Source organism: Paenibacillus sp. VMFN-D1 (assembly GCF_003386155.1).
Classification (GTDB): Bacteria; Bacillota; Bacilli; order Paenibacillales; family Paenibacillaceae; genus Paenibacillus_AQ; species Paenibacillus_AQ favisporus.
In genome coordinates this window covers 346029-401593 of sequence record NZ_QRDU01000001.1, presented here as the reverse complement: position 1 = coordinate 401593, position 55565 = coordinate 346029, and the positions used below count along the sequence as shown (strand labels likewise).

Sequence of the window (55565 nt, the reverse complement as noted above, 5' to 3'; positions counted from 1 at the left end):
GTGTCACCCTCACGTCATTTGTTGCTGACAGGACAGCGGCTGAACTTTCCCGTCAGTTGTGCGGTTCGTACTAGGACGCACAGGTAAACAAATACGGCGCAAATAGAGCCCTACTGTAAATTATTCGAAAAATAAAGGAGTCTACTATAACATGGCACGTTACACAGGTCCAAAGTTCAAATTGAGCCGTCGTCTGGGAATTTCCCTGAGCGGTACTGGTAAAGAATTGAAACGCCCTTTTCCTCCGGGACAACACGGTCCTAACCAACGGAGAAAAATGAGCAACTACGGTATGCAGCTTCAAGAAAAACAAAAATTGCGCCACATGTACGGTTTGGGTGAAAAGCAATTCCGCACGCTGTTCGACAGAGCGCAAAAAATGCAAGGTATTGCCGGCGAAAACTTCATGTTCTTGCTGGAAAGCCGTTTGGACAACCTTGTTTACCGTCTTGGTTTCGCTAACTCCCGTGCAGGAGCGCGCCAATTGGTCGCTCACGGTCACGTGACTGTTAACGGCAAGAAAGTAAACGTTGCTTCCTACCAAGTAAGCACAGGCGACGTGATCGGTCTTCGCGAAAGAAGCCGCAGCCTCTCTTCTATTAAAGAAGCATTGGAAAACCGTACGCATCTGCCAGGCTACCTGGAGTACAACGATGGAGCTTTGGAAGGTAAATACATCCGTTTCCCAGAGCGCGCCGAGCTTTCCCAAGACATCGACGAAAGACAAATCGTCGAATTCTACAACCGTTAATATTTGCTGCAACCCAGCCTGGAACTTTATGTTCCGGGCTTTTTTGTTTGTTTTGAATGAAAAACAGGGCTGACTGGCAGCCCTGTGTATCGTGGTGGTATCCCCCGGCCTCTCCCAGCCTTCCCACGGCTTCTTAAATCTTCTATAGCAGCCGGAGCTTGGCAAATTTGCGTCTTCCCGCTTGAACGATATCGCCGTCCCGGACTGCGATCTCCGCATGGGGATCCTCGATTTTCACTTCATTCAGCTTGACCGCCCCTTGCTCAATGCTCCTTCTGGCCTCGCTGTTGGAAGAAGCAAATCCGATAAGGATCAGCAGCCGAACCAGCCGGATGGCCCCTCCCTGCAGCTCGTTTGCGGGAATATCGCGCAGCTCGATATCTTCAGGAAGCGCACGCTGCTGAAAGACAGTGACGAAATGCTGCCGGGCCGCTTCGGCCGCCTCCTGCCCGTGGTACATCCGGACAAAAGCTGCCGCCAGGCTCATTTTGGCATCCCTTGGGTGAATACGGCCGCCTTCCAATCCTTCACGCAGAATTTGAAGGTCTTCATTCGTGATATCCGTGGCCAGCTCGAAGTATTTCACCATCAGCCCATCCGGCACCGACATCGTTTTGCCGAACATTTCGTTCGGTGCGTCATCGATTCCGATGTAATTGCCGAGGCTTTTGCTCATCTTCTGCACGCCATCCAGCCCTTCCAGCAGCGGAAGCGTGATCGCCACCTGCTGTTCTCCCCCGTATTCCTTCTGCAATGTGCGGCCCATCATGAGATTAAACGTCTGATCCGTATCGCCGATCTCGATATCCGTCTCCAGCGCCACCGAATCCATGCCCTGCATCAGCGGGTAGAAAAACTCGTGAATGCTGATCGGGAGCCCGCCGGCATACCGTTTGGAAAAATCGTCTCGCTCCAGCATGCGGGCCACCGTCACTTTGGAACCGAGCCCGATCACGTCGGCAAAGGTCATCGGGCCGAGCCATTCGGAGTTGTAGTATACCTTCGCTTTGTCGGGACTTAATATTTTGAACGCCTGAGCCTGATACGTTTCCGCATTCCGCTTCACGTCCTCTTCCGTCAGCTGCCTGCGGGTTTCCGATTTCCCGGTCGGGTCGCCGATCCGGCCCGTGAAATCCCCGATGATCAGCTGCACCTCATGTCCCAGCTCCTGAAACTGCCGCAGCTTGTGCAGCACTACCGTGTGCCCCATATGAATGTCCGGAGCGGATGGATCAAGACCCAGCTTTACCTTGAGCGGCCGTCCTTGCACAACCGACCGGATCACCTTGCGTTCCAGCTCTTCGTTCGGCAGGATTTCGACCGTCCCCCTCCTGATGACAGCCAGTTGGCGTTCAACCTCTTCCTTCTGGGCCGGCATAAGTTGTTCCCACTTCATCGTCATCAACCTCTCTCTGATCCGTTTAGAATGTACAGCAAAAAGGCTCCTTCTCGTCCCAAGGGACGAGAAGGAGCCTGCTCGCGTTACCACCCTAATTAAAGCAGCCGTTTCGGGGACGATCCCCTTCCACCCACTGCTTTCACTTCATTACGATAACGGACTGCCAGGTCCGGTGCCAGACTACTTACGCTCCTGGTGACGCGCGTTCCTCCGGACGGCTCAAGACGGTAATTCAAAGGGAGAGGCTGCCGGTTTGCACCACCCACCGGCTCTCTGATCAGCCCAGGCTCCCTTCTACTGGAGTCTTTCTTTGCCTTTTGACGATATGTTCTTTTTGGATTAACCCTATTTATACCACACACCCGAAAAAAGTCAATGATTGCCATCCATTTGGCCACGATTCGATCTCTGCATTCAAAATACGCAATTTATGCTATAATAGTTCCGTCAAAAGGAGGATAGCCACGAATGGTTGAAGATAACAAACAAAAGCCGGAAGAGCAGACCGCTCCGAAAAAACGGTCCTACGGCCGCATCATCGGCCTTACCGCGATGTGGACGCTGGTCGTCATCGTTATGGGAGCACTGTTCGCCGGCGGTACGGCAGCCGGGTACCTCACTTCCATCGTGAAGGATGATCCGGTCCGTTCCAGGGCATTGATTGACCAGAAGATGAGCGAGAACTCCATTACGGGATTCGCCTACTTCCGTGACGGCACCCCCATCGGACAGCTTCGGACCGATGAGGACAGACGCCCCGTGGAGTATAAGCAGATACCGCCCATCGTCATCGACGCCGTCGTATCGATTGAAGACAATAACTTTTTTACACATAAGGGTGTTGACATCAAGGGCACGCTCCGTGCCGTCAAGCAGAAGCTTCTGCATGAATCCGTGCAGACCGGAGGAAGCACGCTCACCCAGCAGCTGGCCAGACGCGTATTCCTGAACCTGGACAAAACGGAAGACCGGAAATTCAAGGAAATTTTGCTCGCGCTCCGGCTGGAGCGGTTTATGACGAAAGAAGAAATTATAACGGCATACTTAAACAAGGTTCCGTTCGGCAACGGATCCAGCGGCTACAATCTGTACGGTATTCAGGCCGCAGCCAAAGGCATTTTTAATATTAGTGATCTCAGTAAATTGAACGTCGCCGAGGCGGCTTATTTGGCCGGTCTTCCTCAGCTGCCTTCCAGATATTCGGCCTTCAACGGCAAAGGCGAGTTTAACGAAGCCAACTTTAAGCGCGCCATCGACCGGCAGCATCTGGTGCTCCGGCGTATGCTTGAGGAGAACAAAATCACGGAAGCCCAGTATAAGGAAGCGCTCGCTTTCGACATTCGCAAGCAGCTGGCTCCCCATGTGGAGAAGGCATACGCGACCTTCCCTTATCTGATGATGGAAACGGAGCGCCAAGGCGCCCAAATCATCATGCAGCTGAATGAGCAGGCGGAAGGCAAAGTTCCCGGGGATGATGCGAAGCAGGACGGCGATCTGCTTGAAGAAGCCCGGCAGCAGCTCAGCACGGGCGGGTATCGGATCTATACCACGATTGATAAAAAGGTGTACAATACGATGCATAAAATCGCCGAGGATGACAGCAACTTCTCCCCTGACAGCAAAACCAAGGGGGCCGAGCAAACGGCGGCCATGATGATCAACAACAAGACCGGCGCCATTCTCGGCATGATCGAGGGCCGTGATTTTAACAAAGAACAGATGAACTATGCGACCCAGATGATCCGCCAGCCGGGATCGACGATGAAGCCGATTGCGGCTTACCTGCCGGCGATTGAGTCCGGTGCAATTCAACCGGCAAGCGTGGTTGACGATTCGCCGATTATTTTGCCGGACTGGCAAAAAGGGTATCATATTCCCAAAAACTCAACTTCGGGATATAAAGGATTGATGACGGCGCGCTCTGCACTCAACAATTCCGTGAATACGGTCGCGCTTAAACTGTACAATAACGTTGTCGGAATCCAGAACGCCTGGAGCTTTGCCAAGAAGCTCGGGATCACGACCCTGCAACCGGATGATTATGGTGCAAAGACCGGCGTGCTGGGCGGCCTCGTTTACGGTGTGACGGTTGAAGAGCTGACCAATGCTTACAGCGCCATTGCGAACAACGGCCAGTTTAACGACGCCTACATGATCGAGAAAATCACCGACTCCAAAGGCAACATCGTGTATCAGCACGAAGCCAAGCCGGTGCAGGCTTTTTCCAAGCAGACGGCCTATCTGATGACCGACATGCTGCGGACCGTCATCACCGAAGGAACCGGCGATGTCGTCCGCAAAAATTACAAGCATTTTAAAACCGTGCCGATCGTCGGCAAAACGGGTACGACCCAGAATTACGGCGACGTCTGGTTTTTGGGCTATTCCCCTGACGTGACGCTTGGGGTCTGGGCAGGTTATAAGGAACAAAAGAACACCTTGACCACCAAGGCGGCGAAGAAACGCGCCCAGTCGATCTGGACCCTCGTGATGAACGAGGTGATCGACAGAGAACCGGAGCTGTTCAAGACTTCGAAGTTCGATAAACCGGACGGCATCGTAACCAAGACGGTGTCCGCCTACAGCGGCAAATTGCCGACATCGCTCACGGACCGGTTCGTGACCGACATTTTCAACAGCAAATACGTTCCGACGGAAAGCGACGACGGCATCGCCAAAGAGAAGTACATTACCTACAACGGCGTAAACTATATCCCGCAGGATGGTACGCCGGATGACATGCTTAAGGAGAAGGTCGTCGTCAAACGGGAAAAACCGATTTCCGAGCTGATCAAAGAGCTGGAGAACGCGTTTGCCAAAATGAAGGGCGGCCACAATGCGCTGTCTTACTATATCCCAAGGGATGCCAACAGCGACATGCCGACCAAGATCGATCCGCGCGTAGACGACGGCGCCGCACCGGCTGCCCCATCGAACGCTTCGATCTCGTGGAACGGCAGCAAGGCCGTCATCTCCTTCAGCCCTACCGGACAATCCGATGTCGTCGGCTACCGGCTGTACCGCTCGGATAACGGTGGCTCCTACCGGAGACAGGCCAGCCTTCTCGTCGGAGAAGGGTCATCCTTTACGAGCGCTGCGAGTGGCGGATCCAGCTTCTATGTCACGGCCGTGGACGTGGCCGGCAAGGAGTCCGCACCGAGCATGACCGTCGGCCTTGGCGGCGGATTAACCAACATAATCGGAGGCACGGACGATCCGTCCGGGGAACAAGGACAAAACGACGGGCAGGACAATCCGGACGGCGGTACGGCATCTGGAGAGACACCGGGAACGGAACAGGCGCCTCAGACGGCTCCAGCCGCTCCTAGCGGGCTTCAAATGGCTGCTACGGAGACCGGAATCCAATTCCAGTGGACCGCCGCAGGAGCCCAGGAAATGGTCACAGAGTACGACGTTTATTACAGTACGAATCCGAACGGTCCGTATGTCAAATTAGGCACCAGCACGGAGCCTGGCTTATCGTACACCACATCGACTCCAATCAAAGGTTACTTCTTCGTATCTGCGGTAAATAGCGCAGGCGAATCGCCAAAATCGCCGGGCGCCTACTTTGAGAAAAAGTAATGGACCTGGCAAGCAGTTACAGCATCACAAGAGGCAATCCCGGTATGGGATTGCCTCTTTTTTATTGTATATAGAGCGGTTTATCAGAAATATCGGGATAACGAAAACAGCCGGCTGTCAGGGTATAACCCTGGGCAACCGGCTGTTCTTTTATTCTTTTTACGGCGTTATCCCTTACCGTTAGCCAAGATAACGCTAGATTCTGTGCTTAGTCTTCAATTGTGGACAAATCGCCTGTCGGAAGGTTTAACTCCCACGCCTTCAGCACGCGCCGCATAATTTTACCGGAACGCGTCTTCGGCAGTTTATCCTTGAACTCAATTTCGCGTGGTGCAGCATGGGCCGATAATCCCTCTTTGACGAAGCGGTAGATCTCGTCCTTAAGCTCCTGCGACTCGGTGTAACCTTCGCGAAGCGAAATAAACGCCTTGATGATTTCGCCTCTCGTCGCATCCGGCTTGCCGATGACGCCGGCTTCTGCAACCGCCGGGTGCTCGACAAGCTTGCTCTCGACTTCGAACGGTCCGATCCGCTCGCCGGACGAGTTGATGACATCGTCGATCCGGCCCTGGAACCAGAAGTAACCTTCTTCGTCCATGTATGCCGAGTCCCCGGAAATGTACCAGCCGGGAATTCTGAAATACTCCTGATACTTGGCCGGGTTTTTCCAAATCTGGTTCATCATCGACGGCCAAGGGGCTTTGATGGCCAGATTGCCCATTGTATATGGCGCCACTTCCTTGCCGTTATCGTCCAGGATAGCAGCTTCGATCCCTGGAAGCGGCCGTCCCATGGAGCCAGGCTTGATGGCCATGGAAGGATAGTTACAGATCAGCTGCCCGCCCGTTTCGGTCATCCACCATGTATCGTGAATGCGCTGCCCGTATACTTTCTCGCCCCAGCGGACGACTTCAGGGTTCAGCGGCTCGCCAACGGACAGAACGTGGCGGAGGCTGCTGAGGTCAAACTGGGAAATCACATCGGCCCCAGCCCCCATCAGCATCCGGAAAGCGGTCGGTGCGCTGTACCACACCGTGACTTTGTATTTATCAATCGTGCCGTACCAATCCTGCGGACTGAAGCGTCCGCCGCGGATGACATTGGTTACCCCGTTCAGCCAAGGGGCAAAAATGCCGTACGATGTCCCTGTTACCCAGCCCGGGTCAGCCGTACACCAATAGGTATCGTCTTCCCGAAGATCAAGGACGATCCGGCCCGTATAGTAATGCTGAATCATCGCATTCTGAACGTGGTATACGCCCTTCGGCTTGCCGGTGGAACCGGAAGTATAATGAATAATCAATCCGTCGCTGCGGTCCAGCCATTCGATCTGCAGGTCCGCAGGCGCTTCGTTCATTTCCTGCTTATAATCAATAATGCTGTCGTCCGTCTGTACATTGTCGCCAACGACGAAAATATGCTTCAAGTCGGGAAGCTCATCCTTCTTGACGCGCCCAAGCAGCTGTGGCGTCGTAATCAGGGCGACGGCCCCGCTGTCTTCGAGCCGATCCTTGACGGCCGTCTCCATAAACGCTTCAAAGAGCGGTCCAACGACGGCTCCCACTTTCAAAATACCCATGAGGGAGAAATAAAGCTCCGGACTCCGCGGCATAAAAATAAACACCCGGTCTCCCTTACCGATACCGTATTTGCGCAGCACGTTACCGAATTTGTCGGACTGCTCCTTCATCTCCGCAAAGGTATACGACTCATCACGGGAAGCATCGCTGTACAGGAGCGCCGTCTTCGATCCGCGTCCTTCCGCCACATGGCGGTCAATTGCCTCGTAAGCCATATTTACCTTGCCTGTGTCATACCAGGTGAAATGTTTCTCCACATCTTCCCATTGAAACTCGGAACGAGCCTGTTCATAATCGCCCATATTGGATGATGAAACCACGCTCGGCAAGATTTCATTGTGAATTTGATCCATACTTTCATCCTCCCTCTGTTCTCCCATGCTAGGGCAGCGCTTACAATCTTGTATGAGTTCATGCCAATAGATTGACACCATACACATCATGACTTGATTTACGAGAGTTTTGAATGATTGCTGAAAGGGTATAGCATACAGGTTAAGCACTTACGGAAACAGCAAAAAATGTGACTAATTTATGTCAGAGATATTATAGCACAGGATGTATGCCCCTGCCATTCCCTTTTCATTTATTTGTTTTTTTGCTATAAGTAGGTTAGAAGCAGAAAGGAGCGTCCAGATGGAACACCTCAAACTGTATCATGTCCATCCGCTGTCCCGCGAGGACCGCTGCCTGATTGTCGAAGGTCCAGTACTACCGGGGAGGCTCGCGGAGCTTACGATGCATCCGGATCTCGACGCTTTCCGCAGGCCGACCGAGCAGCACAAGGCGTTGATCGAAATCGCCGGTCTTCCGGAAGGGAGAATCATCATTACCCGGGATGAAAACGTGATCGTCGGCTATGTCACCTTCCACTACCCGGACGAGCAGGAACGCTGGTCGCAGGGTCATATGGCCGACCTGATCGAGCTGGGAGCGATTGAGGTGGCCAACAGCTACCGTTCACTGGGACTCGGGCAGAAAATGATCACAACCGCTTTTGAAGGCGGCCAAATGGAGCCCTACATTGTCTTTACGACCGAGTACTATTGGCATTGGGACCTCAAATCCAGCGGCCTCAGCGTATGGGACTATCGCAAAATGATGGAGCGGCTGATGAAAGTCGTGGACATGGTATGGTACGCCACCGACGATCCGGAAATCTGTTCCCATCCGGCCAACTGCCTTATGGTCCGCATCGGCCGGGACGTTCCGCTGTCCTCCAAGGAACAGTTTGACCGGATCCGTTTCCAGCAGCGATTTATGTATTAACCATATACACGATGTTTCGGAGATGGCCTTTGCCATATGCCGGACAAGCCGAAAAAATCCCCGGTCTCCCGGAAGAGGGGCAAAGCGAGCCGATCATCGTGCGGCTCCATCCTCTCTTCAAGGGACTGGGGATTTTTAGTTAGATTCCAATCGTTTCGATGCTTGTCGAGCCGCCGACTACAACCGCTGCACCATGTAATCCAGAATCGCATGGGAGCGGCGTGACGACGCTACCGTAAATTCGGCAAAATTGGCATGTGCCGAACCGTCGGCCTTGTCGGACATCGACCGGATCACAACAAACGGCACGCCGTTCATATAGCAGACTTGGGCTACGGCAGAGCCTTCCATTTCGACACAGGCTCCTTCCATATGCTCGTAAAACCAGGCTACCTGATCGACGTTCGCGATAAACTGGTCCCCCGAGAGAACCCGTCCCACCTTGCAGTTGACCTCTCCGAGAGCCTGGCAAGCTTCCTGCGCCAAAGCGATGAGACTTGCGTCCGCCTTGAACTCCGATACTTCCTGGTAAGGGATTACGCCACGTGCGTATCCGAGCGGGCTCACATCCATATCATGCTGCACGCAGTCCGACGAAATGACGATATCGCCGATGTTCAGTTCCGGATGAACAGCTCCGGCCACACCGGTAAACAGCACTTTGCCGACGCCAAACTGGTCGATCAAAATTTGCGTCGTTACCGCCGCATTGACTTTGCCCACGCCGGATTTGCAAACGATAACCGGCTTGCCTCTGTATGTACCCCGGGCATATTTGACGCCCGCTTTCGTGACTGTCTCCGCCCCTTCCATCCCGGCAAGAAGCAGTTCCACTTCCTCATCCATGGCTCCGATGATTCCTATCATTTCTGGCATGTCATCTTCAATCCTTTCAAGCGGTCAGTTCTCGATGATGCTGGCTTGTACAAAATATGATTTCGGACGATAAGGCCTCAATTGGCTATGAAAACAGGCACATGGCTGCATCGTATCTGTTAAGAGCCGCACATCCCAAAAAAAGCTCCTTGGAAGGAGCTTTTTTCACGAGTATTCAACCTTTTTCATATTTGGATATGTCTATTTATTCCTCGTTCACATGACTTACGGAGAGCCGCAAAATCGTTTCGTGAGGAAGAATGACCCGAGGGTTGTCCACATTTTCTTTCTTCATCAGCTTGGTCAAGAGACGCATCGCTACCGCACCCAAATCGTACATCGGCTGCGCTACAGTCGTCAGCTGCGGACGAACCATCGAAGCCATGCGGATGTTATCCACACTGATGATCGAGAAGTCATCGGGAACCTTCAGACCTTCGTCTTGAATGCTGTGAATGGCGCCGATCGCCATCTCGTCGGTGGCCGCAAAGATCGCCGTAGGCTTCTTCTTCAGCCCGAGGAAATACTTCATCGCTTCCACACCGGATTCGTACCGGTAGTTGCCGATGCGAACCAGGTCTTCCTGATACTCGATGCCGGCAGCTTCCAGCGCTCTCTTGTAGCCTTGGAAACGGGCATAGCCGTTCGCCGGGTCCTGGAGCGTTCCACTGATCATGGCGATGTCACGGTGACCGTGACGAATCAGCGTATTTACCGCATCAAAGGCAGCCGCCTCATGATCGATATCCACGGAAGGATAAATGCCGTTCTCGTCGCGCGTCGCACAGAGCACGATCGGTACAGCCGAAGTCTGGAAAGCCTGAATATGCTCGTCCGTTACGGTTCCGCCCATGAAGAGCAGCCCGTCCACCTGCTTCTCCAGCAGCGTGTTGATGACGCGAATTTCCTTGTCTTTTCTCTTGTCAGCGTTACACAAAATGATATTGTAGTGGTACATATTGGCGATATCTTCGATACCCCGGGCGATCTCCGCAAAAATGGAGTTGGATATGTCCGGAATCACGACACCCACGGTTGTCGTTTTCTTGCTGGCAAGTCCTCTTGCCACCGCGTTCGGACGATATCCTAATCGTTCAATTGCTTCATATACTTTCTTCCGGGTCTGAGGCTTCACGTTCGGATTGTTGTTGACAACCCGCGATACCGTGGCCATCGATACGCCTGCTTCACGCGCCACATCGTAAATGGTTACCGTCAAATTCCTTCTCTCCATTGCAAATAAATTTTCATTCGTCAACCCATTAAACTCAATGATACGACAAAATTTTGCATTGTGCAATGATTACACTTACAGCTGTTGCAAATGCTCTTTAATCACTTCAGAAGTAATATGAGAATGAGACGTATGCCAGATGGGCGCCTGATTTTGAACCAGAATAACCTGAGGCGATTCATGCTGCACCCCAAGACGATCCGCCGCTTCCATCGATACCGGACGGTCTTCGACAACATGGATCAGACCATACTGTACGGCTTCATTCGGCTGATCTTCCAAGTAAGACATCATTTCCCGATACGCACCGGCGCTGATCGGGCAGCGTGTACTATGCTTAAACAGCAGCAGAGGCTTATCTGTGGAGGCTTCCAATGCGGATTGCAGCTGATCGCTAGTAGTCAGTTTAGTCATTGTCGCCATTTGATATACATCCCCTTTTTTCGATTCAAATCCTGAATCTATCGTATCAAAAAGCTCGTGAAAAATCCAACATACCTAGCGAAAAACCCGAAAAAATGCAGTAAAACGTAAATCAGGCGTAAAATTGGTTCAATTCAGGCAGCATTGCCGACAGCTGGGACAGCCGCTCCCGGATATTTTCCACCCACTCGTGGTCCTCCGTCTGTTCGGCAAAGCTGTATAAGTCCAGAAGCAGGTTGATACGGTCCCTGACCTCGGTTTCAATCTGCAGCTCCAAATCTTCGCGGGACAGGCTGTCGGGACGCAGGAACACCTCGCGAACCATTCCTGCCAGCTCATGGTGGTCTGCCAAAGAAAAGCTTCGACGGGAAGGACGCTCCCCGAGCGTCTCGACGCATTTCTTCAGCACCGGTCTCATGCATGGCAGCAGCTCATAATTCGAACAATCGTCACAAGCAAGCACCGGAACATGCCGTATGATTACATTACGGGTATACATCACCGTGCGTAGATCAAGTCGAAGGACTTCCCCACATTTACATTTTGATCCCATATTTCCACCCCATATATCTTTTTACATCTTTATATAGTCATTGTAAAAATCGTCTTTCCCTTCGTATTCGCCCTGCCCGCGCTGGATTCCTTCCTCTCCAGCCCACCAGTTTTATTTACCAAACGGCCCATCCCTTTCTTGTAAAGCATGATTGTTCTATTCATTTTTGTTACACTGGAAACATAGGGACATTTACTCAGGAGGGAGCATGCTGAACATGAGATTAGCCGGAAAGAAGGTCATTGCGCTCGTCGATGACCAGTTTGAAGACTTGGAGCTGTGGTATCCCGTATACCGGGTGAGGGAGGAAGGCGCCGAGGTGCACCTGGTCGGGGACAAGAAGGGACATACCTACATCGGCAAATATGGCGTTCCTGCCGTATCGGACTATTCGTTTGAAGAAGTGGACAGCCGGGATTACGACGGCATACTGGTGCCCGGTGGATGGGCGCCGGACAAGCTGCGCCGCTACGGAAAGGTGCTGCAGCTGGTGCGGGAAATGCACGAGGACCGCAAGCCGATCGGGCAAATCTGCCATGCAGGCTGGGTGCTGGTCTCGGCTAAAATTTTGCAGGGCGTTACCGTGACCTCCACTCCGGGCATCCGGGACGACATGGAGAACGCCGGCGCGATCTGGAAGGACGAGGCGGTCGTCACTGACGGACATATCGTGTCCGCCCGCCGCCCGCCGGATCTTCCGCCTTACGGCAAAGCCTTTTGCGATGCGCTTGCGGGGCAATAAGCAGCAGGCCATAGACAGTCAGCCGGGTCAAAAAAAAGAGCCTGACCGTCCACTTGGTGGATCGGCGGGCTCTTTTCTGTATTTCGACGGTAGTGGCGGCAGGCGGTCAGGAAGCGTTGCTGCCCTTTTCGCCACGAGGCTGATTCATGTTTTCGTTATTTGCGCAGGCAGGCTCGGCAAATTCGGTCAGCAGGCGTTCGATTTCGACGCTGCTCTTCAACTGGTAGCATGTCTGCGCCGTCCGCTTCGCATCGGAAGCCGTCGTGTTAAGTATCCGATGCTTCAGCTTCAACAGGGACTGGATCGACATGCTCAGATGGTCCACGCCCAGCTCCAGCCAGATCGGTACCGATCGTTCATCGCCGGCCATTTCGCCGCACACGCTGACGGGAATGCCCGCCCGGTGCGCGGCTTCCACCGTCGTGCGCAGCATCCGCAGAATCGCCGGATGGAACGGATGATACATATGGGCGATTTGCTCGTTCATCCGGTCAACCGCCAATACGTACTGCACAAGATCGTTCGTTCCGATGCTGAAGAAGTCGCATTCTTCCGCGAGCAGATCGGCGATGATGACTGCGGCGGGAATCTCGATCATGATGCCGACCGGGATGTCCTTGTCGTAAGCGATGCCCCTTGCGTCAAGATCGGCCATGGCCCGATGCAGCACTTCATTGGCTTGTCTGATTTCGTCGACCGATGAAATCATCGGGTACATAATTTTCACCCTGCCGAACGCGCTCGCCCGAAGAATGGCGGTCAGCTGCGTCTGAAAAAGCTCCTGGCGGTCAAGGCTGATCCGGATCGCCCGGTAGCCTAAAACCGGGTTATCCTCATCCGGCAGCGCAAAATAATCCAGCTGCTTGTCGCCGCCGATGTCGAGCGTGCGGATCACCGCCCCAAGCTCACCCACTTGCTGGGCTACCTGGCGGTACACCTCAAACTGTTCCTCTTCGCTCGGAAACGTGCTGCGGTCCATGTACAAAAATTCCGTCCGGAACAGCCCTACGCCATTGGCGCCGTATTTCAAGGCCGATTCCACTTCTTTGGCGGAGCTGATGTTCGCGGCCAGGTGAAGCTCGCAGCCGTCCTTCGTGATCGCTTCGACGGCAGCCAGCAGCTCCAGCTGCTCCTTTTTCGCCAGCTGGCGCTCCCGGATCCGCACATATTCTTCCACGAGCGCATCGTCCGGATTGAGATACAGCGCTCCGGTGTCCCCGTCAATGACCAGCAAATCCCCGGTCTGGATCGGATCCTTCAGCTTGTTCTCCAGCCCCGCAACGAGCGGGATACCGAGAGCCCTCGCCATAATTGCCGAATGGGACGTCTTCCCGCCGACCATCGTCACGATGCCGAGCACGTGGGAAGGATTCAAATGTGCCAGCTGGGACGGGGACAGCTCCTTGGCCACGAGGATATACGGCTGGGTATCCGCAGGCAGCGTAATCTCCGGCGCGCCGAGCAGATGCTTGAGCAGGCGGTTGCCGACATCCTTGATGTCCATCGCCCGCTCCTTCATGTATTCGTCATCCAGCAGGTCGAACATCGTGACGAAATGATCGATCGCCTCTTTTACTGCGACCTCGGCCGCTTTATACTGGCGCTCAATGACGCCTTGAATTTCATTCATGAACACCGGATCGTCCAGGATGGCCAAATGGGCGTCAAAAATGCTCGACTCCTCTTCCCCGACCATATCCCTGAACTCATTTTTAATAAACTCAATCTCATTTTTGGAGGTGCGTATCCCCTCATACAGCCGTTCAAATTCGTTGGCCAGATCTACTGCGTCGATCCCGGTCTCGGGCAGGTCCCATTCCCAGTTCGGCAGTACAAATGCTTTTCCAATCGCTACCCCGGCAGATGCACCGATGCCTTGTATCATGATTCCAAACCTCCAACATTTCTGTCGTGTAATACTACGGACATAACCGACGTCTGCCCCTTCTTGACGGCTTTGAACGGAGCGAAGCTCCATGACTTAACGCGGTCCGGGTTGGTGATCACCATCGGCGTGGCAAGCGATGAAGCATGACTTCGGATATAGTTGATATCAAATTTAACCAGCAGCTGGCCGGGCTCCACCGCGTCTCCTTCTTGCACGACCGCGGTAAAATGCCCGCCCTTGAGCTGGGACGTATCGATGCCGATGTGAAGCAGCACCTCGAGCCCTTCCGGTGTCGAGATCCCGATGGCATGCATCGTCGGGTACAGGTGCATGATCGTCCCGTATACCGGAGACACAAGCTCCCCTTTCTCCGGCATGAACGCCACCCCGTCTCCCACCAGCTTCGCGGCGAAAATATGATCGGGCACTTCTTCGATCGGGATCATTTTCCCTTGGACCGGCGCGCTGAACAGCACCTGCGGCAAATCCCGGTGCAGCAGCTTGTTCACTTCCTCGCGGATCAGCTCCGAATAGGTGCCGAATACGACCTGGACGTTGCCGCCGCCGAGCTTGATCAGCCCCGCGGAGCCGAGCAGCTTCAGCGCATTGCCGTCGATGATGCGGTCGTTCTTGACCGTCAGCCGCAGCCGGGTGATGCAGGATTCCACCTGGACGATGTTGTCCTTGCCCCCGAGCGCTTCCAGAATGAGCGGCGCCTGATAAGGGATGTTGCCTGCCCAGTCTTCCAGCGTGGAGCCTTCCTCGCGTCCGGGCGTCGGAATTTGAAACCTCCGAATGGCCCAGCGGAACAGAAAATAGTACACAAGGCCGTATCCGAGCCCGATCGGAATAAGCAGAAGCGCGTTATGCGACAGATGGAAATTCAGCAGATAATCGATCGCCCCTGCGGAATAGGAAAACCCGTGATGAATATCGAGCGCATACGTAATCCACATCGCGATCCCCGACAGGATCGAATGCAGGATGAACAAATAAGGCGCTGCGAACAAGAAGGCAAACTCGATCTGTTCCGACACCCCGGTCAAGAAGCAGACCAAAGCCGCCGTCAAAAACGTCTTCTTGACCTTCGGCTTCAGGTCTTCCCGCGCTTCCTGGATGATCGCCAAGGCGATGCCCGGCAGCGCGAACATCATAATAGGGAACAATCCGGCCATGAATGTACCGGCGGTCGGATCCCCCGCAAAATAACGCGGCAAATCCCCCTGCACGATGCTGCCCGACGGGATTTTGTAGGTTCCCAGCTGGAACCAGAAAACATTGTTGAGCAGATGATGAAGGCCGAACGCCGTCAGGATCCGGTACAAAATGCCGTATAAAAACAGACCGAATCCGCCCATATGCGCCATGAGCATGGTCAGCTCGTTCAGCGCCTTCTGCAGCAGCGGAGCGATGAAGACCATCACCCACGAAAACAGGGCGGAGAACAGCCCCATAAACAAAAGCACGAAGCGCGAGCCGCCAAAAAACTGGACAATCTCAGGCAGCTTGATATGTTTATACCGGTTATAGGCAGAGCCGGCGATCATGCCGAAAATGATGCCGATCAGCGTAGAAGGCTGAATGCCACCATTACCCAGATGCCTCGTAATTTGATCATAGATAAACATCCCGGCAAGAGCCCCAAGGCCAGCCGGTCCCGCCTGGTTCGCCAGTCCCCAGGCCACTCCTACCGCAAACAGATACGGGAGGAAATAAAAAATACCCTGTCCTGCCCAAGTGCACACCTCTGCGACGCCCGGCAGCCCCCAGGCTGCCCATGGCAGACTGCCGACACACAGCAGTATGGCGGCCGACGGCAGAACCATCGTAGGCAGCATCACTGCTCTGCCGAGCTGCTGCAGCGATCCAAGCCAGTTCAAGACATGCACTCTCCTCTCAACACACACACATATTTAAAATGGTACGCGTTGTTCAACTTTTTGTCAAAAAGAAAAAAGGACCTGCAGATTGCTCTGCACGGCCCTGTCTTGCCTCGTATTCAGTGAAGGTATTATCCGTTCTTTTGGCCGGGACGGTTCGGCCGGGTTACGGAGTCCTCCACCTTGATGCAGCGGTCCATAATGACCCGCATGCCGTTCTCTTCGCCGATGCTGGCGGCTTCATCGTTGACAACGCCGAGCTGCAGCCACAGTACCCGCGCGCCGATGTCGGCAGCCTCCCTGGCCACGTCCGCGCAGTATTCGCTGCGCCGGAACACATCGACAATATCGACGGGTTCGGGAATGTCTTTCAGCGAGGCGTAGACGGTTTCGCCAAGGATGGTTCCCTGAACGGTCGGGTTCACGGGAATGATCCGGTAGCCGCGCTGCTGCATCGCTTCCGCAATCATATAAGAAGTGCGGTCCGGCTTGTCGGACAGGCCGACGACCGCAATGTTGCCGGCCTGCTCCAGAATTTCCTTGATTTCTTCCCGGGTCGGATTTTCAAATGACATCGTTCATCCCGCCTTTACTCTATTTTTCTTCAAGAATCCGATTTACCTGTACTTATATAACTTATGAGTTACTTTACCCATTCCACCTGGGCGCCAAGCGCCTTCATATGGTCGAAGAACTGCGGATACGATTTGGCGACGTGGTGCGCGTCCTTGATCCGCAGCGGCTGCTTGGAGCGCAGGCCGACGATGGTCAGCGCCATGATGACCCGGTGGTCGTAATGGGCGTTGATCTCGACGCCCCCCTCGACCCCTTCCGGCCGCCCGTGGACGATGATCTCCGCCTGGCGCTCCTCCACGTTGGCCCCGGCTTTGCGCAGCTCAGCCAGGTAATCGGTGATGCGGTCGCATTCCTTGTAGCGCAAATTTTCCACGTTATAGAAGCGGGAGGTTCCTTCCGCAAACACGGCGGCCGCCACCATGGCCAGCACGGCATCCGTGGCTGCGTCCCCGTCAAACTCGACGGCTTTAAGCTTCCCGTTGCCGCGGACATGGACTTCGTCGTTCTCATGCGTCAGGGGAGTCTGCATCATCTGAAGCACGTCGACAACCGCGCGCTCTCCCTGCTTGCTCTGCACCGGCAGGCGCTTGATCAGCACGTCCGATTCCGTGACCGCTGCCGCGGCCAGCACCGCCGCCGATCCGGGGTAGTCGCCCTGCACAGTATAGGTTTTCGCCTGGTAGGACTGGTTGCCGGGAACGCGGAAATGCGTGTAGTCGTCGCTGGCATGAATGACGATCCCTGCCTGCTCCAGCACTTCCAGCGTCTGACCGATGACGACTTTCGATTTCAGGTCGCCCGTGACCTCAATCTCGCTGTCCTCCGCCAGCAGCGGTGTCAGGAACAGCAGAGAGCTTAAGTACTGCGAGCTTACTTCGCCCGATACCGTAATTCGGCCGCCTTTCGCCTGCCCGCCGCGAATCGTGATCGGCAGGCGTCCGTTGTTGTGCTCCACCTGCACGCCGATTTGCTCAAGCGCGGTGATCAGGTCATCGTGCGGACGCTTGCCCAGCGAGTCCGGATACGTATTGACGAACGTCACCCCCGGGCAGAGGGCGGCGGTTCCCATCAGGAAGCGCAGCACCGCTCCGGCGTTGCCGACGTTCAGCTCCTTGACGTCACGCGGATGCCTGCCGAAGCCGGTAATGACGGCCTTCTCGTCGTCTTCGACGAGCGTGGCGCCGAGGTCCTGGATACAGCGGCGCATTGCGTCGCTGTCCTCGCTGTGAGCCGGGAAGTATACCGTGCTTGTCCCTTCGGCCAGCGCCGCCACCAGCAGGTAGCGGGTCGTATAGTTTTTGGATGAGAGAGCTCCGATTTCCCCGCTCAGCCGGGGAGTCGGATGTACGATCATGTCCATGTGTAATCTCCTTTGCACTAGTCGGTAGTATAGCTCTTCCCGCGGATCTGTCCGGATTGACAGCCGATTTACTGCTTGGTTATCATAGGTGATGAACAGTATGATTACAGTCGAAAAGAGGTTTTAACATTGTCAATGTTTCGTGAAATAGAGCCTTCTGAGGTGAGACGCCGCCTGCTTGCCGGCGAGTCCCTGCAGATGATCGACGTCCGTGAGGACGATGAAGTGGCCCAGGGCATGATCAGCGGCGCCAAGCATATCCCGCTGGGTGAAATCCCCGCCCGTCTGGACGAAATCCCGAGAGACGGCGAAGTCATTATGATCTGCCGCAGCGGCGGCCGCAGCATGCGCGCCTGCCAGTACCTGTCGCAGCACGGCATCGACTGCGTCAACATGGTCGGCGGCATGCTTCAATGGAACGAGGAAGAAGAAGAATAATCCCCACGAAGTGAAGTTATTGCTTCGATGCCTATTCAGGTACTTGGCGGGGGGCCCGAAAACATCATCCCCACAAAGGGAAGTTATGGCTTGGATGCCCATCCGCAACCTAAGCTACTGAAGCAGCAGCTTGACCCCGTTCAGGCTGCTGCTGTTTTTCACAGAGATAAGCTTAGACGCGGTAATGCGCTAAAATTGCACGCATGACTTCTTCCGCCGCAAGGCCCGACGTGTCCACCGTGCAGTGGGCAAAGCGATACGCGTCTCTCCGCTCCTCAAGCAGCGCTCTCACCCGCTCCTCCGCATTGCCCGCAAGCAGCGGCCGGTTCCGGTCCCCCTGGACCCTGGCAATAATATGCTCCGCATCCGCGGTGAGCGCCACGACGAGCCCCCCCTGCAGCATCAGCTCGCAGTTGTCCGGGCGCAGCACCGCGCCGCCCCCCGTGGCGACGATCACTCCTTCTCCGGAGGCGAGCACCTGCCGCAGCGTCTCGTTCTCGAGCTCGCGGAAATGCGGCTCGCCATGCCGCTCGAAGATCTCCGGGATCGTCATGCCGGCCTTTTCCACGACGGCGGCATCCAGATCGATCAGCCGGTATCCGAGCTCCATAGCCAGCAGATCGCCGACGGTTGACTTGCCCGTGCCCATCATACCGATCAAGATAATATTTTGTTTAGTCCGGTTCAATAGAACACCCCTTTTGCACTTGCTGCTGCCCATGCCGTTACTTGCTACATATCATAACACAGGCCAAAAACTTTCGACAATGCCGTCCTTCGCCTGCAAGTCTATTTGCAGGAACTCTATCATATACATACATCAACTTGATAACCAGTAGAATATGAGGAGTGGTCGAGAGGAGCCATGCATGATTCCCATAGCCCTTTACTAGGAGGCCCCAAACGGATAGAGCAAATCTTCGATCCCCAGCACATTTTGTGCCGGGACGATCTGCTCTGGGTGCTTCATTACGTCCAAAAAAAAGTGGCCCAGAAAGATCCAGCCCTGCTGGAGCTTCCCAAGCCACGTCTAATGCGCAATTTTCAATATTTCGGCGAGGCCGCCGTCCTCCTGCTCAGCCGGTCATCTGCCCAGGGGCTCGACAACGAAAGGATCCGCGTCTGCCTGCTGGAGGCGATGCACGGACTTTTCCAGAGCGGAGAAAACGAAGCGGCTCCCCCAAGTAACGATTACTCCTGAATCCAGTTGTGATGGAAGACGCCTTCCTTGTCCACGCGCTTGAACGTGTGGGCTCCGAAGTAATCGCGCTGCGCCTGAAGCAGGTTCGCCGGAAGCCGCTCCGTGCGGTAGCTGTCGAAATATGCCAGGGCGCTGGCAAAGCCGGGAACCGGAACGCCTTGAGCAACGGCCGTCGCTACCGTCGTACGCCATGCTTCCTGGTAGTTCTCGATGATGTCCTTGAAGAACGGATCCAGAAGCAGGTTTTTCAGGCCCGGATCTTTCTCGTAGGCGTCGGTGATGTTCTGCAGGAAGCGGGAGCGGATGATGCAGCCGCCGCGCCAGATTTTCGCCAGGTTGCCGTACTGCAGATCCCAGCCGTACTCGTCGGAAGCGACGCGCAGCTGCGCGAAGCCTTGGGCGTAGGATACGATTTTACTTGCAAACAGCGCCTTGCGGACGTTCTCGATAAACTCGGCTTTGTCCCCTTGGAACGGTGCTTTTTTCGGGCCGTTCAATATTTTGCTCGCTTCTACGCGTTCTTCCTTCATGGCCGACAGGAAGCGGGAGAACACGGATTCCGTGATCATGGACAGCGGCACGCCCAAATCCAGGGAGCTTTGGCTTGTCCACTTGCCCGTGCCTTTTTGTCCGGCTGCGTCCAAAATAACGTCCACCATCGGTTTGCCCGTCTCCGGATCCTTTTGGGCGAAAATATCGGCCGTAATTTCGATCAGGTAGCTGTCGAGCTCGCCCTTGTTCCAGTCGGAGAAAATTTCATGCAGTTCTTCGGCGCTCAAATCCAGCGTGTCCCTCAGAAGCTGGTAAGCTTCGCAGATCAGCTGCATGTCGCCGTATTCGATGCCGTTATGCACCATTTTTACGTAATGTCCGGCACCGTCCGGTCCGATATATGTACAGCAAGGCTCCCCGTTCACTTTGGCCGAAATCGCCGTCAGAATCGGTTCTACCAGTTCGTAGGCGCTTCTTTGTCCCCCAGGCATAATGGAAGGTCCCTTCAGAGCTCCCTCTTCCCCGCCGGATACGCCTGTCCCGATAAAGCGCAGCCCTTTTGCTTCCAGCTCCGCGCTGCGGCGCTGTGTATCCGGGAAGTACGCGTTGCCTCCGTCGATGATGATGTCCCCTTCGTCCAAGTGAGGCACCAGCTGCTCGATCGTGGCGTCGGTCGCCTTGCCGGCTTGTACCATAATTAAAATTTTTCGCGGTGTTTCCAGCGAGTTCACAAATTCCTCAATCGAGAAAGTCCCCGTCAGATTTTTTCCTTCGGCTTCCTTCAAAAGATCATGCGTTTTTTCTGGAGAGCGGTTAAACACGGAAACGGTGAAGCCTCTGCTCTCAATGTTGAGTGCCAGATTTTTGCCCATGACAGCAAGGCCGATGACACCAATTTGTTGTTTCGACATATGTTTTTTCTCCATTCTTTGCGATTTTTTGATGAAAATTTTAGAACAAGCCTATTTTAACGTGTTTACGCGTGAAAGTGAAGTCCGGGTTCGGCAGTCAGCTGCCCGTGATAAAACACCCCGCAGCGCATCCGAGGTGTTTATGAACGATCTTCCATTCTATTGTCGTACAAAAGGTAATTTACCATTCAAGCATCATTAAATCCTTGGACAGGGCGGCGAGCTTCTCCTTGCTCTTCTCCGCTTTTTCGGCATCTCCGGCCTGCATCGCCTCGTACAGGCGCTCCAGCTCGTCATCCAGCTCAAGCCTCAGGAGCTGCAGGCGCAAGTCGCCCTCTTTGGAGAAATACATTTTGGAAATCTCCTGCTCCGTCATAAAAGGACCCTTCTGATACAATACTTTTTGCTGATAGCCTGAAATTTCGACAAGCCGGATCACCTCGCCGAATAGAATGCTCTCGATCAGAATCTGGCGGTCCTTGAACCGTTTGACGATCGCGTGACCGCGGGTATCCTCGATCAGCTTCTCCATCCATTCCGCCAGCTTGGCGTCCCGGATCGTGTAATCCCCAACCATCTTATAACCGTTTTTCGTCCGGTTAAACCGCAGCTTGACGAGTTTGCGCCCCGTTCGGACGGAGATGATGAACAGGGTTTCGTTTTCGCTCCAGTACAACGAATAGCCGTCTTGAATCAAATCCTTGATCAGGTCCTGAATATGCCGCCGGTTAAACCGAAGCTCCAAATTGCAGTATTCCACTTCATAGCTCTTATTCACGGCACTCCCTCCTTCAAAATTGGACCGCCTTTGGCTGTTCCTTCTCCCGCTTCTTAAGACCGGCGGGCTGGAATCGGCCGGTGATTCTTCAGCTTCGTTATCAAGCTGATGGCTTAACAGCTTTGCTATATTTTATACTTTATCCTATGTAACGGTAACTTGGTTTATTGACTATTTTTACCCGACAGGGCGCAGCATCAAACGGAAAAAACCGGCCGGAAGCCCTGCCAATTAAAGATCCGCCGCGGATTATGGTATAATGGGACAAAAATTCAACACGCATTTGGATGGAGGAGGCAGCAAGAATGCCGTTTGCAGGATTTAACGCGCAGGATTTTGAAGTGTTTAATGTGGAGGGACTGGAGCCCCGGATGGAAGTGCTCATTGAGCGGGTTCGCCCCAAACTTGAAATATTAGGCAGCGAAATCGTACCATTCCTGTCCGCGCTCTGCGGAGAGGAAATGTTCGTTCACGTGGCCAAGCATGCCCGCCGGACGGTGAATCCGCCGAACGATACCTGGGTGGCTTGGGCGGCCAACAAACGCGGCTACAAAGCCCTCCCTCATTTTCAGGTGGGCATGTTCGGCACGCATCTGTTCATCATCTTTGCGATCATTTACGAGAGCATGAACAAGTCGGTATTCGCCGAGCACCTGGAAAGCAAGAAAGGAATCGCAGCTGTCAAAAGGCTCCCCAAAACGTTCTATTGGTCGATGGACCATATGGACCCCGGCTTTACCCCGCAGTCTGAAATGACGGCCGCAGACTTCGCCAAAATGGCGGACAAGCTGAAGAACGTCAAAAAATCCGAGGTGCTGTGCGGACTCCGGATTGAAAAAGGGGACCCCGTGCTGGAGAACGGAGACCAGCTGGTGTCCGTCATTCATTCCACTTTTGAACAGCTGCTGCCGCTGTATAAAATGGCGTTCTAACCGCCGCTACGGTGCAGCCAAATATTAAAGGATAGAGCAGCCGGTACGCATAAGCGCGCTGGCACCCTATCCTTTTTTTGTTCCTTACGGCGCCTCTGCCCGCTTCTTGCGCGACAAAACGAGGTGGATCACAAACAGCACGGCCATGACGATGCTGCTGGCGACAAAAGGCACCGAATGCCCGAGACGGTCCCAGAGCTGACCCGAAACGATCGGCCCGACAACCATGCCCGAGCCTTGGAGGGTAAGGAAAAATCCCCAAACCGCTCCCCGCTCGCCTTTCGGAACATGCGTCGATACAAAGGTATTCCAGGCAGGCAGGATCATGGCATAGCTGATGCCCACCATACCTACGATGGCGAACACAACCGGCAGCGAGCGCACCGCCGAGAACATGATGAGGGAAATAGCCGCCAGCAGAAACCCGGCATTCAGGAAAGGGGCGGTTCCGAACCGGTCGACCAGCTTCCCGCATGGAATGATCGCCAGCACCGTAATGCCTCCGCCCGCGATCAGCAGCAGGCTGTACATGTTCGGAGACAGATGCAGCTCATTTTGAACGTACAGCGTGATCACCGGGCTGAGCAGCCCGATGACGAAGGATTGGAGAAACAGCGCCGGAAATACCAGCCAGCTGACCTTCAGGTTGTGCCTGATTTCGTACAGCGTCTTGCGGATGCTGGCAAAAAGATGATTTACCTTTCCGAGCAGCTGGGGAAGGAACCCTCTTACAGCTTCCGTCCTGCTTTCCATCCCCTGCCCATTGGCCTTGACTCTTCCCGGGAGGAGCAATGCAACCAGAACTACGATGATGCAGCAGCCGATAAGGATAAAAAATAGCGTCTGATAGTTTTTGTTCGTACGGTCCATCAAAAAATTCATGACGATCGGTCCTGCGCCTGTTCCGCCCAGCGAAGCGATCTCGAGCATGCCGATCATTTGTCCGCTGCTGCCTCTCGGACCCGAAATGGCCGTCGTCCCGGTCATGGCGCAGGGCCACAGCGGCGAAGTGCCTACCCCAAGAATAAAACAGGCAAGCGACAGCCAGCCTGCGCCGGATAAGAAGGCGATCATGCCAACCGCGACGATGGTCAGCAGCAGCGCCCCCGTCAGCGTTCTGCGGTACCCCAGCCGCTCGGCGATCCAGCCCGACGGGCTGCGGAACAGGTTGTCTCCGATATATTGAAGGGAAAAAGCGAGACCGATCGTATGGGCGCCGAGACCGAGCGAGTTTTTCATATAAACCGGCAAAATGGCCACCAGAAGCGACCCTTTCATAAATTCAACGAGAAATAGAATCGTCAGCAGCCCGATGAAAAAGGGCGAAATCAGCCGGCGGGCTGCCGCCGCTTCCGTTATTTGCGACACGCGTTTCACCACTTCCCTATTTTGGTTTGTGCGAATCCTCCCGGCAGTATGGTCTATACTAATAGTGTACCCCATATGGGGACGAGATTTTCACAGGGTCAAAAAGCCGCTTGCATTCGCCCCCCGATTTGCTATACTGAGCTTTGTAATTTTAACAGATGAAAGGTTGTGACAGCATACATGGACCATAGCCGTACCCCTTTATTTACAGCACTCACACAGCACGCGGCAAAAAATCCCGTTCAGTTCCATATTCCCGGCCACAAGAAGGGAATGGGGACCGATACCGAATTCAGAGAATTTATCGGCGATAACGCCCTCTCTATAGATCTGATCAATATTGCCCCGCTGGACGACCTCCACCAGCCGACCGGTGTCATCGAGGAAGCCCAGATTCTTGCTGCTGACGCTTTCGGCGCCGATTACACGTACTTCAGCGTACAGGGAACCAGCGGCGCGATTATGACCATGATTCTGACGATGTGCTCTCCTGGCGACAAAATCATCGTTCCCCGGAATGTCCATAAGTCGGTCATGTCCGCGATTATTTTCTCCGGGGCCAAGCCCGTCTTCGTATCGCCGGCCCGCGACGAAAATTTAGGGATCGACCACGGCATTACCGTCCGCTCCGTGCAGCGGGCCCTGGATCGTCATCCGGACGCCAAGGCGGTTCTCGTCATTAATCCGACGTACTTCGGCGTCTCCGCCAATCTGAAGGAGATCGTGGACCTCGCCCACAGCCGGCATGTGCCCGTCCTCGTGGACGAAGCCCACGGCGTGCTGACCCATTTCCATCCGGAACTGCCGATGTCCGCTATGGATGCCGGAGCGGATATGGCCGCGACGAGCGTGCATAAGCTGGGCGGCTCCATGACGCAGAGCTCCGTGCTGAATCTGAACACGAAGAACGGCTATGTCAATCCGCAGCGCGTGCAGACGATCATCAGTATGCTGACCACGACGTCGACTTCCTACATTTTGCTCGCCTCGCTGGATACCTCCAGACGGAACCTGGCGCTGAACGGATATGCCATGGCCCAAAGTGCCATCGACATGGCGCAGTCCGCCCGCAAGCAAATCAATGAAATTGAAGGTCTCTACTGCTTCGGCAAGGAAATTCTCGGCGGGGAAGCGACTTACGATTATGATCCGACCAAGCTGACCATCCATGTCCGCCACCTGGGCATCACCGGTTATGAGACCGAAAACTGGCTTCGCGAAAAGTATAATATCGAAGTCGAGCTGAGCGACATGTACAACATCCTGTGCCTGATTACGCCAGGGGATAACGAGGAGACCATCTCCATCCTGGTGAATGCGCTCCGCGAGCTGGCACAGACCTACTATAATGTAAACACAGCCAACGAGCTGGTTGTTAAAATTCCGGAAATTCCGCAGCTGTCCCTCATCCCAAGGGACGCCTTCTACGGGGATACGGAAGTCATTCCGTTCAAGGAATCGGCCGGACGCATCATTGCCGAGTTCATTTATGTGTATCCGCCGGGCATTCCGATCCTTCTTCCGGGAGAGGTCATCTCCCAAGACAATATCGACTACATCGTCGACCATGTGGACGTCGGACTCCCGGTAAAAGGACCGGAAGACCGGTATATTCAAAACGTCAAGGTCATTGTGGAAACCGATCCGATTTTTTAATACGCGCGGCTGTTTGCCGCCTGCACCAAAAAAGAAACCCCCGGTCCCGCTTTCGCTGCGGTTCGGGGGTTTCTTGGTGTAGGGCTTGTGGCGAAAAGGATTACTCCTGGTCCAACTGGGCAACCAGCTCGTTATAAGCGGCTTCCACCTTGTTCCATTCTTCTTCGTCTTCAATATTGTAAAGCATCATTTCCTCGTCCTCTTCCTCGACGCGAAGGATGATGCCGTCCGCTTCAGGATTCTCACGTTCCAGCAGCAGTGCATAAACGTTCTCGCCTACATCGAATGTTTCGACAAGAACCATTTCCACGTCTTTGCCGTTCTCATCTGTCAGCGTCAGAACAAATTCCTCATGCTCGTGATCATGGTCATGATCATGATTGCAGGCTTCGCCGTGTTCATGCTTGTGATCGCTCATTTTAACAAAAACCTCACTTATGGTTGGAATGGATCATACCACCGTATCGTATCACGTCCGCATGATCTGGTCAATTTATCCTCCTCGGGGGTTGTCAGTTCAGCGCAGTGATTACTTTTTGCGATACGAGGACGTAGTCGCTGGTCTTGGTGGCCTTAATGTAGAACCCCACTTTATATTTGCCCGCGCTGCTGAAATCATACGTAAAATCGTAAGTCCGGAACCAGAAATTATCCTTCTGGCTGCCGCTCACGTCCTGAGACTGGATGTCCTTGACCTTTCCCGAAGGATCCGTAATAGCCACCTTTACGCTAGCCACATCGTCCGATAAGCTGTCCACCTGGCAAAATACGTTAAATTTGAGCTTCCCTTTATTGACGTTACCGAAGACGGTATCTCCATTAAACAGAAATATATGTACGTTAGGCTTAATGAATTCAACCTTGTTCGTGTCTGAATTAAACTTTACGACCCCGTCAAACTCCCGGATCGGGACATAGGTTTTACCGTCGATGATATAACCGCCGTCCTGGATTTCCTTGCCGTTCATCCACACCCTGACTTTCTGGGTGATCGAATCCGCAAACACAGAACCCCCCATCAGGGAAAAGGCGAATACGCATACCATAACTTTCTTCCAATTCATCTTGTTCATTTCCCTCCATTTCCATCGTGATGTTGTATGTATATACGAAAAGTACAAACGCAAGTTGCGCTGTACATACGGACAAAACTCACATTTTTTCTCAAAAGTGAAGGGATTTTATTCCAGAAACACAAAAAAAGCCCCACCTTGTGGGACTATAGCTCCAAATTTTTGGTTCAGTTCCTCATTTCTCTCCTTACTTCTTGGTTAAAATACAGGGCACCCCTTTGCCGACCGCACCCGGAACTCTCATCCGTGCCGCGTACGCCATTCCCCGGGCACAAGGCGTTTTACAGGCCTCGCATACGTCGGAGGTCACGAGCCTCATGCCTCGGATGACCTTTTCCCCTTTGGCTTGTGCCGGTTTTTTGCTTTTTCCCTTCGCCATGACAAAACCCCATTTCGCGCGTTTACAGCATATTATGGGGGGAGATGGAAATTGGGAACTGTGGTGTATAATGAAAGAAAAAAATACGAACGGCATGCTCGGCATGCCGCTCATTCACAGGAGGATCAACCGATGAGCTTGCAGCTTCAGATGCTGGGGACAGGCAGCGCTTTTGCCAAAAAGTATTTCAACAATAATGCCATGCTCGGGGACGGGTCGTTCACTTTGCTGATCGATTGCGGAATTACGGCACCCCTCGCCCTTCACCAACTGGGCAAAACGTTTAATGACTTGGATGCCGTGATGATCACCCATATTCATGGCGATCATGTCGGCGGTCTGGAGGAGCTTGCCTTCCAGATGAAATATGCGTATCGTCGCAAAATGAAGCTTTATATCGCGGAAGCTTTGCGTGATGTGCTGTGGGAGCACACGCTGAAGGGCGGTCTGTCCCAACCTGGCGAGATCACCTGCCTCGAGGACGCCTTCGACGTACATACGCTTCAGCCGGGGGTTCCCTGCCGCCTGTCGGAGCAAATCGAGCTGGAGCTTATCCCGAACCGTCACATTCCGGGCAAAGACAGCTTTTCCCTCTATATTAACGGCCGGATCTTCTACAGCGCGGACATGACCTTCGACCCCGGGCTGCTGGACAAGCTCGTACGGGAACGCGGCTGTGATACGATCCTGCACGAGGTCCAGCTGGAAGGACCGGGCGAGGTGCATACGACGCTCAGTGAGCTGCTATCGCTGCCGGAGCCGGTTCAGCGTATGATCCGATTGATGCATTATGCGGATAATAAAGACGAGTTTGTAGGAAAAACCGGAGAAATGACCTTCCTTGAGCAAGGGCACGTATATACGCTGTAACCCTTGCAGGTCGATGTGGATTACGGGTGAAAAAACACAGCCGGCTGCAGAAAGATGAACCTTCTCTGCAGCCGGCTGTTATTTTTGGAAGCATGACGCTCGTCTTTTATTCAAAAGTAGGCAGGTTATCGAGATTATTCGACGGATCGCCGTCGGCGTCCCCGCGGATGTACATCTCGCCGTCACGGCCTTTAAAGACGTTTACTCCGGCAATGGCGCCCGCTTTTACTTCCTGCAGCGCCTGCTCGTAATCGAGCACCCGGCCCGACGACGTTTGAAAGGCCGTCAAGTCGCCGTCACCGTTCTTCTGTACTGCGATAAATTGTTCTCTTCCCGGGTTTCCCATCGATATCCACTCCTTAAGTTGTCATGATATATCAAGGTGACATATGGATATCGTTCCCTGAGAACATGGATTTATGCGAAGAAATGAAGCCTACAGTGTTTTCTTCATACGGACATGCGGAATGCCCGCGTCATCGAACGGCTCCTTGGAAATGACCTCATAGCCTTGTTTTGCATAAAACTGTTCAGCTTGGCATTGAGCATCCAGGATGGAATAGGCCAGCCCCAGTTCCCTCGCCCGCTCTTCCATCGCCATCAGCAAAATGCGGCCGAACCCGTGGGTGCGGAACTCGCGGCGAACCGCGATTCGCTGCATCTTGGCGGTATCGCTGTTATAATAAATGATCCGGCCGGTGGCCACATACTGATCCTTGTCCTGAAGGAGGATATGATGAACATTTTCGCTGATCACATCGTATTCGTCGATCTCCAGGTCGGCAGGCACGTTTTGTTCCTTGACGAACACCTCCTGGCGGATGTCCAGCGCATGTTCCAGCTGCTCGGGGGTCGTCACGTATACTATTTCTGCAGGCATCGGTTACCCTCTCTTTCATGCAATCAATATAAAAAACACGGCTGAATCATTATACAAAAAAATGATTTTCCTGTATAGTTGACTCATGAGAGCTCTATGGAAGGGAGACCATGGATCGTTATGGGCATGACTATTGCGCTGATCGTCATTTTATCAGCCATCTTAATCTATTCATTCATTTATGTCATCCAAAAAGGGTATTCACGCAAATGGGATGAGGAATAGGAGCAACGTTTATCGACGAACACTCACGGAAGATAGACCGCGTTTTTCGGAAGTTTTTCTTGCGATATAAGGAAAGCGAATCTCCGATGCAAATACTTTCTTATATCTAAAATTAACAAGGGCCGGTGCAGTCGGAGCACGGGCCCTATGTCTTGTCACGAGGAATCAGGGCGGCGTAATAGGGCCCTTGGAATACACATCCTCGCTGACCGATTTGCCGTAAACGTCCAGCATAATCGGTGAGTCGGCCATAGTTGAACCGGGCTTGATCGGCTCCTGCGCATCCGAAAACTCACCCGCGGGGGAGCATCCGGCAAGCAGCAGGCACAGCCCTGCCGCGAGCAGCCCGCCTTTGTTCAGCATACCTTGCCACTCCTTCTGTTTCGAAATATACTTTAGTTTTCGCCCGTTTGGATAGCTTCTAATCATGAGCGGCAAACAAATTGTACATGCCATTCACCGTGAGCCAAATAAAATGATTGACAGCTAACTTCGGCGCTGTTATTATATTAAATGTATCTGACTTATACGATCTGCTAGCTCAGCTGGGAGAGCACCATCTTGACAGGGTGGGGGTCAGTGGTTCGAGCCCACTGCAGATCATCTATAGAAACCCTTGAAGCTTAAGGCTTCAAGGGTTTTTTGTTATTTTCACACTTAACTGCAGACGTTTTGGCCCTGTCCCGTTAAGATAATCATCTATTTTGTTCCCACCTGGACCTCCGCCGTGTTTGCGAAGGAAACCGTTACATACGATATCTCAGGTTTCACATTTTCCAACAAAGGTGGGGTAACCAAATGGGTAAATTCTTTTTCCACGAACATGATCACGGCCATCGCTGCCATGTCCGCAAACCAAAACCAGTCGTCCTCAAAAAAGAAATCAAGAAAACGATATTCGTCAAAGTGGACTGGGAACCTGTAATCAAAAAGGTTCACAAAGAAAAGCATGTTTCCTGCCATAAGATTCACAAACAGCACCACCACTTCAAAAAACGCCACCATAAAAGATGCCACTGTCGCGATCACTTCGGTGGAGACATGTATTAATTCCGGATTTTTCGGATGAAATCAGCATGACACCTCCCTGATCGCACGCCCGGGAACTTGGTTCCCGGGCGGCATCTATTTTATAAATCACACCGAAAATCCGATAACATAGATGTTACCCATTTTACATAGAGGAGGCTTATGATGGATATCCCTGCTTTATCGATGGCCATGAGCCAGTCCCGGCTGGCTCAAAATGTGAGCATCCAGGTGCTTAAAATCGCTAAGGATCAAGCCTCGCAGGACGGTCAATCCCTGGTCAAAATGCTGGATAGCAGCGCCGCACCCCATTTGGGAAACCGTCTAGACATCCGGATTTAACTGCTCGGCATTCTTTTCTGCCCCTCCAGACGGAGGGTTTTTTTATTTTTCAGCACAACTGTTCAAATTAAATTCATATTTTAGGTCCATATCCCCACCAATCAAACATCCGTTCTCTATCCAACAGACGAAAATTATCTTATGATAAAGATAGTTATTGATACAAAAGTCTTACCAGTATGTGGATACGGGAGAATAGTCTCATGGAAAAGGAAATTGAAATGGCAATCCGCCGCGGCCATCAATTATTCGTTCAAAATTTGGATGGTGAATCCATCACCGGCATCCCTGAGAAATCCGATGATCCGGGAACTTTAAAGATGCGGACGGTGTATGGCTCCATGTGGATTCCGCTGGATGAAGTCGGCCATCTGTCACGCCTCATTCATATTCGTTAATATTCGCTGCCCTGCCTGGGCGGCTTTATTTTTTATATAACGATTAACCTTTTGGCTCGTAAGGTGCAGGAAAATGTGGTTCATCGGCGCGTGGAACGGTTTATCCTTACATATAAGGAACACACTATGGAAGTACCAACGATTCTATTGGAAGGACGTGTGGCGATGAATAAACCGAATGAAGAGGATCGTTTCCCCGGGGTCGACCCCATTCCGGATCCCGATCATGAAACGCCCTCATCCACGGACATGATTGAAGACGTGCTGGAAGAAGGGGCGCGGGAATTGAAGAAAGGTAAACATCCGTCGAACGGGGATTCAGCGGATCATCAAGGGTGACGCGTTCCCTCACTGTTCTGTAGACGTTTACGGGCACAACATAACCCGATGCCGCCGTGGCATCGGGTTATCGTTGTTCAGGAGCGCACCGAAGCGCTCAGCAGCGCTGCCAGCTTATCGGGGTAGTCGGTGATGATCCCCGCTGCCCCTGCGTCGATAAGACGCTGCATCTCTTCTTCTTCGTTGACCGTCCATGGGTGGTATACCTTACCGGCCGCCTTTGCTCCCGCCACAAATTCAGGCAGCACCGCAAAATGGTAAGCGTGCAGGGCGTCAGCTTCAACGCTGCGGGCATACTCCCACGGCTCATACAGTCCCTCCATGTACAAAATGCCGGTGCGGATTTCAGGCGCGAGCTGCTTGCAGAGCCGCAGGGAATAGTGATTGAAGCTTGAGATGACGATCCGCTCGCTCAGGTTATAGCTTCTTACCATGTCGATGACCTTTTCCTCAAGCCCTGCATAAGGTACCTTCGTATTTTTCAACTCGATGTTGACGACGGTCCCGGTGCCCTGAACCAGCTCCAGCAGCTCTTCCAGCAGCGGAAGGCGCTCCTCCGCAAAATCGGGATGGAACCAGCTGCCGGCGTCCAGCTTCCTCAACTCTTCCAGATCATGGTCTTTGACCCACCCGCTCCCGTTTGTCGTCCGGGACAACGTTTCGTCGTGAATCAGGACAAGCCGGCCGTCCCGGGTTAACTGAACATCGGTTTCAATCCCTGTGGCACCAAGCTCCAAACTGCGGGCAAAAGCGGCCATCGTATTTTCCGGACATACCGCAGATGCGCCCCGGTGGGCAAAATTAATAATCGAATCCAACTTCTCTCAACCTCCCGACTGGTATTCTCGCAAACCTTACCAACTTATCGTACCCGTCTTATGTAATGCGAGTATAAACCGTAGAGTTTACAAACCGCTCCATCCAAATTGATTCCTCTCTGATGGTTGTATTTTATCATGGATTTATCCCGCATATAAGGAGGTATTCGTTCATGATCGTGTTTGACGTCATCGTCCACGGAGAAGTCAAAGAAACCATCCGGCCGGCCACCCAGCGGCTGCAGCATATCCTCGCCTACGTCACCGAAGAGGCCAAGATCCTCAGCAAAAAATACGGAACGGCCGTTAACTTAAGCCGGAGAATCATTTATTGACCGGAAGGGGATCGGTACTCGATCGCCTTTTTTTTATGTCGATACACGCTTTTCTTTTCTCGTCTCGACGCACCGATGGGCCTCAAGAACATGCTGCGCCTCGATGCTTCGCTCCTTACTGCATTCCACAATGACCATAAAATGCCCCTGAATCAGCAGCTTCTCATAGTTTTCTGCATCCCCTTCGGGGACGCCAATCCCCACCAGACTGACAATCAGCCCGTCGCTCTTCCCGCCGACTTCCGCCCCCCCAAGTTTGGCCGCTGCCGGTCCCGATGCCCAGGTGACTTGATCCCGCAGCGTCAGGCTGGAAGTTAAATCCCGGATTTCGCCGAACAACCCGCTGGTACCATGCCTGGACACGGGTTCTTTCAAGCCGGTATCCCGGCATACGATAGATAACTGTCTCTTGTCAAGGGCAAGCAGCGACACGTCCTTTTTGTCAAAATGACGCTCCCAAAGCGCACTGACCGCCAGCGCCGTATCCTGTCTCGTCCGGAACAATGCGATCACGAGTTGGTTCATCCTCAATCCCTCCCAGGTTAAATGACTTTATGTAATTAGGTAAACTAACGCGGGCATAAAAAAACATCCCGGCAAGATGATCCGCCAGGATGCTCCTGTGTTCCGACTTAATAAAAACACGAACTCAGAATAATGACCAAGAGGATGAAAAGGACCAAGATCGCTCCCGTCGATTTGAAAACTCCGCCTGGATAACCAACGCCGCCTACGACTCCGCTCATAGGTTTGAACCTCCTTTTTCATGGGGTCAACCTATATTATGTAGTTCACCTGCGGTTTGACTGTACGAATACCCGGATTGCCTCAAACGGTTACCCCATCCAGAAGCGATGGCAGGAGCTCCCTGAATCATCCTTATGACATTTGGTTAATGGGTTGTAAAAGAGGAAACAGACCGTTACATAGGCTGGTCCATGAAGGCTGGGGGGATTTGATTGCTGCAGAGCAAATATTTTCGTACATGTCTGGGTATCATCGCGGCCCTTTTAATTATTTATTTGGGTGCCAAAGTAAAGTTTATTTTCAATCCGATCGTGCTGCTGTTCAAGCTGCTGCTGGTCCCAGTGATGCTGGCCGGTTTCATGTATTATTTGCTGAGGCCCATCGTGAATTACCTGGAAAAGCACCACTGGAAAAGATCGCTTTCGATTTTGTCGATCTACCTCATGTTCGTTGGTCTGATCGCCCTGTTTTCGGTGCTGGTATGGCCAACGCTGCGCGAGCAGGTGATCACTTTTGCCGAAAACGCGCCTTATTTCGTGGAAGATTTGCAGAAGCAGTTTGAGGCTCTTCAGAAAAACAGCTTTTTCGCCAAAGCGTTGCCAAGCGAGTCGGAAATTTATGCCCGCGTGAGTGAATATCTCAACGGTCTGATTATGGCCGTTACAGATTCGATCTCCAATTTTATATCCGTCGTATCCAACGTCGTGGTCATTATTGCTACCGTTCCGATCGTGCTGTATTACATGCTGAAAGAAAGCAGCAAGCTTCCCCCTAAAATTTTGCATATCCTTCCGCGGAAATACCGGAAGGAAGGGAAAGAAGCGCTGCGGGAAATCGATACGGCGCTCAGCAACTTTATCGTCGGCAGGGTCGTGCTGAATCTCATTCTAGGCGTGCTGATGTACATCGGCTTCCTCATTATCGGGCTTCCGTACTCTCTCCTGCTCGCGCTGATCTCGATCGTCCTGAACCTGATTCCGTATGTAGGTGCGATCATCGCTGCCATTCCGGTCGTTATCATCGGTTTTATCGATTCGCCTTCCGTTGCCGTATGGTCGCTCGTCGTGATCATCATCTCCCAGCAGATCCAGGATAATCTGCTGACGCCGATTATTTACGGCAAGCAGCTGGACATTCATCCGATGACGGCCATCGTCCTGCTGCTGATCGGCGGAGACGTATCCGGGATCGTCGGCGTCATTTTGGCCATTCCCGTCTATATGATCGCCAAGATCATTATCGTCCGGGGGTATGGGCTGTTTTTGGCGGAAAAGGTCGATGACATGAAAGAGTGAGGAAAAAAAAGCATGCCGCAAGACTAATGTCTCACAGCATGCCACGCAATGACCGGACAACGCAAGTGCAATCCGCTTTCCGGAAAGTCCGGCCGTCCGACAGGGTCACCGTCTCCGCATTATGCGAGCTCAGGGTGGCCCTGTATGCTTCCAGACGGTCCTTCCGCCAGATCATGACCTCAGACCCGAACAACACGGCGTTATCGAACTGCCGTTTGTCCTTCATGATATATCCGACCGAATGAGGCGCGGCGTCAGGGGCATTTTTACCTTCGGGAAGAAGCCGGATCGTACAAACCTCGCCAAACGGCAGCTTCAGGTCGTGCGGCCCGAGCACGAGCCATTCGTTATGTTCATCCCACTTGCGAAGCGTCCCCTTGACCCGGGAATGCAGCTTGTCGTTGCATAGGATAGTAACCCGCCTGCCGATCCAGTTCTTCATGGCCCTTTCGCCTCCTTTCGCATGAAAATGAGTTACCGGTCAGGAATCGCCCAATCGACAGGCTTGATTCCATGGGCTGCTAAAAACGCGTTGGCTTTGGAAAACGGCCTGCTTCCAAAAAAACCGCGGTGCACCGACAGCGGACTCGGGTGAACCGACAGGATCACCAGATGCTTTTTCCGATCGATAAAAGCTCCTTTTTTCTGGGCATGGCTTCCCCATAGAATGAACACGACCGGCTTATCCCGCTCATTCAGCTTCTCAATGACAGCATCGGTAAATCGCTCCCATCCTAATCCTTTATGCGAATTTGCCTCGCCATCCCGGACGGTCAGCACCGTATTGAGCAGCAGCACCCCTTGCTCGGCCCAATGCACCAGCGTTCCATGGTTTGGAATCGGCACGCCCAGATCGCTGTGCAGCTCTTTGTAAATGTTCACGAGGGAAGGCGGAATCCGCACGCCGGGTTTGACCGAAAAGCTAAGGCCGTGGGCCTGTCCGGGTCCATGATAAGGATCCTGTCCCAAAATGACCACTTTGGTATCCTCATATGAAGTCAGCTTGAGCGCTTTAAAGAGGTCCTCTTTCGGCGGGTACACTTTGTGAAGCTTGTATTCCTTGGCCAGCTTATAACGGAGTTCCTGAAAATAGTCCTTTTCGGTTTCTTCCTTCAGCTGCTCGTCCCAATCGTTATTAAATATCATGAAGCATTTCTCCTCTCTCGTAAATATATAAACCTATTTTTATAGAAAAACGTCTGCCGACGCACAATCAATGAAAGTCAAACCGTATTGAACGGCAGCTAAAAAAATAAGCCGGCCCCGATCCGGACCAGCTTACCCTGTTCAACTTGTTCCAATCCAATGCCGAGAACCGGGCTCGAACCGGTACGGTAGTCACCTACCGCAGGATTTTAAGTCCTGTGCGTCTGCCAATTCCGCCATCCCGGCTTGTCTATCACTTTTGTGACGACAAAATTTAATATAACATGTTTTGCCTATACCGGCAATCCTTTAATTCCCATTCCTTTTACCGGCCATGAGCACAAAAAAACCGGCTCAGTCAAAGACTGAACCGGCTTCCTTCGAATGGTTTACCTGTATGCCGAGGACCGGGCTCGAACCGGTACGGTAGTCACCTACCGCAGGATTTTAAGTCCTGTGCGTCTGCCAATTCCGCCACCCCGGCATGCTGTTTCTTGCATATGGCTATATGGTGGGCCCTGAGGGACTCGAACCCCCGACCAGTCGGTTATGAGCCGACCGCTCTAACCAACTGAGCTAAGGGCCCTGATCAAGTATATACCGTACAGATAATGGCTGTTAAATTGGTTGCGGGGGCAGGATTTGAACCTGCGGCCTTCGGGTTATGAGCCCGACGAGCTACCGGACTGCTCCACCCCGCGTCATTAACCATATCAAATAGCGACAAGAATTAATATACAGCATATATACCCACTGCGTCAAGTATTTATTTATGGAATTGGTGTTAGGGCACCCTGGAGTCTGCCATGTCACGGCAAGAAGCGGACACCGTACCTGCCTCTCCTTGAACGGAAAATTTCAACGAGCCGCGGCTCTTCATAGCCATAAATCCAGCTATCCTGCTCCAGCCTCTTCGCCAGGCACCCTGCCTGAAACTTCGTCCGGTAGAGCTTGCCGAAATACACCCACCGCATTGCTGCTAACCCTCCTTTCATAGATGAGCTGTTTTGATGCCTATTGTTACCGCAAACGCGATAGTTCATTCATAGCAGCAGAAATGTCGGCTAGTAAAATGTCGAAAACGTTCGAAAAAAAGCGAGATTGCTTTGTGCTGAGCGGAAAAATCGTTTATACTGATAACTAAGTTGTTTAACATTTTAATTTTCAGGAAAGCGGGGAATGTCCATGGCAAAAACACATAAAAAGCTGTCTTTTGCGGATCTGGTCAAAAAATTTGTATTTATTACGGTGGGGGCCGTGCTTATGGCCGTCGCGCTCGAGGTATTTCTGGTTCCCAATGAAATCATCGATGGCGGCATCACCGGGATTTCGATCGTCTTATCCAAAGTGACGGCCTTTCCGCTCGGTATTTTTCTGTTTATTATCAACCTCCCCTTTTTATTTCTGGGATACAAGCAGATCGGAAAAACGTTCGCCTTTTCTACCCTTTACGGCATCGCCGTCATGTCTGTAACGACGCAGCTGCTGCATCATGTCAGTCCTTTTACCAATGAGAAAATATTAGCGGTCCTGTTCGGCGGCCTTATTCTCGGCCTTGGCGTCGGACTCGTCATCCGTTTCGGCGGCTCGCTCGACGGAACCGAAATTGTCGCGATTCTGCTGTCTAAAAAGCTCCGCATGCCGGTCGGCCAAATCATCATGATCATGAACGTCTTCATTTTCATTGTTGCCGGATTCGTTTTCGGTTGGGATTCCGCGATGTACTCCATATTTACATACTATATGGCCTCCAAAGTGATGGATATTGTGGTCGAGGGCTTGAACGAGTCCAAGTCGGTCACCATCATCTCGAACGAATACGAGGAAATTTCCCAAACGATTCAGGATCGGCTGGGACGCAGCACGACCTTCATGTACGCCAGAGGGGGCTACTCGAAGGAAGATACACAAGTCATCTATTGCGTCGTCACCCGGCTTGAGTTGGCCAAACTGAAGGCGCTCGTGCAGGAGATCGATCCCAAAGCCTTTATTGCCATTGAGCATGTGTCCGATGTGCTCGGCGGCAATTTTGAGAAAAATGCCATCCACTAAAACATTTGAAACCTCAAGCTTAAGGTTACAGCAAGGTCCATCATCCGTGTAAACAACTTAAAAAGGCAGCCCTTAGGGCTGCCTTTGCTGTATCATTTTATAAAACCATTTGAGGAAATTCACACAAGTGTCGTCTTCTTAGTTTCCGAACGATGACGGATCTTCTCTCCACGCTTTGAGCGCTTCGACGTCCTCCTGCTGAATGGCTCCCTTTTCCAGGGCCACTTCCATCAGCGCCGCATAGTTGGACAACGTTTGCAGCGGAATCCCCGCTTCGGCAAAGGCTTGTACCCCTTTATCGAGCTGATAGCTGAAGATGGCAAGCACGGCGAGCGGCTCTGCACCAGCTTCCTTCACGGCTATCGCTGCTTTGAGCGAGCTGCCGCCGGTCGAGATCAAGTCTTCGATGACGACGATTTTTTGCCCCGGCTTGATGATGCCCTCGATCAGGTTCTCCTTGCCGTGTCCCTTCGCTTTATCGCGGATATAGGCCATCGGCAGATTCAGCTTCTGGGCAACCCACGCCGCATGAGGGATACCGGCCGTCGCCGTTCCCGCAATGACTTCCGCGTCCGGAAACTGCGCCCGGATGATCGCAGCGAACGATTCGGCGATAAGCTCGCGGATTTCAGGGTAAGACATCGTCAGACGGTTATCGCAGTAGATAGGCGACTTGATGCCCGAGGTCCAAGTGAACGGCTGTTTCGGCCGGAGCGCCACCGCTCCGATCTCAAGCAAATGGGATGCGATACGTGCTGGAATTTCTGCTAGGGTAGTCAAGCTTCGATCATCTCCTTGATAATGTGTTCGGCAGCTTCTCGTGGGTTTTCTGCCGCCGTAATCGGACGCCCGACGACGATGTAATGGCTGCCTTGGCGAATGGCTTCGCCCGGCGTCAGGACGCGCGCCTGGTCGCCTGCTGCGGAGCCCGCAGGCCGGATACCCGGCGTGACGGTGATAAATTGCTGGCCGCAAGCCTCTCGGATCAGCGCCGATTCCTGGGCCGAGGCGACGACGCCGTCCAGTCCGGCCGACTGCGTCAGCTTGGCGTAGTGTACCACGGCGTCCTGAACGCTGCCCTGAATGCCGATCTCGCTGTTGAGCGTCTCCTGACTGGTGCTGGTCAGCTGGGTGACCGCAATGATGAGCGGCCTGCTCAGGCCGGGATCGGTCGCAAGCGCGGATTCGGCTCCATCGAGTGCTGCCTTCATCATCGCCGTACCTCCGGCAGCATGGACGTTAAACATGTCCACACCAAGACGGGTGATGCTCTCTGCGCCACCCCTTACCGTGTTGGGTATGTCATGCATTTTCAGATCAAGAAATACGCTGTAGCCTTTTGACTTCAATTCCCGCACAAAAGCAGGCCCTGCAGCATAATACAGCTGCATGCCCACCTTCAAGTAGCAGGGAATACCTTCAAGTTCTCGGACCAGCGCGGATGCCGCTTCGGCATCCGGGTAGTCCAGGGCCACGATTAAGCGGCCCGCCATTTCTGTATACTTATCATTCATGCTTCTAGTATTTCCCCCTTCTCAGTTCGCAAAAGCCGGCATCGCCTGCGAAGAGAAGTTGAGGGTATCCAGCATATTCATCAGCGCTCTGACCGTGTCCAGCGAGGTCATGCAGACCACGCCGTTCTCTACCGCTTCCCGGCGGATACGGAATCCGTCGCGCTGCGGCGTTTTCCCTTTGGTCAGGGTGTTGAACACGAACTGCGCTTCACCATTGCGGATCAGATCCAGAATGTTCGGTGTACCGTCGCTGAGCTTCTGCACGGTCGTTACGTTGAGTCCGGCTTCGTTCAAAGCTTGAGCTGTACCTTCGGTTGCATAGATCTTGTAACCAAGGCGCTTGTAGCCCTTCATGAGCTCCACAGCTTCTTCTTTATCCTTGTCGGCCACGGTGACGATGATCGCACCTGATGCCGGAATTTTCATGCCTGCGCCGATCAAGCCTTTGTACAGCGCTTTGGCGTATTGCAGGTCGCGTCCCATAACTTCGCCGGTCGACTTCATTTCCGGTCCGAGTGTCGGCTCGACTCTGCGCAGCTTCGCGAAGGAGAACACCGGCACTTTGACGGAAACGTAGTCGCTTTCCGGCCAGAGGCCATCCTTGTAGCCTGCGTCCTTCAGCTTGCGGCCGAGGATGGCCTGCGTGGCCAGGTTCGCCATCGGAATCGTCGTCACTTTGCTCAGGAACGGTACCGTCCGGGAAGAGCGCGGGTTTACCTCGATGACATACACTTCGTCGTTGTAAATGACAAACTGGATGTTGACCAGGCCGATCGTTTTCAGTTCCTTCGCAATCCGCGTCGTGATGGATACGATCTTCTCCTTGAGATGCTGCTCCAGGTGCTGCGGAGGATATACCGCGATAGAGTCGCCGGAGTGCACGCCCGCGCGCTCGATATGCTCCATGATGCCGGGAATGACCACGGTTTCGCCGTCGCAGATCGCGTCGACTTCCACCTCTTTACCCAGCATGTAGCGGTCGATCAGGACCGGATGCTCCGGATTGATTTTTACAGCCTGCTCCATATAGCTCAGCAGCTCTTCATCGGAGTAGACGATTTCCATCGCACGCCCGCCAAGGACGTAGGATGGACGGACCAGCACCGGATAGCCGAGCGATTGGGCCGTGTCTACGGCTTCGTCTACCGATGTAACGGTGCTGCCCTTCGGCTGGGCAATTTGCAGTCTCGAGAGCAGCGCCTCGAACTTCTTGCGGTCCTCCGCCTCGTCGATGCTTTCGAGGCTGGTGCCGAGAATGTTCACGCCCGCTCTGCTCAGCGGTCCGGCCAGGTTGATGGCCGTTTGGCCGCCAAACTGCACGATGACGCCGATCGGCTTCTCCTGCTCGATGACGTTCATGACGTCCTCGAAGAACAGCGGCTCGAAGTACAGGCGGTCCGACGTGTTGAAGTCCGTGGATACCGTTTCCGGGTTATTGTTGATGATAACCGCTTCGTATCCGGCCTTCTGAATCGCCCACACGGCGTGTACGGTCGAGTAGTCGAACTCGATGCCTTGGCCGATCCGGATCGGTCCGGATCCCAGCACGACCACTTTCTCCTTGTTGGACGGCGTTACTTCGTTCTCCGTCTCGTAAGTCGAGTAGTAGTAAGGCGTTGTCGCTTCGAATTCGGCCGCGCAGGTGTCAACCATTTTGTAGACCGGACGCAGACCGTTCGAGAGGCGGAACTCGCGAACTTCCGTCTCCGTCGTCAGGCTTCCGGCCTGGCTCTGGCTGCGGATCTCGGCAATCGCCCGGTCGGTAAAACCGCGGCGTTTCGCCAGGTACAGCGTGTCATAAGAAAGCGTGTCTTCCTGAAGCTGCTCTTCGAACGCGATCAGCCCCTGGATTTTATCAAGGAACCACCAGTCGATCTTGGTCAGGTCCTGTACTTCCTGCAAGCCGTAGCCGCGGCGGAACGCTTCCGCGATCAGGAAGATCCGCTCGTCGTCGGCTTTGATGAGGCGCTCGCGAAGCACTTCCTCGCTCAGCTCTTCCGTACCTTTCAGATAGAAGCGGTGCACTCCGATTTCCAGGGAGCGGATCGCTTTATGGATCGATTCCTCGAACGTGCGGCCGATAGCCATAACTTCGCCGGTCGCTTTCATTTGCGTGCCCAGCTTGCGGTTCGCCTGCACGAATTTATCGAACGGCCAGCGCGGAATTTTGCTGACGATGTAATCCAGCGTCGGCTCGAAGCAAGCGTATGTCTGCCCGGTCACCGGGTTGACGATTTCGTCCAGGGTGTAGCCGAGGGCGATCTTCGCCGCCATCTTGGCGATCGGGTACCCGGTCGCTTTGGAAGCGAGCGCCGAAGAGCGGCTGACGCGAGGGTTAACCTCGATGACATAGTATTGGTAGCTGTGCGGATCCAGGGCGAACTGCACGTTGCATCCGCCTTCGATGTTCAGCGCGCGGATAATTTTCAGCGACGCCGATCTCAGCATTTGGTATTCACGGTCCGAGAGCGTCTGGGACGGGGCTACGACGATACTGTCCCCGGTGTGCACGCCGACCGGATCAAAGTTCTCCATGTTACATACGACGATGCAGTTGTCGTTGGCATCGCGCATGACTTCGTATTCGACTTCCTTCATACCCGCAATGCTCTTCTCGATCAGGCACTGGCCGATCGGGCTGTAACGGATACCGGAAGTTACCGTCTCACGCAGTTCTTCTTCATTCGCGCAGATGCCGCCGCCGGTTCCGCCAAGCGTGTACGCCGGACGGACGATCAGCGGGTAGCCGATCTCTTCGGCGAAGTCGAGCGCTTCTTCCAGAGTTGTGACGATCGTGCTTTCCGGTACCGGCTGTTCCAGCTCGCGCATCAGTTCGCGGAACAGGTCGCGGTCTTCGGCTTTTTCGATCGAATGAAGCTGAGTGCCAAGCAGTTTAACGTTTTCCTGCTCCAGCACGCCTGCTCTCGCCAGTTCCACTGCCATGTTAAGGCCGGTCTGGCCGCCGAGCGTCGGCAGCAGTCCGTCCGGGCGCTCCTGGCGGATGACCTGAGTTACGAAGTCCAGGGTGATCGGCTCGATGTATACTTTATCCGCCGTGTTCGTGTCGGTCATGATGGTCGCCGGGTTGCTGTTGATCAGGACAACCTCGACGCCTTCCTCTTTCAGTGCTTCGCATGCCTGCGTGCCCGCATAGTCGAACTCAGCCGCCTGGCCGATGACGATCGGTCCAGAACCGATAACGAGGATTTTCTTAAGCTGTTTATTGATAGGCATATTATCGTGCTCCTTTCACGGCTGCAGCCAGTTCAGCCTGGCGCGGTTTAGCAGGTTTTTGCTGTTTATGATCGGCAATCATTTTCAAGAACTCGTCAAACAGATAGCTGTTGTCGTAAGGGCCAGGGGCCGCTTCCGGGTGGTACTGCACGGTAAAGGCCGGGTATTTCTTATGTTTGAGCCCTTCCACCGTCTTGTCGTTGTTGTTGATATGCGTAATCTCGAGCTCTGTGCCGGCAATGGAGTCATCCTTAACCGTGTAGCCATGGTTCTGCGATGTGATATAGCAGCGGTTCGTGGCCAAATCCTTCACCGGATGGTTGCCGCCGCGATGGCCGAATTTCAGCTTCTCGGTGTCGGCGCCGCAAGCCAGGGCGAACAGCTGGTGACCCAGGCAGATGCCGAAGATCGGATATTCGCCGAGCAGTTCCTTGATCGTCTGGATCGCGTGCGGTACATCTTTAGGATCCCCAGGGCCGTTGGACAGCTGAATGCCGTCCGGATTCAGGCGGCGGATTTCCTCGGCCGTCGTGTCATGCGGAACAACCACCACGTCGCAGCCGCGGGAAGTCAGTTCGCGCAAAATACCGCTCTTGGCACCATAGTCGATAAGTACGATCCGCTCTCTAGCGCCCGGGCTGCTGTAAGTATGCTTCGTGGACACGCGCGATACCTGATCGGTCATCAGGGTGCTCGCAGCAAGACGCTCTCTCAGCTCCTCGACGGACTGAGCGGATGTCGTCAGAATCCCCTTCATCGTGCCGTGGCTGCGGATCAGGCGGGTCAGCATGCGCGTATCGATGTCGCTGATGCCGACGATCCCGTATTCCTTCAGCAGCGTATCCACGCTGTACTCGGCGCGCCAGTTGCTCGGCACCGTTTCATGGCGGCGTACGACAAAACCGTGGACATATGGCGCAACCGACTCAAAATCGTCGCGCGTAATGCCGTAGTTTCCGATCAGCGGGAACGTCATCGTGACGATTTGCCCGCAGTACGATGGGTCCGACAGCACCTCTTGATATCCCGTAATCCCTGTATTAAACACGACTTCGCCCGTCGTTTCACCTTCTGCTCCGAAAGCACTGCCCGTAAACAGTGTTCCGTCCTCCAGCAGCAATCTTGCCTGCATCCCACTCACTCCTCTGTCAAATTACGTTAAGTTAGTATCTAGTAGTATCTATATCTGTTTCATTTGTATCAACCGATTCGGCCCGGTTATATCCGGTCTTAGGCTTCAAACACGACTTTGCCGTCCATCCAGGTTTTAACCGGCCAGCCCTTCAGCTTCCACCCGGTAAACGGCGTGTTCCGTCCCTTTGAGGCAAACTCTTCCGGATTCACCGCTTTTTCGGTTTCCAGGTCAATCATCGTCAGGTCAGCGGGAGCGCCTTCCTCAAGCCGTCCGGTGTTCAAACCGAACACCCGCGCCGGATCGGAAGTCATCCGCTGAACCAGCATGGCCAGATCCCATTTGCCAGTCGCCACAAACTTGGTGTACAAGAGCGGGAAGGCCGTCTCGAAGCCAACGATGCCAAAAGGCGCCATTTCCATGCCTTTCGCTTTCTCTTCCGCCGCATGCGGCGCATGGTCCGTCACGATGATGTCGAGCGTTCCGTCCAGCAGCCCTTCGATGCAGGCTTCCACGTCCCGCCGCGAGCGCAGCGGAGGATTCATTTTCCAGTTGGCGTCCAGCCCCGGAATGTCTTCATCCGACAGCAGCAGATGGTGCGGACACACCTCGGCGGTAACGTGAATGCCGACTTCCTTGGCCTGGCGGATCAGCCGGACCGACTGTTCCGTGCTGACGTGGCACACATGGTAGTGCACGCCCGTCGCTTCTGCCAGCAGGATGTCCCGCCCCACATGAATCGCTTCCGACTCGTTTGGAATACCGATCAGTCCGTGCTGCTCGGCAAACTTGCCTTCCGTCACGCTTCCCCCTTCGACCAGGGAGTTCTCTTCACAGTGCGCAATCACCGGCATGTTCAGCTCTTTCGCCCGGCGCATGGCGTCTTTCATCATCTTGGCGTTCTGTACGCCAACGCCGTCGTCAGTGAAGCCGACCGCCCCCGCTGCTTTGAGCGCTTCAAAATCCGTCAGTTCCCGTCCGAGCTCCCGTACCGTTATCGCTGCATAAGGGAGCACCTTCACGATTCCAGCCTCGCGGGCCTTCTCCAGCACCAGCTGAACCGTTTCCGGGTTGTCGGTCACCGGTTTCGTGTTCGGCATGCAGGCGATGGTCGTGAAGCCGCCTTTGGCAGCCGAGCGGCTCCCGGTCTCGATCGTTTCCTTATGTTCAAATCCAGGTTCACGCAGATGGACATGCATATCGATCAAGCCGGGCGTAACCAGCTTGCCGACAGCGTCCGTCACTTCCGCCCCTTCGGGAGCACTCCATCCGGCATCAGGTTCCACCAATGTTTTGATGGTGCCGTCCTCAATGACGATATGCTTGCTTACCTGTTCCCCTTGTTCGTTCAGTACGCTGGCGTTCGTTATGATCTGTATCATGAGTACCTCCGGTCGTTGATTGGCACTGTGGCTTCCAATCTATTGTATAATAATAATTCATTTTTGTGTATATTTATTAATAAAATTTGTGTATGCCTATATATCCCTGATTATTTCATCGCCCGTTCCATGACAGCCATACGGATCGGAACACCGTTGCTCATCTGCGGGAAGATCGCCGACTGTTCACTCTCGACAACGGCATCGTCGATCTCCACGTTCCGGTTCACCGGAGCAGGATGCATAATTAGTGTATGCTTGGACAATTTGGAAGCCCGCTCCTCCGTCAATCCGTACTGCGCTCTGTATTCCTCCGCCGATTTCAGCATGCCGGTCGCATGACGCTCAAGCTGAACCCGCAGCATCATGACCACATCCGAGCGGAGCGCCTCTTCCATCGTTACGTATCTGGCAAACGGCTCCAGCTCCGGTGCCGTCATATTATTCGGCGCGCAGAATTTGACTTCGGCCCCGAACTTGCGCAGCGCCCACAGGTCCGATCTGGCCACCCGGCTGTGCTTAATGTCGCCGATAATCGACACCGTCAGGCCTTGAAGGCTGCCGAACCGTTTCTTCATCGTGTACAGGTCGAGCAGCGCCTGCGTCGGATGCTCATTGTTTCCGTCCCCTGCATTGATGAGCGGAACCGAGATTTTGCTGGACAGCTCCTCCAGTACCCCAGCCGGCTTCAGCCGGATGACGCCTGCGTCAATCCCCATCGATTCGAGCGTTCTTACCGTGTCGTAGATCGATTCGCCTTTCTCTACGCTTGAAGCAGCCGCCGTAAAGTTCAGCACTTGGGCGCCCAGGCGTTTCTCTGCCATTTCGAAGGAAAAGCGCGTCCGCGTGCTGTTCTCAAAAAACATGTTGGCTACGAATTTGGAGGCCAGCACCGGCACCAGCTTTTCGTGCTGTGCTTCCCAGTATGCGGCCCGGTTCATGATCGATTCGATTTCGTCGCGGCCCAGATCCTTCAGTCCGAGCAGGCTCCGGTCCTTCAGCTGCGTCATCGTTAGCATGTTATTTCTCCTCCCGGTTTTGCATAATCGTCACTTCGTCCTTGCCGTCCGTTTCCGTGAGGGCCACTTCAATTTGCTCGGACCTTGCCGTCGGTACGTTCTTGCCGATATAATCCGGCCGGATCGGCAGCTCCCGGTGTCCCCGGTCCGCCAGCACCGCCAGCTGGATCATCTGCGGCCGGCCGCAGTCCATCAGGGCGTCCATTGCGGCGCGGATCGTCCGTCCCGTGTACAGCACGTCGTCGAACAAAATCACTTTTTTATCATGAATATCGAGCTTTTCCAGGCCGATGTTTGCTTCAGTCAGAGTTGCTGTGCTGTCTTTCTGGTCGTCCCGGTACCGGGTGACGTCAACGGCGCCCCATGGAACCGGTGTGCCTTCGATTTCGAGAATTTTGCCGGCGATGCGCTCGGCCAGAAATTCTCCCCGGGTTTTGATGCCGATGAACACACAATTTTCAATCCCCTTGTTCCTCTCCAGTATTTCGTGTGCAATCCTTGTCAGTGCACGGCGGATTGCCGTTTCATCCATAATGACATGCACCTCGTTGCTCATGCTCCACACTCCTTCTTCCGTCTAAAAGGGATTTAAATAGCTGACCCGTGAAGGTTCCCCACTAAGCGATGCCTGTTTAGATGCTTGGTGGGGACCCAGATAACAAAAAAACTCCCTGCCCGTAGGCAAGGAGTTAGAAGCCATCAGCATTCGCTGATAGACATAGAGATTCTCTGGGCGGCTTAAAGCAGACAGTATGCTGCCGCGAAGTGAACCTCGGTTCACGTTACCTTGCCAGTCTCACGGGACTGATTTAAAGGTGCTATTCAACTACAGAAGATTATGACAGACTGGACGTCTGTTGTCAACCGAGCTTAGCCTTCCCGATCCGTGGAATTTTATTCCGGCAAACGCGGGGATGCGGCGGATTCCGTCCGAACCGCCTGAGGCTGCTGCCCCTGTTCCGTTACGGGCTCCTGGGCGGAGCTGCGTTTCTGGCGCGGCGAGTCGCCCATAATGTCGCTCATTTCGTTTTTAAATTCCCGCAGCATGCGTCCGGCCGAGCGGCCCAGTCCGGGCAGCTTGTTTGGTCCGAATAACAACAGCGCAAGCACGGCCAGCAATATGAAACCCGGCAAACCGATATCGCTTAGCATAACGTAAATCCTCTCCTTTAAACCAATTTTATAAACCAGCTTCTCCACTGGATTTCAGTGCACTTCAACACCCAAGGTCTAACCTGCCTTAGGCAGATCCATAATTCATCCGGTCTTTGGTCCCCGCATCCATCTGCATTTGCTTGCGGTATACCAGCTTGGACATCAATACGCTGATTTCGTACAGCAGAATAAACGGTACCGACACCGAAATATGCGAAAAAAACTCCGGCGGAGAAATCATGCACGCGATAAAGACCAGCACCATGTACGAGACTTTGCGCATTTTCCCCAGCAGTCCCGGGTTGATGACACGCAGCCTTGTCAGCAGCATCACCAGCACCGGCAGCTCAAAGGCAAGCGACACCGGAACCACGATGTTGGTCAGAAACGTAAAGTACTGCGCAATGCCGTACGTCTCCACCAATCCCAAGTTTTTGGTCATACTCGTCGTAAAGCGAAACGCCATCGGGAACACGACAAAATAGGCAAAAGCAAACCCGACAAGCAGCAGTACGAACGCAGCTGGCACATACTTTAACGCCGCTTTCTGCTCGCTCTTGCGCAGTCCCTTTTTGGCAAAAGCCCAAATTTGCAGCATCGTAAAAGGTACCGCTACGACCAGCGACAGGGCTGCGGCAATGTACATATACATGCGAACGCCCTCCCACGGGCTGAACGCGTTCCATTCGACCAGCGAGGCTGGCGGCCTGCCCCTCAAGAAGTGAAGCACGTCGCCCACCACGAACAGCGCCGCGATCATTGACACCAAAAACGCGCCCAAAATCCAGAACAGGCGCTTGCGCAATTCGCCCAAATGTTCGACATACGAATCCCATTTCCAATGTTTAAACAGAGCTGCTCAACTCCCACTTCAGGCCTTGTTCTCGAAAACAAGCGCCCTTATTGCTATGTCCACTTTACCATGTTTGGCCGCAAAAATCATGGGCTTGTTTCCAGTTCCTTCAGCCGCTCCAGCACCAGCCGCACTGCCAGCGCATCATCGATATACCCGAGCGGAAAACTGTAATCCGGGATAATGTCGGCGGACAATACAAAATAGAGCAGCGCGCTGCCGATCACCGTCTTCATATTGGCGGGAACATCCGGTTTATGATAGCGGGCGTACAAATCTTTTAGCTGCTGAATATAGAACCCGGCGCTCTGCAGCTTCTCAAGCTTCTCCGGAAACCGATCGGTAATCAGCTCGCTCCCTTCCCGGGTTTCCGCGTATTCCTCGTACTTCACCAGCTCCTTCCGGACCCGCTCTGTCATGTCCCGGACATCAAGGCCCAGCCCGTCTAACACGCGCAGCAGTTCCTGCTCATTGGAGCCTGTATAGGAGGCCCCTGGCTGATCTGCAACCTTTAGCTGTGTATTGCCGTCAAGCGGATACCCTGCTGCCGATAACAAAGCCTCCATCGGTATGCCCAGGTGGACCGCGAAATGCTGCAAATGCTCCAGCCTCGCCTTCTGTTTTCCGTTGACAATTCTTGATATTGTTGCGGTATCCATGCCCGTCAATGCGCTGAGGCCGCGCATGGAGAGCGATTGCTTTTTAAGTGCCGCCTTGATGAAATCTGCCAATTTCTCGTGGGACATCGAATCTTCCGGCCCCGTGACCATAAGCTGCACTCCCTTCCTGCCTTGAAAATGGATGCGTTTCGTTAAGTCAACAACCATTGCTCGCTGCCGAACCCTGTTGACGATATCTCAACAAATTGGCCCATCCCCGTCACTTTTTCTCAACGGCCCCATATGATATATGACTTCAATTAAAGGAGCTGACATCATGGATCTGGCTGTTTGGATTCCGGCGATTTCCATCGCGCTTGCCGCCAATCTCGATAATGCGGGCGTCGGCGTGGCTTATGGTGTAAGAAATATAAAAATACCGGCATTGGCGGGTACCGTCATCGCGTTTATCGGATTTATGCTGACCTGGATCGGCGGGATATCGGGAAAAGTGCTGTCCGCCTGGCTGCCGCCATCCGTATGCAATATTGTCGGCATGGTCATCCTCGTCTCGATCGGCACCTGGGTCATAATTCAGCCGCTGCTGCAGGAGCAATTGGCCCGGCATTCGGACCGGCGGAACTGGTTGACCCGAATCCTGCAAAATCCCGAAACCGCCGACTTCAACGCGTCCAAATCGGTGGATTTCAAAGAATCGGTCGTCCTCGGCATCGCGCTGTCGGTCAACAATCTGGCGGGCGGCTTCGACGCCGGGATCACCCATATCGGCATCTGGGAAACGTCGATTTTGTCCGGCATCTTCAGCTTTGCCAGTGTGGGTCTGTGCTCCCGCATCGGCCGAAAAATCGCGGGGGAACGCCTGGGCAAAAGCGCCAGCGTCCTTGCCGGCCTTATTCTCATCTTTATCGGGCTGCATCAGGTGATATAACGCTGCGGCCAAAAAAAAGATCCGCCCTGCATGTCAGGGACGGATCTTGCTCCACATTGAATTAAAATTCGAATTCCACGTCGCTCAGGCGGCGTTTAATTTCGGCAATGACGCGCTTCTCGTCTTCTTGGCCCTTCGCTTCGAAAGTGACGGAGAAACGGACAAAGCTGCCGGCATCATCCCAAGGCACGGTGGAGATCAGCTTCTCGCGGATCAGGAACTGGGAGAAGTCCTCGCCGGAATTGAAGCGGACCCCGCCTTTAATACCCTTAGGCGCTTCCACATAGAGGAAGAAAGAGCCTTTCGGTTTCTCGGCCTGGAAGCCCAGCTCGTTCAGCGCGGCTACCAGCATATCGTGGCGGCGGGAATATTTCTCCGCAATTTTCTCCGTAATTTCCGGATGGTCAAGCCCGTAAGCGGCCGCTTTCTGGATAGCAATAAACTGGCCGGAGTCGTTGTTGTCCTTCACGTCGCCGAAGGCTTTTACGACGAGCGGGTTACCGGCGATAAAGCCGATCCGCCAGCCGGTCATGTTGTAGGATTTGGACAACGAGTGCAGCTCGACACCTACGTCCTTCGCACCTGGAATCGACAGGAAGCTCAGCGGCTTCAGTCCGTCATAAGTCAGGGCTGCGTAAGGAGCGTCATGAACGACGACGATGTCGTACTTCTTCGCCCATTCCACCACTTCGGTGAAGAACTCGACCGTGGCGCTTGCGCCCGTCGGGTTGTTCGGATAGTTCAGGTAGATCAGCTTGGCGCGCTGAGCGATGTCTTCCGGAATGCTCTTCAGGTCCGGCAGGAAGTTGTTTTCCTTCTTCAGCTCAACGGTGTATACTTCCCCGCCGAGGTATTTCGTGTGGGTTCCCAGAACGGGATAACCCGGCACGGTGATGATGGTCACGTCGCCAGGGTTGATGAACACCGATGGAAGCATCGCCAGGGCCGGCTTGGAGCCGATGGAGTGGAGCACTTCTGTCTGCGGGTCGATGCCGTCCACGTTGAAGACTTCCTTCAAGTATTTGGCCGCCGCTTCCTTGAATTCAGGAATTCCGTTATCTGCATAGCCGCGGTTCTCCGGCTTGGCCGCTTCTTCCGCAAGCTTGGCTACAATGCCGGCGTCAGCCATTTCATCCGGTTCGCCTACGCCAAGGTCGATCAGTTCCACGTCCGGGAAGTCTTTTTTTGCCTGGGCTTTGGCCCGCTTGATTTTTTCAAATTTATAGATGGCTGTGTCTTTACCATAATTGGAACCGCCGATCCGGTCCGCAAAGCTGTTCTGAATGTACGTTTGCTGGTACTGTTCGATACTCATGTATTCTTTCATCTCCTACTTCAATTTCTACACCCCTAAATATGAAGGAATCCATGGCGGAATGCCATGGACTAATTATCGTATGATTTGTACTTTCAACGGCTGCGCAGCGATGTCAGCAGATCCTCCATATCGCCGGGAATCGGCGCTGAGAACTCCATATATTCGCCGCTTGCCGGATGGATGAACCCAAGCACGCCGGCGTGCAGCGCTTGTCCGTTCATTTTGATGCCTTTGCTCCGTCCGTATACCGGATCCCCGACGAGCGGATGGCCGATGAACTTCATGTGCACCCGGATCTGGTGGGTCCGCCCGGTTTCGAGCTGAAGCTCCAGCAGGGTATAATCGCCAAAGCGCTCCTTGACCGTAAAATGGGTAACGGCGTGCTTGCTGTTTCTTTCCGTCACGGTGTACATTTTGCGGTCCATTGGATCGCGCCCAATCGGAGCGTCTATCGTTCCTTGATCATGGCTGACATTGCCATGGACCAGGGCATAATAGCGCCGGGTCACGCTGTGGTCTTTGAGCTGGGCGGCCAAAGAGGCGTGGGCCATATCGTTCTTAGCAGCCATGATCAAGCCGGAAGTGTCCTTATCGATCCGGTGAACGATGCCTGGGCGCAGCTCCCCGTTAATGCCGGACAAATCCTTACAGTGGTACATCAGCGCATTCACCAGAGTCCCCGAGGCATGCCCGGGCGCAGGATGAACGACCATCCCCCGCGGCTTGTTGACTACGATGACATCCTTGTCCTCGAAAGCGACATTCAGCGGAATGTCCTCCGGTACGATCTCGACGGCGGCCGGCTCCGGAACGGTCACTTCCAAGCGGTCGCCCGCCGCCAGCTTATAATTGGCTTTGACCGGCTGACCGTTTACAAGCACGTGGCCTGCGCTGATCCAGAGCTGGACCTGGGACCGGGAAATGTCCTCCTCCCAGGATTCCGTAATATATTTATCGATGCGTTCTTTGGCATGGACAGGGTCAACGACCCACTCCCTGATATCCGCACTCTCCGGGTTTTCCCCCGCTCCGGATGTTTGTTCTTCGATCAAACCGGTTCATTCCCTTCATTGCTCTTGTTGTTCGATTCGGTTCGGTTCATGTCCATCAGCGAATCCAGAATAATGAGCGCCACCCCGATCACGATGCAGGAGTCGGCCACATTAAAAATCGGAAACGTATAGCTGCCGAAATTGAATTGTAAAAAGTCCACCACTTCGCCGTTCAGCGCCCTGTCGAGAAAGTTGCCGATCGCCCCTCCCAGGACGAGGCTAAGCGCTACCGGAAGCAGCTTGCGCGAAGACGATTTTCTCACCCGGTTCATATACCAGATAATCGCCACCACCACGACGATGGTAATCACGATAAAAAACCAGCGCTGGTTGGGAAGAATACCGAAGGCTGCACCCGTGTTCCGGTGGGAGGTAATCAGAAAAAAGTTGCCAATCACCGGAATTTCCTCTGCTAATTCCAATCTGGTGGCAATTAAATACTTGGCGCCCTGATCCACCAAAAACACGATTAAAGCGATTAAGTAGTACACCACAGCCATTTGTCACTCCGTTCTTATTCATTAGGCCCGTCCGCTCGGACACAGCCTTTCACGTCATGTAAAGACTTGTTTATTGTAGCATAGGGCGCCGGAAACCGTCCATAAACGGGGAATGGCGAAAACAATTTCCTTCTGTAAAACAGGCTTAATCCGCACATTCTAGATATGAAAAGAAATCGTCTTTATCGTTTTGTTGATCCGAAGCGGAAAGGGGCTTTGTCATGCAGCATCTCACACAATCACAGCTGGATCATTTGCACAGCATGCTTAAGGAACAGCAGGAATCCATCCGCCAAAAGGATGACACCAACGAGCATTACGGCCTGGAAGACTCCATGCGCGACCAGACCGGCGAGCTGTCGAACATCGACAACCATCCCGGCGATGTGGCTACCGAGCTTTACTCCAGGGAAGTCGATTTAACGCTGCAGGACCATGATGACCATCACATGGACCGCATTGAAATGGCGCTGGACCGATTCCAGCAGGGAACCTATGGCGTCTGCGAGGAATGCGGAAAGCCGATCCCGTACGAGCGGTTGGAAGCCGTTCCGACGACGTCTTTTTGCAAAGAGCATTCGCCTAAAGTGCATGTCGAGAATTACCGCCCGGTGGAAGAGGAATTTCTGATGCCTCCTTTTGGCCGGACGAGCCTGGACGAACGCGATGACCAGAACGGTTTCGACGGCGAAGACGCGTGGCAAATCGTAGAAAACTTCGGCAGTTCCACCAGCCCGGCTTATGCTGAAGACCGTGAGGTCCACAGCTACAACGAGCTCGAAATTGAAGCTTCCGACGAGCTGGAAGGCTGCGTTGAGCCGTATGAAGCTTTTGTCGCCACCGATATTTACGGGAATCAGATCGAATTTGTCCGTAACCAAGAGTACCGAAAATATATGGACCAAGGTGAAGGGGTCAGTATGGACCAGCTCGGCGAAGAGGACGAAGGGTTCATTTAATACGTTTTCAGCTCAAGCTGCCGCTGAACGATCCGGACGATATCGGCAATATAATCTCCGATAATCGGAAGATTGAGCGCTCCCAGCACCTGCAGCACATATATAATCGTAGCGGCAAAAAAGGTGAACCCGATGGCGACCCCGACGCCGCGCGCCGCACCGGACAGCAGGTTCAACATAATCAACCGGAAGGGTCTGTGCAGAAGCTGGGTATATTCCGCAATCCGGGCCTGCTCCAATTCCTCGGCAATCCGCACGGTCAAGCGGTATACGACGTTCAGCTTCTCCTCTTCCGATTCGGGAATGATGCTCTTCTTATTCGCCATCTCTGCATTCTCCTCTCGGATCAGCGCGGTATCCATCGTTCCGATGAACAACAAACGAGCCGAAGCCGGCGCGAAAATGGTCTTTCATTTCCGCACGGGCCAGAAGGCTCGTTTGTTCGTTTGTTGTGCTATTATGCGCCAAAGCGGCGATTGCCATTCAATGGCGGTGAAAAGGCAGATTATCCGGCAATGCGGATACCCAGCGTTTTGCCGGCGAGATCAACGCGCTCCATTTCGGCTTCTTGCCCGAACGCAAGCTCGTTCACCAGCACGTTTTCCCGGAGCACATGCTCAAATGCCTGGATGGCAGCCGTCAATTCTTCATCAGCATCAAGGACCAGGGTGACGCGTTTCTCGATCGGCAGGTCGAGCTTTTTGCGGTAGTCCTGTACGGCACGCACCACTTCGCGGACCCAGCCTTCCTGTTCCAGTTCAGGCGTAATTTCCGTATTGAGGGCAACGGTGATGCCATAGCCCGAAGCCGATGCAAATCCGGCTTTCGCCTGCTTTTCGACGAGCAGCTCGTCAGCCGTAATCTGAAGCTCATCTCCATCCGGCGATGTGACGTTCAGGCTGCCGGTATTGACGACGTTCCGCGTATCCTCCGGACTCATCGCTTTCAGGAAGCCCTGGAGGAACCCGATGTTTTTACCGTATTTCTTGCCGGCTACCTTCAGGTTCATCTTCAGCGTAAAGTCGACGAATCCGCTGTCGCTCGTCTCCACGACGATGTTCTTCACGTTGATTTCTTCCTTGATGATCTCCTCGTATCCGGCCACATCAAAATCGCGGTCCAGCGACACAATCAGCTCGGACAACGGCTGGCGGGTCTTGATCCCCGTTTCGTTCCGCACGTTGCGGGCGAGCTCGACGATCTGGCGGGCGGTTTCCATATCTTCCTCGAGTGCCTTGTCGATCCGAGCCTCATCGGCAACCGGATAATCGGTCAGATGAACGCTTTCCCCGCCGGTCAGGTTCGTGTAGATATCTTCCGACAGCAGCGGCGTGTACGGCGCCATCAGCTGGGCCAGCGTAACCAGCACATGCGTGAGCGTGCCGTAAGCGGCCAGTTTATCTTCTCCGAGTCCGCTGCCCCAGAAGCGGTCGCGCGAACGGCGGATGTACCAGTTGCTCAGCTCGTCGACGAATCCTTCGATGGCTTTGGCCGAGTTGAGGAAGTCGTTGCTTTCCAGCGCTTTGTCCACCAGCAGGATCAGGCTGTTCAGACGGGACAGGATCCAGCGGTCCAGCTTGTTTTCCGACGGCTGGTACGGATGCTCAGCCGGGTTGTAGCCGTCGATGTTCGCATACAGCGTCAGGAACGCGTGCGTGTTGACCAGCGTGTCGATCACTTTGGATTTGGCTTCACCGACGATGCCTTTGGAGAAGCGTTTGCTGTTCCAAGGTGCGCTGTCCGAAAGGAGCGCCCAGCGGAACGCATCCGTGCCGTATTCGTTGATGATGTCCCAAGGGTCGATAACGTTGCCTTTCGATTTGGACATTTTTTGGCCGTTTTCGTCCAGGATATGCCCCGTGGCGATGACCGATTTGTAAGGCGCAACGCCTTTGAACAGAGTCGATACGGCCAGCAGGCTGTAGAACCAGCCGCGGGTCTGGTCGATCCCTTCGCAGATCATATCCGCCGGGAACTGCTCCTCGAACGTATCCACGTTCTCAAACGGATAATGGTGCTGCGCGAACGGCATCGAGCCGCTGTCGAACCAAACGTCGATCACTTCGGACGTCCGCTCCA

59 protein-coding genes, 5 tRNA genes and 1 other annotated feature (1 of these 65 only partly in view) are annotated in these 55565 nt (G+C 53.8%); of the genes, 18 read left to right on the top strand and 46 right to left on the bottom strand.

What is annotated here, in order from left to right; genetic code table 11:
- The first annotated feature begins 151 nt into the window (after positions 1-151).
- Positions 152-751 (top strand): 30S ribosomal protein S4, encoded by a 600-nt coding sequence (gene rpsD / locus C7820_RS01880; protein ID WP_076169912.1) that lies wholly within the window; start codon positions 152-154, stop codon positions 749-751.
- 142 nt (positions 752-893) lie between these two features.
- On the opposite strand, the gene tyrS is transcribed toward rpsD, so the two are convergent.
- Positions 894-2147, bottom strand: coding sequence for a tyrosine--tRNA ligase (gene tyrS / locus C7820_RS01875; RefSeq protein ID WP_116229580.1), 1254 nt, complete (start codon positions 2145-2147; stop codon positions 894-896).
- Between the two features lie 58 nt (positions 2148-2205).
- Positions 2206-2470: a binding site (T-box leader), on the bottom strand.
- A gap of 148 nt (positions 2471-2618) precedes the next feature.
- Here tyrS and C7820_RS01870 point away from each other — a divergent pair.
- Positions 2619-5735: a transglycosylase domain-containing protein gene (locus tag C7820_RS01870; protein WP_116229579.1), complete on the top strand. Its 3117-nt coding sequence runs from the start codon at positions 2619-2621 to the stop codon at positions 5733-5735.
- A gap of 208 nt (positions 5736-5943) precedes the next feature.
- On the opposite strand, the gene acsA is transcribed toward C7820_RS01870, so the two are convergent.
- Complete coding sequence (gene acsA / locus C7820_RS01865) at positions 5944-7668, bottom strand: acetate--CoA ligase (protein ID WP_105444570.1); 1725 nt, start codon at positions 7666-7668, stop codon at positions 5944-5946.
- A gap of 283 nt (positions 7669-7951) precedes the next feature.
- On the opposite strand from acsA, the gene C7820_RS01860 reads away from it, so the two are divergent.
- Positions 7952-8584, top strand: coding sequence for a GNAT family N-acetyltransferase (locus tag C7820_RS01860; RefSeq protein WP_116229578.1), 633 nt, complete (start codon positions 7952-7954; stop codon positions 8582-8584).
- Positions 8585-8761: 177 nt separating this feature from the next.
- On the opposite strand, the gene C7820_RS01855 is transcribed toward C7820_RS01860, so the two are convergent.
- From C7820_RS01855 to C7820_RS01840, 4 genes are all read right to left on the bottom strand, one after another.
- Positions 8762-9460, bottom strand: coding sequence for a 5'-methylthioadenosine/adenosylhomocysteine nucleosidase (locus C7820_RS01855; RefSeq protein ID WP_116229577.1), 699 nt, complete (start codon positions 9458-9460; stop codon positions 8762-8764).
- A 205-nt stretch (positions 9461-9665) separates the two neighbouring features.
- A complete protein-coding gene (gene ccpA / locus C7820_RS01850; RefSeq protein WP_076169906.1) occupies positions 9666-10679 on the bottom strand; it encodes a catabolite control protein A in 1014 nt (337 codons plus the stop codon).
- 90 nt (positions 10680-10769) lie between these two features.
- Positions 10770-11117, bottom strand: a complete 348-nt coding sequence (gene ytxJ, locus C7820_RS01845) for a bacillithiol system redox-active protein YtxJ (RefSeq protein ID WP_076169905.1) — start codon at positions 11115-11117, stop codon at positions 10770-10772.
- A 112-nt stretch (positions 11118-11229) separates the two neighbouring features.
- Complete coding sequence (locus tag C7820_RS01840) at positions 11230-11535, bottom strand: hypothetical protein (protein WP_144025411.1); 306 nt, start codon at positions 11533-11535, stop codon at positions 11230-11232.
- A 352-nt stretch (positions 11536-11887) separates the two neighbouring features.
- Between C7820_RS01840 and C7820_RS01835 the strand changes: the two genes are divergently transcribed.
- Entirely contained in the window at positions 11888-12412 is a 525-nt protein-coding gene (locus C7820_RS01835) for a type 1 glutamine amidotransferase domain-containing protein (RefSeq protein ID WP_116231587.1), read from the top strand.
- A gap of 106 nt (positions 12413-12518) precedes the next feature.
- Here C7820_RS01835 and ptsP read toward each other — a convergent pair whose 3' ends face one another.
- The 4 genes from ptsP to aroA all read right to left on the bottom strand — a co-directional run bounded on the left by ptsP (position 12519) and on the right by aroA (position 18116).
- A complete protein-coding gene (gene ptsP / locus C7820_RS01830) occupies positions 12519-14297 on the bottom strand; it encodes a phosphoenolpyruvate--protein phosphotransferase (protein WP_116229576.1) in 1779 nt (592 codons plus the stop codon).
- Positions 14294-16180 carry a glucose PTS transporter subunit IIA gene (locus C7820_RS01825; RefSeq protein WP_116229575.1) on the bottom strand — a complete coding sequence of 629 codons (1887 nt, stop codon included), beginning with the start codon at positions 16178-16180 and terminating at the stop codon, positions 14294-14296. The genes ptsP and C7820_RS01825 overlap by 4 nt, the downstream gene beginning before the upstream one ends.
- Positions 16181-16311: 131 nt before the next feature.
- Complete coding sequence (locus C7820_RS01820) at positions 16312-16755, bottom strand: CoA-binding protein (protein WP_076169901.1); 444 nt, start codon at positions 16753-16755, stop codon at positions 16312-16314.
- A 68-nt stretch (positions 16756-16823) separates the two neighbouring features.
- Positions 16824-18116, bottom strand: a complete 1293-nt coding sequence (gene aroA / locus C7820_RS01815; RefSeq protein WP_116229574.1) for a 3-phosphoshikimate 1-carboxyvinyltransferase — start codon at positions 18114-18116, stop codon at positions 16824-16826.
- A 135-nt stretch (positions 18117-18251) separates the two neighbouring features.
- Between aroA and C7820_RS01810 the strand changes: the two genes are divergently transcribed.
- Positions 18252-18554, top strand: a complete 303-nt coding sequence (locus C7820_RS01810) for a rhodanese-like domain-containing protein (RefSeq protein ID WP_076169899.1) — start codon at positions 18252-18254, stop codon at positions 18552-18554.
- Between the two features lie 172 nt (positions 18555-18726).
- Here C7820_RS01810 and C7820_RS01805 read toward each other — a convergent pair whose 3' ends face one another.
- Positions 18727-19242: a shikimate kinase gene (locus tag C7820_RS01805; protein WP_234489328.1), complete on the bottom strand. Its 516-nt coding sequence runs from the start codon at positions 19240-19242 to the stop codon at positions 18727-18729.
- Between the two features lie 177 nt (positions 19243-19419).
- Between C7820_RS01805 and C7820_RS01800 the strand changes: the two genes are divergently transcribed.
- Positions 19420-19755 (top strand): hypothetical protein, encoded by a 336-nt coding sequence (locus tag C7820_RS01800; RefSeq protein WP_076169898.1) that lies wholly within the window; start codon positions 19420-19422, stop codon positions 19753-19755.
- Here the strand turns inward: C7820_RS01800 and gndA are convergent.
- Both gndA and C7820_RS01790 read right to left on the bottom strand, forming a co-directional pair.
- Entirely contained in the window at positions 19746-21158 is a 1413-nt protein-coding gene (gene gndA / locus C7820_RS01795; protein ID WP_116229572.1) for an NADP-dependent phosphogluconate dehydrogenase, read from the bottom strand. The genes C7820_RS01800 and gndA overlap by 10 nt on opposite strands.
- A 181-nt stretch (positions 21159-21339) precedes the next feature.
- Entirely contained in the window at positions 21340-21936 is a 597-nt protein-coding gene (locus C7820_RS01790; protein ID WP_076169896.1) for a hypothetical protein, read from the bottom strand.
- Between the two features lie 305 nt (positions 21937-22241).
- Here C7820_RS01790 and C7820_RS01785 point away from each other — a divergent pair, with 305 nt between their 5' ends.
- Complete coding sequence (locus C7820_RS01785) at positions 22242-22868, top strand: YktB family protein (RefSeq protein ID WP_116229571.1); 627 nt, start codon at positions 22242-22244, stop codon at positions 22866-22868.
- 84 nt (positions 22869-22952) lie between these two features.
- On the opposite strand, the gene C7820_RS01780 is transcribed toward C7820_RS01785, so the two are convergent.
- Entirely contained in the window at positions 22953-24236 is a 1284-nt protein-coding gene (locus C7820_RS01780; RefSeq protein ID WP_258875094.1) for an MFS transporter, read from the bottom strand.
- A 180-nt stretch (positions 24237-24416) separates the two neighbouring features.
- On the opposite strand from C7820_RS01780, the gene C7820_RS01775 reads away from it, so the two are divergent.
- On the top strand, positions 24417-25892 hold the full coding sequence (locus C7820_RS01775) for an aminotransferase class I/II-fold pyridoxal phosphate-dependent enzyme (RefSeq protein WP_116229569.1): 1476 nt from the start codon (positions 24417-24419) through the stop codon (positions 25890-25892).
- A gap of 100 nt (positions 25893-25992) precedes the next feature.
- Here C7820_RS01775 and C7820_RS01770 read toward each other — a convergent pair whose 3' ends face one another.
- The 3 genes from C7820_RS01770 to C7820_RS01760 all read right to left on the bottom strand — a co-directional run bounded on the left by C7820_RS01770 (position 25993) and on the right by C7820_RS01760 (position 27344).
- Positions 25993-26310: a DUF1292 domain-containing protein gene (locus C7820_RS01770; protein ID WP_076169893.1), complete on the bottom strand. Its 318-nt coding sequence runs from the start codon at positions 26308-26310 to the stop codon at positions 25993-25995.
- A gap of 94 nt (positions 26311-26404) precedes the next feature.
- Positions 26405-26956, bottom strand: coding sequence for a copper amine oxidase (locus C7820_RS01765; protein ID WP_089548164.1), 552 nt, complete (start codon positions 26954-26956; stop codon positions 26405-26407).
- A 196-nt stretch (positions 26957-27152) separates the two neighbouring features.
- On the bottom strand, positions 27153-27344 hold the full coding sequence (locus C7820_RS01760) for a hypothetical protein (protein ID WP_105444558.1): 192 nt from the start codon (positions 27342-27344) through the stop codon (positions 27153-27155).
- A 132-nt stretch (positions 27345-27476) separates the two neighbouring features.
- On the opposite strand from C7820_RS01760, the gene C7820_RS01755 reads away from it, so the two are divergent.
- Entirely contained in the window at positions 27477-28214 is a 738-nt protein-coding gene (locus C7820_RS01755) for an MBL fold metallo-hydrolase (RefSeq protein ID WP_116229568.1), read from the top strand.
- Positions 28215-28320: 106 nt separating this feature from the next.
- Here C7820_RS01755 and C7820_RS01750 read toward each other — a convergent pair whose 3' ends face one another.
- The 3 genes from C7820_RS01750 to C7820_RS01740 form a co-directional block, all read right to left on the bottom strand.
- The gene (locus C7820_RS01750) at positions 28321-28560 is read right to left on the bottom strand and encodes a DUF3892 domain-containing protein (protein ID WP_076169889.1); all 240 of its coding nucleotides are present in this window, start codon (positions 28558-28560) and stop codon (positions 28321-28323) included.
- Between the two features lie 90 nt (positions 28561-28650).
- Positions 28651-29094: a GNAT family N-acetyltransferase gene (locus tag C7820_RS01745; RefSeq protein ID WP_116229567.1), complete on the bottom strand. Its 444-nt coding sequence runs from the start codon at positions 29092-29094 to the stop codon at positions 28651-28653.
- 390 nt (positions 29095-29484) lie between these two features.
- Entirely contained in the window at positions 29485-29682 is a 198-nt protein-coding gene (locus C7820_RS01740) for a hypothetical protein (protein ID WP_116229566.1), read from the bottom strand.
- Positions 29683-29849: 167 nt separating this feature from the next.
- Between C7820_RS01740 and C7820_RS01735 the strand changes: the two genes are divergently transcribed.
- A tRNA-Val gene (locus tag C7820_RS01735) sits at positions 29850-29922 on the top strand.
- Positions 29923-30018: 96 nt separating this feature from the next.
- Here the strand turns inward: C7820_RS01735 and C7820_RS01730 are convergent.
- Positions 30019-30336: a hypothetical protein gene (locus C7820_RS01730; RefSeq protein ID WP_147306250.1), complete on the bottom strand. Its 318-nt coding sequence runs from the start codon at positions 30334-30336 to the stop codon at positions 30019-30021.
- Between the two features lie 177 nt (positions 30337-30513).
- On the opposite strand from C7820_RS01730, the gene C7820_RS01725 reads away from it, so the two are divergent.
- The 3 genes from C7820_RS01725 (at position 30514) to C7820_RS33380 (ending at position 31427) form a co-directional block, all read left to right on the top strand.
- Complete coding sequence (locus C7820_RS01725; RefSeq protein WP_076169885.1) at positions 30514-30690, top strand: YjfB family protein; 177 nt, start codon at positions 30514-30516, stop codon at positions 30688-30690.
- A 203-nt stretch (positions 30691-30893) separates the two neighbouring features.
- Complete coding sequence (locus tag C7820_RS01720; RefSeq protein ID WP_089548166.1) at positions 30894-31088, top strand: hypothetical protein; 195 nt, start codon at positions 30894-30896, stop codon at positions 31086-31088.
- Positions 31089-31253: 165 nt separating this feature from the next.
- Entirely contained in the window at positions 31254-31427 is a 174-nt protein-coding gene (locus tag C7820_RS33380) for a hypothetical protein (protein ID WP_167527088.1), read from the top strand.
- A 77-nt stretch (positions 31428-31504) separates the two neighbouring features.
- Here the strand turns inward: C7820_RS33380 and C7820_RS01715 are convergent, their stop codons facing one another.
- Positions 31505-32245: a glycerophosphodiester phosphodiesterase gene (locus tag C7820_RS01715; RefSeq protein ID WP_116229564.1), complete on the bottom strand. Its 741-nt coding sequence runs from the start codon at positions 32243-32245 to the stop codon at positions 31505-31507.
- A 173-nt stretch (positions 32246-32418) separates the two neighbouring features.
- Here C7820_RS01715 and C7820_RS01710 point away from each other — a divergent pair, with 173 nt between their 5' ends.
- A complete protein-coding gene (locus C7820_RS01710; RefSeq protein WP_076169882.1) occupies positions 32419-32580 on the top strand; it encodes a mechanosensitive ion channel protein MscL in 162 nt (53 codons plus the stop codon).
- A gap of 33 nt (positions 32581-32613) precedes the next feature.
- Here C7820_RS01710 and C7820_RS01705 read toward each other — a convergent pair whose 3' ends face one another.
- Both C7820_RS01705 and C7820_RS33750 read right to left on the bottom strand, forming a co-directional pair.
- Positions 32614-33105 carry a hypothetical protein gene (locus C7820_RS01705; RefSeq protein WP_116229563.1) on the bottom strand — a complete coding sequence of 164 codons (492 nt, stop codon included), beginning with the start codon at positions 33103-33105 and terminating at the stop codon, positions 32614-32616.
- Positions 33106-33212: 107 nt separating this feature from the next.
- On the bottom strand, positions 33213-33326 hold the full coding sequence (locus tag C7820_RS33750) for a sporulation protein YjcZ (RefSeq protein WP_116229562.1): 114 nt from the start codon (positions 33324-33326) through the stop codon (positions 33213-33215).
- 213 nt (positions 33327-33539) lie between these two features.
- On the opposite strand from C7820_RS33750, the gene C7820_RS01695 reads away from it, so the two are divergent.
- Positions 33540-34622, top strand: coding sequence for an AI-2E family transporter (locus tag C7820_RS01695; protein WP_116229561.1), 1083 nt, complete (start codon positions 33540-33542; stop codon positions 34620-34622).
- Between the two features lie 31 nt (positions 34623-34653).
- Here the strand turns inward: C7820_RS01695 and C7820_RS01690 are convergent, their stop codons facing one another.
- From C7820_RS01690 to C7820_RS33375, 7 genes are all read right to left on the bottom strand, one after another.
- Positions 34654-35064 carry a hypothetical protein gene (locus C7820_RS01690; RefSeq protein WP_116229560.1) on the bottom strand — a complete coding sequence of 137 codons (411 nt, stop codon included), beginning with the start codon at positions 35062-35064 and terminating at the stop codon, positions 34654-34656.
- 32 nt (positions 35065-35096) lie between these two features.
- Complete coding sequence (locus tag C7820_RS01685) at positions 35097-35765, bottom strand: uracil-DNA glycosylase (protein WP_116231586.1); 669 nt, start codon at positions 35763-35765, stop codon at positions 35097-35099.
- Positions 35766-35928: 163 nt separating this feature from the next.
- Positions 35929-36014 (bottom strand) — tRNA-Leu (locus C7820_RS01680).
- Positions 36015-36166: 152 nt separating this feature from the next.
- Positions 36167-36252 (bottom strand) — tRNA-Leu (locus tag C7820_RS01675).
- A gap of 25 nt (positions 36253-36277) precedes the next feature.
- A tRNA-Ile gene (locus C7820_RS01670) sits at positions 36278-36354 on the bottom strand.
- A gap of 38 nt (positions 36355-36392) precedes the next feature.
- Positions 36393-36469 (bottom strand) — tRNA-Met (locus C7820_RS01665).
- 108 nt (positions 36470-36577) lie between these two features.
- A complete protein-coding gene (locus C7820_RS33375; protein ID WP_163879495.1) occupies positions 36578-36742 on the bottom strand; it encodes a hypothetical protein in 165 nt (54 codons plus the stop codon).
- A gap of 211 nt (positions 36743-36953) precedes the next feature.
- Here C7820_RS33375 and C7820_RS01660 point away from each other — a divergent pair, with 211 nt between their 5' ends.
- Positions 36954-37820, top strand: coding sequence for a YitT family protein (locus C7820_RS01660; protein ID WP_116231585.1), 867 nt, complete (start codon positions 36954-36956; stop codon positions 37818-37820).
- 138 nt (positions 37821-37958) lie between these two features.
- Here the strand turns inward: C7820_RS01660 and pyrE are convergent, their stop codons facing one another.
- From pyrE to C7820_RS01610, 10 genes are all read right to left on the bottom strand, one after another.
- Positions 37959-38600: an orotate phosphoribosyltransferase gene (gene pyrE / locus C7820_RS01655; RefSeq protein WP_116229559.1), complete on the bottom strand. Its 642-nt coding sequence runs from the start codon at positions 38598-38600 to the stop codon at positions 37959-37961.
- Entirely contained in the window at positions 38597-39334 is a 738-nt protein-coding gene (gene pyrF / locus C7820_RS01650; RefSeq protein WP_116229558.1) for an orotidine-5'-phosphate decarboxylase, read from the bottom strand. Before pyrF ends, pyrE begins: the two co-directional genes overlap by 4 nt.
- Before the next feature lie 21 nt (positions 39335-39355).
- On the bottom strand, positions 39356-42568 hold the full coding sequence (gene carB, locus C7820_RS01645) for a carbamoyl-phosphate synthase large subunit (protein WP_116229557.1): 3213 nt from the start codon (positions 42566-42568) through the stop codon (positions 39356-39358).
- Position 42569: 1 nt separating this feature from the next.
- Positions 42570-43700 (bottom strand): carbamoyl phosphate synthase small subunit, encoded by a 1131-nt coding sequence (locus C7820_RS01640; RefSeq protein ID WP_116229556.1) that lies wholly within the window; start codon positions 43698-43700, stop codon positions 42570-42572.
- 98 nt (positions 43701-43798) lie between these two features.
- Entirely contained in the window at positions 43799-45082 is a 1284-nt protein-coding gene (locus C7820_RS01635; protein WP_116229555.1) for a dihydroorotase, read from the bottom strand.
- A gap of 110 nt (positions 45083-45192) precedes the next feature.
- Positions 45193-46101 (bottom strand): aspartate carbamoyltransferase catalytic subunit, encoded by a 909-nt coding sequence (locus tag C7820_RS01630; protein WP_116229554.1) that lies wholly within the window; start codon positions 46099-46101, stop codon positions 45193-45195.
- Between the two features lies 1 nt (position 46102).
- Entirely contained in the window at positions 46103-46657 is a 555-nt protein-coding gene (gene pyrR, locus C7820_RS01625; protein WP_116229553.1) for a bifunctional pyr operon transcriptional regulator/uracil phosphoribosyltransferase PyrR, read from the bottom strand.
- A gap of 338 nt (positions 46658-46995) precedes the next feature.
- Positions 46996-47253 carry a twin-arginine translocase TatA/TatE family subunit gene (locus tag C7820_RS01620; protein ID WP_116229552.1) on the bottom strand — a complete coding sequence of 86 codons (258 nt, stop codon included), beginning with the start codon at positions 47251-47253 and terminating at the stop codon, positions 46996-46998.
- Between the two features lie 88 nt (positions 47254-47341).
- On the bottom strand, positions 47342-48070 hold the full coding sequence (gene tatC, locus C7820_RS01615; protein WP_258875093.1) for a twin-arginine translocase subunit TatC: 729 nt from the start codon (positions 48068-48070) through the stop codon (positions 47342-47344).
- A gap of 125 nt (positions 48071-48195) precedes the next feature.
- The gene (locus tag C7820_RS01610; RefSeq protein WP_258875092.1) at positions 48196-48879 is read right to left on the bottom strand and encodes a DUF1232 domain-containing protein; all 684 of its coding nucleotides are present in this window, start codon (positions 48877-48879) and stop codon (positions 48196-48198) included.
- Positions 48880-49045: 166 nt separating this feature from the next.
- Between C7820_RS01610 and ytaF the strand changes: the two genes are divergently transcribed.
- Positions 49046-49657 (top strand): sporulation membrane protein YtaF, encoded by a 612-nt coding sequence (gene ytaF, locus C7820_RS01605; RefSeq protein ID WP_181908918.1) that lies wholly within the window; start codon positions 49046-49048, stop codon positions 49655-49657.
- A gap of 61 nt (positions 49658-49718) precedes the next feature.
- Here ytaF and C7820_RS01600 read toward each other — a convergent pair whose 3' ends face one another.
- From C7820_RS01600 to lspA, 3 genes are all read right to left on the bottom strand, one after another.
- Entirely contained in the window at positions 49719-50972 is a 1254-nt protein-coding gene (locus C7820_RS01600; protein ID WP_116229549.1) for an LL-diaminopimelate aminotransferase, read from the bottom strand.
- A 95-nt stretch (positions 50973-51067) separates the two neighbouring features.
- The gene (locus C7820_RS01595) at positions 51068-51976 is read right to left on the bottom strand and encodes an RluA family pseudouridine synthase (RefSeq protein ID WP_258875247.1); all 909 of its coding nucleotides are present in this window, start codon (positions 51974-51976) and stop codon (positions 51068-51070) included.
- A 47-nt stretch (positions 51977-52023) separates the two neighbouring features.
- Positions 52024-52521 carry a signal peptidase II gene (lspA, locus tag C7820_RS01590; protein ID WP_076170153.1) on the bottom strand — a complete coding sequence of 166 codons (498 nt, stop codon included), beginning with the start codon at positions 52519-52521 and terminating at the stop codon, positions 52024-52026.
- Positions 52522-52748: 227 nt separating this feature from the next.
- Here lspA and C7820_RS01585 point away from each other — a divergent pair, with 227 nt between their 5' ends.
- Positions 52749-53486 carry a TraR/DksA C4-type zinc finger protein gene (locus C7820_RS01585; protein WP_116229547.1) on the top strand — a complete coding sequence of 246 codons (738 nt, stop codon included), beginning with the start codon at positions 52749-52751 and terminating at the stop codon, positions 53484-53486.
- On the opposite strand, the gene C7820_RS01580 is transcribed toward C7820_RS01585, so the two are convergent.
- Positions 53483-53812, bottom strand: a complete 330-nt coding sequence (locus C7820_RS01580) for a DUF5665 domain-containing protein (RefSeq protein WP_089548180.1) — start codon at positions 53810-53812, stop codon at positions 53483-53485. The two genes, C7820_RS01585 and C7820_RS01580, sit on opposite strands and share 4 nt — an antisense overlap.
- Positions 53813-53991: 179 nt before the next feature.
- On the bottom strand, positions 53992-55565 hold the 3' portion of the coding sequence (ileS, locus tag C7820_RS01575) for an isoleucine--tRNA ligase (protein WP_116231583.1). Its footprint extends 1519 nt past the window's final position; only the last 1574 of its 3093 coding nucleotides appear in the window; its start codon lies off the right edge, out of view — the gene reads right to left on this strand; its stop codon occupies positions 53992-53994.

What these genes read in the sequence shown, in the direction of transcription:
- C7820_RS33380 (WP_167527088.1), top strand. Translation starts at nt 31,254, where the DNA reads ATGAATAAACCGAATGAAGAGGATCGTTTCCCCGGGGTCGACCCCATT.
- aroA (WP_116229574.1), bottom strand. Translation starts at nt 18,116, where the DNA reads ATGGACATGATCGTACATCCGACTCCCCGGCTGAGCGGGGAAATCGGA.
- carB (WP_116229557.1), bottom strand. Translation starts at nt 42,568, where the DNA reads ATGCCTATCAATAAACAGCTTAAGAAAATCCTCGTTATCGGTTCTGGA.
- C7820_RS01860 (WP_116229578.1), top strand. Translation starts at nt 7,952, where the DNA reads ATGGAACACCTCAAACTGTATCATGTCCATCCGCTGTCCCGCGAGGAC.
- C7820_RS01620 (WP_116229552.1), bottom strand. Translation starts at nt 47,253, where the DNA reads ATGCTAAGCGATATCGGTTTGCCGGGTTTCATATTGCTGGCCGTGCTT.
- C7820_RS01610 (WP_258875092.1), bottom strand. Translation starts at nt 48,879, where the DNA reads ATGGTCACGGGGCCGGAAGATTCGATGTCCCACGAGAAATTGGCAGAT.
- C7820_RS33375 (WP_163879495.1), bottom strand. Translation starts at nt 36,742, where the DNA reads ATGCGGTGGGTGTATTTCGGCAAGCTCTACCGGACGAAGTTTCAGGCA.
- C7820_RS01600 (WP_116229549.1), bottom strand. Translation starts at nt 50,972, where the DNA reads ATGAGTATCGAACAGTACCAGCAAACGTACATTCAGAACAGCTTTGCG.
- C7820_RS01800 (WP_076169898.1), top strand. Translation starts at nt 19,420, where the DNA reads ATGCATGATTCCCATAGCCCTTTACTAGGAGGCCCCAAACGGATAGAG.
- C7820_RS01580 (WP_089548180.1), bottom strand. Translation starts at nt 53,812, where the DNA reads ATGGCGAATAAGAAGAGCATCATTCCCGAATCGGAAGAGGAGAAGCTG.
- C7820_RS01820 (WP_076169901.1), bottom strand. Translation starts at nt 16,755, where the DNA reads ATGTCATTTGAAAATCCGACCCGGGAAGAAATCAAGGAAATTCTGGAG.
- gndA (WP_116229572.1), bottom strand. Translation starts at nt 21,158, where the DNA reads ATGTCGAAACAACAAATTGGTGTCATCGGCCTTGCTGTCATGGGCAAA.
- C7820_RS01740 (WP_116229566.1), bottom strand. Translation starts at nt 29,682, where the DNA reads ATGCTGAACAAAGGCGGGCTGCTCGCGGCAGGGCTGTGCCTGCTGCTT.
- C7820_RS01750 (WP_076169889.1), bottom strand. Translation starts at nt 28,560, where the DNA reads ATGGGAAACCCGGGAAGAGAACAATTTATCGCAGTACAGAAGAACGGT.
- rpsD (WP_076169912.1), top strand. Translation starts at nt 152, where the DNA reads ATGGCACGTTACACAGGTCCAAAGTTCAAATTGAGCCGTCGTCTGGGA.
- C7820_RS01690 (WP_116229560.1), bottom strand. Translation starts at nt 35,064, where the DNA reads ATGAAGAACTGGATCGGCAGGCGGGTTACTATCCTATGCAACGACAAG.
- C7820_RS01745 (WP_116229567.1), bottom strand. Translation starts at nt 29,094, where the DNA reads ATGCCTGCAGAAATAGTATACGTGACGACCCCCGAGCAGCTGGAACAT.
- C7820_RS01725 (WP_076169885.1), top strand. Translation starts at nt 30,514, where the DNA reads ATGGATATCCCTGCTTTATCGATGGCCATGAGCCAGTCCCGGCTGGCT.
- C7820_RS33750 (WP_116229562.1), bottom strand. Translation starts at nt 33,326, where the DNA reads ATGAGCGGAGTCGTAGGCGGCGTTGGTTATCCAGGCGGAGTTTTCAAA.
- pyrF (WP_116229558.1), bottom strand. Translation starts at nt 39,334, where the DNA reads ATGAATGATAAGTATACAGAAATGGCGGGCCGCTTAATCGTGGCCCTG.
- C7820_RS01760 (WP_105444558.1), bottom strand. Translation starts at nt 27,344, where the DNA reads ATGGCGAAGGGAAAAAGCAAAAAACCGGCACAAGCCAAAGGGGAAAAG.
- tyrS (WP_116229580.1), bottom strand. Translation starts at nt 2,147, where the DNA reads ATGAAGTGGGAACAACTTATGCCGGCCCAGAAGGAAGAGGTTGAACGC.
- acsA (WP_105444570.1), bottom strand. Translation starts at nt 7,668, where the DNA reads ATGGATCAAATTCACAATGAAATCTTGCCGAGCGTGGTTTCATCATCC.
- C7820_RS01635 (WP_116229555.1), bottom strand. Translation starts at nt 45,082, where the DNA reads ATGATACAGATCATAACGAACGCCAGCGTACTGAACGAACAAGGGGAA.
- C7820_RS01810 (WP_076169899.1), top strand. Translation starts at nt 18,252, where the DNA reads ATGTTTCGTGAAATAGAGCCTTCTGAGGTGAGACGCCGCCTGCTTGCC.
- C7820_RS01640 (WP_116229556.1), bottom strand. Translation starts at nt 43,700, where the DNA reads ATGCAGGCAAGATTGCTGCTGGAGGACGGAACACTGTTTACGGGCAGT.
- C7820_RS01765 (WP_089548164.1), bottom strand. Translation starts at nt 26,956, where the DNA reads ATGAATTGGAAGAAAGTTATGGTATGCGTATTCGCCTTTTCCCTGATG.
- C7820_RS01840 (WP_144025411.1), bottom strand. Translation starts at nt 11,535, where the DNA reads ATGAGACCGGTGCTGAAGAAATGCGTCGAGACGCTCGGGGAGCGTCCT.
- C7820_RS01660 (WP_116231585.1), top strand. Translation starts at nt 36,954, where the DNA reads ATGGCAAAAACACATAAAAAGCTGTCTTTTGCGGATCTGGTCAAAAAA.
- C7820_RS01705 (WP_116229563.1), bottom strand. Translation starts at nt 33,105, where the DNA reads ATGAACCAACTCGTGATCGCATTGTTCCGGACGAGACAGGATACGGCG.
- ytxJ (WP_076169905.1), bottom strand. Translation starts at nt 11,117, where the DNA reads ATGGCGACAATGACTAAACTGACTACTAGCGATCAGCTGCAATCCGCA.
- C7820_RS01755 (WP_116229568.1), top strand. Translation starts at nt 27,477, where the DNA reads ATGAGCTTGCAGCTTCAGATGCTGGGGACAGGCAGCGCTTTTGCCAAA.
- C7820_RS01870 (WP_116229579.1), top strand. Translation starts at nt 2,619, where the DNA reads ATGGTTGAAGATAACAAACAAAAGCCGGAAGAGCAGACCGCTCCGAAA.
- C7820_RS01785 (WP_116229571.1), top strand. Translation starts at nt 22,242, where the DNA reads ATGCCGTTTGCAGGATTTAACGCGCAGGATTTTGAAGTGTTTAATGTG.
- C7820_RS01630 (WP_116229554.1), bottom strand. Translation starts at nt 46,101, where the DNA reads ATGCTAACGATGACGCAGCTGAAGGACCGGAGCCTGCTCGGACTGAAG.
- pyrR (WP_116229553.1), bottom strand. Translation starts at nt 46,657, where the DNA reads ATGAGCAACGAGGTGCATGTCATTATGGATGAAACGGCAATCCGCCGT.
- C7820_RS01855 (WP_116229577.1), bottom strand. Translation starts at nt 9,460, where the DNA reads ATGCCAGAAATGATAGGAATCATCGGAGCCATGGATGAGGAAGTGGAA.
- C7820_RS01710 (WP_076169882.1), top strand. Translation starts at nt 32,419, where the DNA reads ATGATCGTGTTTGACGTCATCGTCCACGGAGAAGTCAAAGAAACCATC.
- C7820_RS01720 (WP_089548166.1), top strand. Translation starts at nt 30,894, where the DNA reads ATGGAAAAGGAAATTGAAATGGCAATCCGCCGCGGCCATCAATTATTC.
- C7820_RS01835 (WP_116231587.1), top strand. Translation starts at nt 11,888, where the DNA reads ATGAGATTAGCCGGAAAGAAGGTCATTGCGCTCGTCGATGACCAGTTT.
- C7820_RS01775 (WP_116229569.1), top strand. Translation starts at nt 24,417, where the DNA reads ATGGACCATAGCCGTACCCCTTTATTTACAGCACTCACACAGCACGCG.
- C7820_RS01585 (WP_116229547.1), top strand. Translation starts at nt 52,749, where the DNA reads ATGCAGCATCTCACACAATCACAGCTGGATCATTTGCACAGCATGCTT.
- C7820_RS01770 (WP_076169893.1), bottom strand. Translation starts at nt 26,310, where the DNA reads ATGAGCGATCACAAGCATGAACACGGCGAAGCCTGCAATCATGATCAT.
- ptsP (WP_116229576.1), bottom strand. Translation starts at nt 14,297, where the DNA reads ATGATACAAGGCATCGGTGCATCTGCCGGGGTAGCGATTGGAAAAGCA.
- ytaF (WP_181908918.1), top strand. Translation starts at nt 49,046, where the DNA reads ATGGATCTGGCTGTTTGGATTCCGGCGATTTCCATCGCGCTTGCCGCC.